47 protein-coding genes, 3 tRNA genes and 1 pseudogene are annotated in these 46,567 nt (G+C 57.8%); 31 read left to right on the top strand and 20 right to left on the bottom strand.

Annotation, left to right across the window (positions count from 1 at the left end):
• The coding region (locus GJV78_RS23740; RefSeq protein WP_230979186.1) for a hypothetical protein at positions 1 to 98 on the bottom strand (98 nt) is incomplete at its 3' end.
• Between the two features lie 208 nt (positions 99 to 306).
• On the opposite strand from GJV78_RS23740, the gene manA reads away from it, so the two are divergent.
• From manA to add, 3 genes are all read left to right on the top strand, one after another.
• Positions 307 to 1,482: a mannose-6-phosphate isomerase gene (gene manA, locus GJV78_RS18750; RefSeq protein ID WP_155109741.1), complete on the top strand. Its 1,176-nt coding sequence runs from the start codon at positions 307 to 309 to the stop codon at positions 1,480 to 1,482.
• 131 nt (positions 1,483 to 1,613) lie between these two features.
• The gene (locus tag GJV78_RS18745; RefSeq protein ID WP_155109740.1) at positions 1,614 to 3,110 is read left to right on the top strand and encodes a YdgA family protein; all 1,497 of its coding nucleotides are present in this window, start codon (positions 1,614 to 1,616) and stop codon (positions 3,108 to 3,110) included.
• A gap of 124 nt (positions 3,111 to 3,234) precedes the next feature.
• Positions 3,235 to 4,269, top strand: coding sequence for an adenosine deaminase (add, locus tag GJV78_RS18740; RefSeq protein ID WP_155109739.1), 1,035 nt, complete (start codon positions 3,235 to 3,237; stop codon positions 4,267 to 4,269).
• Here the strand turns inward: add and GJV78_RS18735 are convergent.
• The gene (locus tag GJV78_RS18735; RefSeq protein ID WP_155109738.1) at positions 4,256 to 5,296 is read right to left on the bottom strand and encodes an oxidoreductase; all 1,041 of its coding nucleotides are present in this window, start codon (positions 5,294 to 5,296) and stop codon (positions 4,256 to 4,258) included. The two genes, add and GJV78_RS18735, sit on opposite strands and share 14 nt — an antisense overlap.
• A gap of 378 nt (positions 5,297 to 5,674) precedes the next feature.
• Here GJV78_RS18735 and blr point away from each other — a divergent pair, with 378 nt between their 5' ends.
• The 12 genes from blr to gstA all read left to right on the top strand — a co-directional run bounded on the left by blr (position 5,675) and on the right by gstA (position 16,745).
• Positions 5,675 to 5,800: a division septum protein Blr gene (gene blr, locus GJV78_RS18730; RefSeq protein WP_330998825.1), complete on the top strand. Its 126-nt coding sequence runs from the start codon at positions 5,675 to 5,677 to the stop codon at positions 5,798 to 5,800.
• A gap of 1,014 nt (positions 5,801 to 6,814) precedes the next feature.
• On the top strand, positions 6,815 to 7,030 hold the full coding sequence (ydgT, locus tag GJV78_RS18725; RefSeq protein ID WP_155109736.1) for a transcription modulator YdgT: 216 nt from the start codon (positions 6,815 to 6,817) through the stop codon (positions 7,028 to 7,030).
• Between the two features lie 79 nt (positions 7,031 to 7,109).
• Positions 7,110 to 7,550 (top strand): DUF2569 domain-containing protein, encoded by a 441-nt coding sequence (locus GJV78_RS18720; protein WP_155109735.1) that lies wholly within the window; start codon positions 7,110 to 7,112, stop codon positions 7,548 to 7,550.
• Between the two features lie 76 nt (positions 7,551 to 7,626).
• Positions 7,627 to 8,208, top strand: coding sequence for an electron transport complex subunit RsxA (gene rsxA / locus GJV78_RS18715; RefSeq protein ID WP_155109734.1), 582 nt, complete (start codon positions 7,627 to 7,629; stop codon positions 8,206 to 8,208).
• The gene (rsxB, locus tag GJV78_RS18710; protein WP_155109733.1) at positions 8,208 to 8,786 is read left to right on the top strand and encodes an electron transport complex subunit RsxB; all 579 of its coding nucleotides are present in this window, start codon (positions 8,208 to 8,210) and stop codon (positions 8,784 to 8,786) included. The genes rsxA and rsxB overlap by 1 nt, the downstream gene beginning before the upstream one ends.
• Positions 8,779 to 10,722 (top strand): electron transport complex subunit RsxC, encoded by a 1,944-nt coding sequence (gene rsxC, locus GJV78_RS18705; RefSeq protein WP_155109732.1) that lies wholly within the window; start codon positions 8,779 to 8,781, stop codon positions 10,720 to 10,722. The genes rsxB and rsxC overlap by 8 nt, the downstream gene beginning before the upstream one ends.
• Positions 10,723 to 11,781: an electron transport complex subunit RsxD gene (gene rsxD, locus GJV78_RS18700; protein ID WP_155109731.1), complete on the top strand. Its 1,059-nt coding sequence runs from the start codon at positions 10,723 to 10,725 to the stop codon at positions 11,779 to 11,781. It abuts the gene before it with no gap.
• Between the two features lie 3 nt (positions 11,782 to 11,784).
• Positions 11,785 to 12,405, top strand: coding sequence for an electron transport complex subunit RsxG (gene rsxG, locus GJV78_RS18695; protein ID WP_155109730.1), 621 nt, complete (start codon positions 11,785 to 11,787; stop codon positions 12,403 to 12,405).
• 2 nt (positions 12,406 to 12,407) lie between these two features.
• A complete protein-coding gene (locus tag GJV78_RS18690) occupies positions 12,408 to 13,103 on the top strand; it encodes an electron transport complex subunit E (protein ID WP_155109729.1) in 696 nt (231 codons plus the stop codon).
• Positions 13,103 to 13,741, top strand: a complete 639-nt coding sequence (nth, locus tag GJV78_RS18685; protein ID WP_155109728.1) for an endonuclease III — start codon at positions 13,103 to 13,105, stop codon at positions 13,739 to 13,741. Before GJV78_RS18690 ends, nth begins: the two co-directional genes overlap by 1 nt.
• A gap of 735 nt (positions 13,742 to 14,476) precedes the next feature.
• Complete coding sequence (gene dtpA / locus GJV78_RS18680; RefSeq protein ID WP_167519645.1) at positions 14,477 to 15,973, top strand: dipeptide/tripeptide permease DtpA; 1,497 nt, start codon at positions 14,477 to 14,479, stop codon at positions 15,971 to 15,973.
• 166 nt (positions 15,974 to 16,139) lie between these two features.
• Entirely contained in the window at positions 16,140 to 16,745 is a 606-nt protein-coding gene (gene gstA, locus GJV78_RS18675) for a glutathione transferase GstA (RefSeq protein WP_155109727.1), read from the top strand.
• Between the two features lie 79 nt (positions 16,746 to 16,824).
• On the opposite strand, the gene pdxY is transcribed toward gstA, so the two are convergent.
• From pdxY to anmK, 5 genes are all read right to left on the bottom strand, one after another.
• A complete protein-coding gene (gene pdxY / locus GJV78_RS18670; RefSeq protein ID WP_155109726.1) occupies positions 16,825 to 17,685 on the bottom strand; it encodes a pyridoxal kinase PdxY in 861 nt (286 codons plus the stop codon).
• A gap of 55 nt (positions 17,686 to 17,740) precedes the next feature.
• The gene (gene tyrS, locus GJV78_RS18665; protein ID WP_155109725.1) at positions 17,741 to 19,015 is read right to left on the bottom strand and encodes a tyrosine--tRNA ligase; all 1,275 of its coding nucleotides are present in this window, start codon (positions 19,013 to 19,015) and stop codon (positions 17,741 to 17,743) included.
• 126 nt (positions 19,016 to 19,141) lie between these two features.
• Positions 19,142 to 19,798 carry a pyridoxamine 5'-phosphate oxidase gene (gene pdxH, locus GJV78_RS18660; protein ID WP_155109724.1) on the bottom strand — a complete coding sequence of 219 codons (657 nt, stop codon included), beginning with the start codon at positions 19,796 to 19,798 and terminating at the stop codon, positions 19,142 to 19,144.
• A gap of 65 nt (positions 19,799 to 19,863) precedes the next feature.
• Positions 19,864 to 20,181 carry a C-type lysozyme inhibitor gene (gene mliC / locus GJV78_RS18655; RefSeq protein ID WP_155109723.1) on the bottom strand — a complete coding sequence of 106 codons (318 nt, stop codon included), beginning with the start codon at positions 20,179 to 20,181 and terminating at the stop codon, positions 19,864 to 19,866.
• Positions 20,182 to 20,275: 94 nt separating this feature from the next.
• Positions 20,276 to 21,397 carry an anhydro-N-acetylmuramic acid kinase gene (gene anmK, locus GJV78_RS18650; RefSeq protein WP_155109722.1) on the bottom strand — a complete coding sequence of 374 codons (1,122 nt, stop codon included), beginning with the start codon at positions 21,395 to 21,397 and terminating at the stop codon, positions 20,276 to 20,278.
• Positions 21,398 to 21,649: 252 nt separating this feature from the next.
• Here anmK and slyB point away from each other — a divergent pair, with 252 nt between their 5' ends.
• Positions 21,650 to 22,117: an outer membrane lipoprotein SlyB gene (slyB, locus tag GJV78_RS18645; protein ID WP_155109721.1), complete on the top strand. Its 468-nt coding sequence runs from the start codon at positions 21,650 to 21,652 to the stop codon at positions 22,115 to 22,117.
• Positions 22,118 to 22,168: 51 nt separating this feature from the next.
• On the opposite strand, the gene slyA is transcribed toward slyB, so the two are convergent.
• The 3 genes from slyA to GJV78_RS18630 all read right to left on the bottom strand — a co-directional run bounded on the left by slyA (position 22,169) and on the right by GJV78_RS18630 (position 24,453).
• A complete protein-coding gene (gene slyA / locus GJV78_RS18640) occupies positions 22,169 to 22,609 on the bottom strand; it encodes a transcriptional regulator SlyA (RefSeq protein WP_155109720.1) in 441 nt (146 codons plus the stop codon).
• Between the two features lie 672 nt (positions 22,610 to 23,281).
• Positions 23,282 to 23,803, bottom strand: a complete 522-nt coding sequence (sodC, locus tag GJV78_RS18635; RefSeq protein WP_167519643.1) for a superoxide dismutase [Cu-Zn] SodC — start codon at positions 23,801 to 23,803, stop codon at positions 23,282 to 23,284.
• 410 nt (positions 23,804 to 24,213) lie between these two features.
• The gene (locus GJV78_RS18630; RefSeq protein WP_167519642.1) at positions 24,214 to 24,453 is read right to left on the bottom strand and encodes a DUF1289 domain-containing protein; all 240 of its coding nucleotides are present in this window, start codon (positions 24,451 to 24,453) and stop codon (positions 24,214 to 24,216) included.
• 270 nt (positions 24,454 to 24,723) lie between these two features.
• Between GJV78_RS18630 and GJV78_RS18625 the strand changes: the two genes are divergently transcribed.
• The 4 genes from GJV78_RS18625 to rnt all read left to right on the top strand — a co-directional run bounded on the left by GJV78_RS18625 (position 24,724) and on the right by rnt (position 27,791).
• Positions 24,724 to 25,323: a TetR/AcrR family transcriptional regulator gene (locus tag GJV78_RS18625; RefSeq protein WP_155109719.1), complete on the top strand. Its 600-nt coding sequence runs from the start codon at positions 24,724 to 24,726 to the stop codon at positions 25,321 to 25,323.
• A 95-nt stretch (positions 25,324 to 25,418) separates the two neighbouring features.
• Positions 25,419 to 26,516 (top strand): alkene reductase, encoded by a 1,098-nt coding sequence (nemA, locus tag GJV78_RS18620; protein ID WP_155109718.1) that lies wholly within the window; start codon positions 25,419 to 25,421, stop codon positions 26,514 to 26,516.
• A gap of 123 nt (positions 26,517 to 26,639) precedes the next feature.
• Positions 26,640 to 27,047 carry a lactoylglutathione lyase gene (gloA, locus tag GJV78_RS18615; protein WP_155109717.1) on the top strand — a complete coding sequence of 136 codons (408 nt, stop codon included), beginning with the start codon at positions 26,640 to 26,642 and terminating at the stop codon, positions 27,045 to 27,047.
• 99 nt (positions 27,048 to 27,146) lie between these two features.
• On the top strand, positions 27,147 to 27,791 hold the full coding sequence (rnt, locus tag GJV78_RS18610) for a ribonuclease T (RefSeq protein WP_155109716.1): 645 nt from the start codon (positions 27,147 to 27,149) through the stop codon (positions 27,789 to 27,791).
• Between the two features lie 141 nt (positions 27,792 to 27,932).
• Here the strand turns inward: rnt and grxD are convergent, their stop codons facing one another.
• Positions 27,933 to 28,280, bottom strand: coding sequence for a monothiol glutaredoxin 4 (grxD, locus tag GJV78_RS18605; protein WP_155109715.1), 348 nt, complete (start codon positions 28,278 to 28,280; stop codon positions 27,933 to 27,935).
• Positions 28,281 to 28,595: 315 nt separating this feature from the next.
• Between grxD and GJV78_RS18600 the strand changes: the two genes are divergently transcribed.
• The gene (locus tag GJV78_RS18600; RefSeq protein ID WP_167519641.1) at positions 28,596 to 29,372 is read left to right on the top strand and encodes a C40 family peptidase; all 777 of its coding nucleotides are present in this window, start codon (positions 28,596 to 28,598) and stop codon (positions 29,370 to 29,372) included.
• Positions 29,373 to 29,495: 123 nt separating this feature from the next.
• On the top strand, positions 29,496 to 30,077 hold the full coding sequence (gene sodB, locus GJV78_RS18595; protein WP_155109714.1) for a superoxide dismutase [Fe]: 582 nt from the start codon (positions 29,496 to 29,498) through the stop codon (positions 30,075 to 30,077).
• 158 nt (positions 30,078 to 30,235) lie between these two features.
• Here sodB and GJV78_RS18590 read toward each other — a convergent pair whose 3' ends face one another.
• Together GJV78_RS18590 and cydH are read right to left on the bottom strand one after the other, a co-directional pair.
• Positions 30,236 to 31,402, bottom strand: a complete 1,167-nt coding sequence (locus tag GJV78_RS18590) for an MFS transporter (protein ID WP_155109713.1) — start codon at positions 31,400 to 31,402, stop codon at positions 30,236 to 30,238.
• Positions 31,403 to 31,719: 317 nt separating this feature from the next.
• Complete coding sequence (gene cydH, locus GJV78_RS18585; RefSeq protein WP_155109712.1) at positions 31,720 to 31,809, bottom strand: cytochrome bd-I oxidase subunit CydH; 90 nt, start codon at positions 31,807 to 31,809, stop codon at positions 31,720 to 31,722.
• Between the two features lie 294 nt (positions 31,810 to 32,103).
• Between cydH and purR the strand changes: the two genes are divergently transcribed.
• Positions 32,104 to 33,129, top strand: coding sequence for an HTH-type transcriptional repressor PurR (gene purR, locus GJV78_RS18580; protein WP_155109711.1), 1,026 nt, complete (start codon positions 32,104 to 32,106; stop codon positions 33,127 to 33,129).
• Here purR and punR read toward each other — a convergent pair.
• The gene (gene punR / locus GJV78_RS18575) at positions 33,126 to 34,058 is read right to left on the bottom strand and encodes a DNA-binding transcriptional activator PunR (RefSeq protein WP_155109710.1); all 933 of its coding nucleotides are present in this window, start codon (positions 34,056 to 34,058) and stop codon (positions 33,126 to 33,128) included. The genes purR and punR overlap by 4 nt on opposite strands.
• 111 nt (positions 34,059 to 34,169) lie before the next feature.
• On the opposite strand from punR, the gene punC reads away from it, so the two are divergent.
• Together punC and cfa are read left to right on the top strand one after the other, a co-directional pair.
• Positions 34,170 to 35,399 carry a purine nucleoside transporter PunC gene (punC, locus tag GJV78_RS18570; protein ID WP_155109709.1) on the top strand — a complete coding sequence of 410 codons (1,230 nt, stop codon included), beginning with the start codon at positions 34,170 to 34,172 and terminating at the stop codon, positions 35,397 to 35,399.
• A gap of 265 nt (positions 35,400 to 35,664) precedes the next feature.
• A complete protein-coding gene (cfa, locus tag GJV78_RS18565) occupies positions 35,665 to 36,813 on the top strand; it encodes a cyclopropane fatty acyl phospholipid synthase (protein WP_155109708.1) in 1,149 nt (382 codons plus the stop codon).
• Positions 36,814 to 36,850: 37 nt separating this feature from the next.
• On the opposite strand, the gene GJV78_RS18560 is transcribed toward cfa, so the two are convergent.
• A complete protein-coding gene (locus tag GJV78_RS18560) occupies positions 36,851 to 37,492 on the bottom strand; it encodes a riboflavin synthase subunit alpha (protein WP_155109707.1) in 642 nt (213 codons plus the stop codon).
• 386 nt (positions 37,493 to 37,878) lie between these two features.
• Between GJV78_RS18560 and mdtK the strand changes: the two genes are divergently transcribed.
• The 4 genes from mdtK to GJV78_RS18540 all read left to right on the top strand — a co-directional run bounded on the left by mdtK (position 37,879) and on the right by GJV78_RS18540 (position 39,642).
• Positions 37,879 to 39,252: an MdtK family multidrug efflux MATE transporter gene (gene mdtK / locus GJV78_RS18555; protein WP_167519640.1), complete on the top strand. Its 1,374-nt coding sequence runs from the start codon at positions 37,879 to 37,881 to the stop codon at positions 39,250 to 39,252.
• A gap of 151 nt (positions 39,253 to 39,403) precedes the next feature.
• Positions 39,404 to 39,480 (top strand) — tRNA-Val (locus GJV78_RS18550).
• Positions 39,481 to 39,484: 4 nt separating this feature from the next.
• A tRNA-Val gene (locus tag GJV78_RS18545) sits at positions 39,485 to 39,561 on the top strand.
• Between the two features lie 4 nt (positions 39,562 to 39,565).
• Positions 39,566 to 39,642: transfer RNA gene (locus tag GJV78_RS18540), tRNA-Val, on the top strand.
• A gap of 186 nt (positions 39,643 to 39,828) precedes the next feature.
• On the opposite strand, the gene GJV78_RS18535 is transcribed toward GJV78_RS18540, so the two are convergent.
• On the bottom strand, positions 39,829 to 41,019 hold the full coding sequence (locus tag GJV78_RS18535) for an MFS transporter (protein ID WP_155109706.1): 1,191 nt from the start codon (positions 41,017 to 41,019) through the stop codon (positions 39,829 to 39,831).
• Positions 41,020 to 41,171: 152 nt separating this feature from the next.
• Between GJV78_RS18535 and GJV78_RS18530 the strand changes: the two genes are divergently transcribed.
• Both GJV78_RS18530 and GJV78_RS18525 read left to right on the top strand, forming a co-directional pair.
• A complete protein-coding gene (locus tag GJV78_RS18530; RefSeq protein WP_155109705.1) occupies positions 41,172 to 42,068 on the top strand; it encodes a LysR family transcriptional regulator in 897 nt (298 codons plus the stop codon).
• Positions 42,069 to 42,288: 220 nt separating this feature from the next.
• The gene (locus tag GJV78_RS18525) at positions 42,289 to 43,332 is read left to right on the top strand and encodes an NAD(P)-dependent alcohol dehydrogenase (RefSeq protein ID WP_155109704.1); all 1,044 of its coding nucleotides are present in this window, start codon (positions 42,289 to 42,291) and stop codon (positions 43,330 to 43,332) included.
• Positions 43,333 to 43,506: 174 nt separating this feature from the next.
• Here the strand turns inward: GJV78_RS18525 and GJV78_RS18520 are convergent, their stop codons facing one another.
• From GJV78_RS18520 to GJV78_RS18505, 4 genes and pseudogenes are all read right to left on the bottom strand, one after another.
• On the bottom strand, positions 43,507 to 44,025 hold the full coding sequence (locus GJV78_RS18520) for a hypothetical protein (protein ID WP_155109703.1): 519 nt from the start codon (positions 44,023 to 44,025) through the stop codon (positions 43,507 to 43,509).
• The gene (locus tag GJV78_RS18515; protein WP_155109702.1) at positions 44,022 to 45,686 is read right to left on the bottom strand and encodes a TIGR02594 family protein; all 1,665 of its coding nucleotides are present in this window, start codon (positions 45,684 to 45,686) and stop codon (positions 44,022 to 44,024) included. Before GJV78_RS18515 ends, GJV78_RS18520 begins: the two co-directional genes overlap by 4 nt.
• An 11-nt stretch (positions 45,687 to 45,697) precedes the next feature.
• Positions 45,698 to 46,078 (bottom strand): DUF4431 domain-containing protein, encoded by a 381-nt coding sequence (locus GJV78_RS18510; RefSeq protein WP_155109701.1) that lies wholly within the window; start codon positions 46,076 to 46,078, stop codon positions 45,698 to 45,700.
• Between the two features lie 21 nt (positions 46,079 to 46,099).
• Positions 46,100 to 46,567: pseudogene (locus GJV78_RS18505) on the bottom strand (type VI secretion system tip protein VgrG); the annotation flags it as partial.

Raw genomic sequence — 46,567 nt, 5'->3', positions numbered from 1 at the left:
TCAGCGACGCTGACGTGTTCGGAAGTCAGCAGATAGTATTCGGTATCGTCCTGAGTGACGGGAAAAGGTTGCTGATAATAAAAGGATTTATTCGACATTAGACTCTCACTTACTGCGCATTCTGGTTATGCTGCGGGCCAACAGAGCCTTTGGCTCTCGCCGGGGAGAAATGCAAGGCAACATATTTTACACAATTATTTAACAAAAACCGAGAGCAGAACGCCGCTTTGTGTACTGAGGTTACTTCACCGGGGTTTCCTGCTTTAATAGCAGGATTCATTTTCACTTTGAAACAGGGCATGAATAATGCAAAAGCTTATTAACTCGGTGCAGCACTACGCCTGGGGAAGTCAAACCGCATTAACCGCGCTTTACGGCATTGAAAACCCCACCGGGCAGCCGATGGCGGAGCTGTGGATGGGGGCGCATCCAAAGAGCAGCTCCCGGGTGCGGCGCGCTGACGGCGGGATCGTCTCGCTGCGTGAGGTTATCGAAAATGACAAAGCTTCCCTGCTCGGTGCCGCCGTGGCCGAACGTTTTGGCGAACTGCCGTTCCTGTTCAAAGTGCTGTGCGCAGACCGGCCGCTCTCCATTCAGGTACACCCGAATAAACACAACGCTGAGATCGGTTTTGCCCGGGAAAACGCGGCGGGGATCGCCATAGACGCCGCCGAGCGTAACTATAAAGATCCAAACCACAAGCCCGAGCTGGTGTTTGCGCTGACGCCGTTTCTCGCGATGAACGCCTTTCGCGAATTTCCTGACATGATCTCCCTGCTGCAGCCGGTTGCCGACGCGCATCCCGCGATTGCCCGCTTCCTTGCGACGCCGGACGCGGAGCGCCTGCGCCAGCTGTTCGCCAGCCTGCTCTCTCTGCAGGGCGAGGAAAAAAAACGCGCGCTGGGGATACTGCGGACGGCGGCCAGCCACCGCCAGGAGGAGGCGTGGCAGACCGTTCGCCTGCTCGCCGGCCACTATCCGGACGACGGCGGCCTCTTCTCGCCGCTATTGCTCAACGTGGTGCGACTCAGCCCCGGTGAAGCAATGTTTCTGTGCGCCGAAACTCCCCATGCCTATCTGCAGGGAACCGCGCTGGAGGTCATGGCCAACTCCGATAACGTCCTGCGCGCCGGGCTGACGCCGAAATATATCGATATACCGGAGCTGACCGCCAACGTCAGCTTCGTGGCCCGCGCGGCGGATAGCCTGCTGACCGCGCCGGTACAAAACGGCGCACGGCTGGACTTCCCCATCCCGGTCGATGATTTCGCCTTCTCGCTGCATGAGCTTAGCGCCGGGGAGACGCCCCTGGCCCAGCGGAGCGCGGCGATCCTGTTCTGCGTTGAAGGCGAAGCGCTGCTAAGCAAGGACGACCAGCGGCTGCTGCTGAAGCCGGGTGAATCGGTCTTTATCGGCGCAAACGAATCCCCGGTCAGCGCCAGCGGTACGGGACGCCTGGCGCGGGTTTATAATAAGTTTTAGGCTCTGTCCGTTAGAGGGACACAGCTTAACAACGTGCTGAATTTTTTAACAATACTTGCTAAGCTGTCAGGAAGCACTTTTCACTTACCCAGGCGGAGTCTCCGCCTGAATTCATTTATGGACAAATAGATATGAAAAAATCGCTGGTAGCCGTGGGTGTGGTGGTGGTACTCGGCGCGGCCTGGACGGGCGGCGCGTGGTACACGGGTAAGAAACTGGAGGCCCATTTTGCGCAAGAGCTGCAGCGGGCCAATGAGCAGCTGAAGCTCACAGTACCGGAAGCCAATATAGCGCTTAGCTATCAGGACTACCGACGCGGGCTGTTCAGCAGCCGGATGCAGCTGGTGCTGTCACCGCTGGCAGGCGAAGGCTGGCTGAAGCCGGGACAGCGCGTGATCCTCGACGAGACGGTCGACCACGGCCCCTTCCCACTCGCCCAGCTGAAGTCCCTGAACCTGCTCCCCGCCATGGCCTCGGTAAAAACCACGCTGGTCAATAATGAAACCAGCAGGCCGCTGTTTGAGATCGCCAAAGGCGAAACGCCCTTTGTCGTTAACTCCCGCATTGCCTACAGCGGCGACTCCCGTTCGGCCATTTCGCTTAAGCCGTTAAGCTATGAGAAAGATTCTGAAAAAGTCTCCTTCAGCGGCGGCGAATTCCGCTTTGACGCCGACAAAGAGGGGAAAGTTTTTTCCCTTGCCGGCGAAGCTGAAAGCGGGCTGGTGGGCAGCCTGAACAAATATGGTCAACGGGTGCAGATCGCCTTCCACGGCCTGAAGGCCGACGGCACCAGCCGTCTGGCCAGCTTCGGCGGGTACACGGGCAACCAGAAACTCTCACTGGAGAACGTCGCCATCAGCGTGGAGGGTAAAGAGATGGCGCTGCTGGAAGGCATAGCGCTGGACGGCCGTTCCGATCTCGTTAGCGACGGCAAAACCATCAACAGCCAGGTGGACTACACCCTGGACAGCCTGAAGGTGCAGAACCAGGATCTGGGCGGCGGCAGGCTGACGCTGAAGCTGGGTCAGGTTGACGGCACGGCGTGGAACCAGTTCCGCCAGCAGTATAAAACCCGGACCCAGGCGCTGATGGCGCAGCCGGAGCTGATGGCTAACCCGGAGCAGTATAATAAGCTGGCCGCCGAGGCCATACTAGACTCCCTGCCTCTGCTGTTGAAGGGCGAACCGGTTATCACCATTGCGCCACTGAGCTGGAAAAACGCTAAGGGTGAAACGGCGCTGAACCTGTCGCTGTTCCTGAAGGACCCGGCGCAGGCCGGCGGCGAAGCACAGACACTGACGGAAGAGATAGATCGCGCGGTGAAATCGCTGGACGCGAAGCTGGCCATTCCAGTGGATATGGCCGTGGAGCTGATGACCCAGGTCGGCATGCTGGAGGGATACCAGCGGAAAGAGGCTGCCGATATGGCAAACAAGCAGGTTAACGGGCTGGCGGCCATGGGGCAGATGTTCCACCTTACCACCCTTGACAACAATACTATCAGCGCCAGCCTGCAGTACACCAACGGCCAGGTCACGCTGAACGGGCAGAAGATGTCGCCGGAAGAGTTTATCGGCCAGTTCGGTCTGCCGGCGCTGGACGCCCCCGATGCCCCGGCCTTTCCATAGTTATTAATGCTGGAAATACGCCGCGCGATCGAACATTCACGCGGCATTTTATTTCATCCCGGGAGAAAACCTCATTTTGTTGTATACTGACGTGCACTTTTATCCCCCTGACCGGAGTGCGCCCATGATTGATCCTTCCCTTCCGCTAACCGACGTTCACCGCCACCTTGACGGCAATATCCGCGCCCGGACTATCCTCGACCTGGGTCGCCAGTTTAACCTCACGCTTCCGGCGCGGACCCTCGACGCGCTGATCCCGCACGTTCAGGTGACCACCGCCGAGCCCGATCTGATGCGTTTTCTCGCTAAGCTGGACTGGGGCGTCAGGGTATTAGGTTCCCTTGACGCCTGCCGCCGCGTGGCGTTTGAGAATATCGAAGATGCCGCACGCTGCGGATTACACTACGTGGAGCTGCGCTTTTCCCCCGGCTACATGGCGATGGCTCACCGGCTGCCGCTGGCGGGCGTTGTCGAGGCGGTTATCGCCGGCATTGACGAGGGCTGTGCGGCCTTCGACGTCGTGGCACAGCCAATCGGCATTCTGAGCCGCACCTTTGGCGAGGCGGCCTGCCTGCAGGAGCTGGAGGCGCTGCTGGCCCACCGCGATCGCATTATCGCGCTGGATCTGGCGGGCGATGAGCCGGGATTTCCCGGCAGCCTGTTTGTAGAGCACTTTACCCGCGCCCGCGATGCGGGCTGGCATATTACCGTCCACGCCGGCGAAGCCGCAGGGCCGGAGAGCATCTGGCAGGCGATCCGCGAGCTGGGGGCCGAGCGTATCGGCCACGGGGTCAAGGCCGTAGAGGATCGCACGCTGATGGATTTTCTTGCCGACCGACGCATCGGCATTGAGTCCTGCCTGACCTCCAACGTACAGACCAGCACCGTCTCCTCGCTGGCGGTTCATCCGCTGAAAACGTTCCTTGAGCACGGCATTCTGGCCAGCCTGAACTCGGACGATCCGGCGGTTCAGGGAGTGGATATTGTGCACGAGTACAGCGTCGCTGCCCCGGCGGCGGGGCTGTCTCGCGAACAGATCCGCCAGGCGCAGATCAACGGCCTGTCCATGGCCTTTCTCAGCGACGCGGAGAAACGTGCGCTGCGCGAGAAGATCGCCGCCGCGCACCGGCCGGTCCGCAGCGGCGTCAGACCAGGCTGAGGGTCTCCCGGCGCTTTGCTGATTCGATGCCCAGCTCGATAAGCGCCATAATCTGAATCGCCTGGCTCGCCGGAACCGGATTTTCACCGCGGCCGTTCAGCGCATCGCGAATGCCCGCGTAGTAGGCCGGGTAGTTCCCCGGTACGGTAAGCCAGGTCTCCTCCACCTGCGTCTCCCCTTCTGCCCGCGTCAGCACGCCGTCGCGCATATCGTAGCCCCACTCCTCCCGGGGCGGGCGCTCGCCGCTCTTCAGCCGCGCCTCCTGCGGATCGAGACCATACTTGACGTAGCTGCCGCGGGAGCCGTGCACGATATAGCGCGCCGACTCCGCCGCCGCCAGCATCGTCCCGTGCAGAATCACCCGCCGCTGAGGCCAGCTGAGGACCGCATGAAAATAGTCCGTGGTCCGCGCGCCGGGGCGCAGCTGCGCCAGATCCACCGCCATGCTCGCCGGCAGGCCGAACAGGTTAACGACCTGATCCAGCAAATGCGGGGCCAAGTCGTACCAGATACCGCTGCCGGGGCCATCCTGCTCGCGCCAGCGGTCGCGGATCTGCGGGCGAAAGCGATCGAAGTGAGACTCCAGATAGGCCACCTCGCCCAGCGCACCGCTGGCCAGCAGCGCCTTCAGGGTGAGAAAATCACCGTCCCAGCGCCGGTTATGAAACACCGACAACAGCAGACCAAGGCGGCGGGCCAGCGCGTCCAGCTCGCGTGCCTGTGACAGTGTCACGGTAAACGGTTTATCCACCACCACGTGCTTGCCCGCCTCCAGCGCCGCTTTCGCCAGCGGGAAGTGGGTATCATTTGGCGTGGGTATCACAATAAGATCGAGGGTGGGATCGTTAAACGGCTGCTTTGCTTCGCTGTCCACCGTCACCTGCGGCCAGTCGGCCTTTACCTTTGCCTCGTCGCTGCTGACGATGGTCGCCAGCTCCAGCCCCGGCGTACCGGCAATCAGCGGCGCATGAAACGTCTTGCTGGCATAACCATAGCCAACGATCGCTACCCGAATGGTGTTACACATATGCTCGCCTCTGCCCCTTTCTTACTTTCGCCTGGTCGGTAATCTTAGTTTAATCGCTGTCTGCCGCTTCCGGGCATTATTTAACGTACGTCAAACAAAGATTCGTTATGCTATTTTTAGCAGCAAAAACAGGCAGAAAATTTTCTTGTGAAACTTGCTCTATAATTCAGGGATAAGTAACATCTGCGCTAAATAATGTCGTCTGCGCAGCGCCTTACCTCACCGGGTAAGGCGGATAAAGTCGGGTAATGCGCCAGCGCAAAAGCCGTCCGACGGCTGAGAACATTCGCCGGGCGGGAAGAACGCGGGAGCTTCCTCCCTGCCACCGGCGATAAGCATATTGAGTATATGGATAAAACAACGTCAATGACTTCATTAATAAATCGTCTTATTGAATTAACGGGCTGGGCCGCCGTCGCGCTGTCGGTAATCCTTCTTGGCGTAGCCAGCCATATAGATAACTATCAGCCGCCGGAACCAACGACGGCAGCTATGCACAAATAATCAGGAGCCTGGCTCACCAGGCGTTATTGGCGCAGCCCGTCTGGACACGGACAGCGCACACACGCAGTGGATGAGGATGATTCGCAAAGCTCATCCTGGCGGACGTTTAAAACGCGATGCGTTTTGGGCGAGCACTGTCGGGTCCGGAAAGGTATGAGAAATAGCCCTGATGGGCCAGGCTCTCGCTACCGCCGGATTTTTCTCGAGGTAAAATCTGGAAAAGACCGAAAACCAGTCGACCAGAGAAAAATATAGGCGATTGCTGGCCGTCACTTATTGCCAGCAGACCGGACGCAGGCTAACCTGTTTATTCCGACCCTCCGGTGTCGGAACCAAAGGTTAACTTTTTTAATGCTTAATATTTTTCCTGCTCTCGTTATTGGTAGGAATTTACTTATTATTTCATTTTATTTTCTGAATAATTCGGGTTGCAGAAGTTAACGTAAAGCGTTTTACATAGCGCCGGACGCTGGTCCTGAAAGAGTATGTCCGTCAGGTGAATCTCACGATAACACCACGATTAATCTGTCGGGCATGAAACGGGTCGCCTTCGGTAAGAGGACAGAGTCGTCCCTTGTTATCCCGGCACTTATCTCCACCAGCGTCGGGATAAACCTTATGACCGTAGGGAACAAATTTGCATGCCGCCGGTCGGAGCGTATGGATATACCTTAACGAGTTCAGGTTGCAGAACAAAACGCAGAGCGTTTTGCACAACCGTAGCGTAGACCCCGGGATCGGGTAAAGCCAACGCACATGCAGCCTGAAGTATAACGGGAATCAGCTCCGTAGCGCGAAGTTCGGCCCATATGCAACTCGAAATATAATGGGTACGCCAGGTGGTGTCCCTTAACCGTTGGTCAGCATCGCCGGTGGCTATTTAGCCTGCCGGCGTGGTGCAAGGTTCGGGTTATTCAGGATACACAACCCTGAATATCCCGCTCTGCGCGGCCTCCCCGGCTAAGAGACACCGCCTACATCATTGGTATTGTTATTAATTAGGGATCCCGCTTCATGACCGTTCAGGATTTTTTATTAAAATTCCGTAAAATCAGTTCGCTTGAAAGCCTTGAAAAACTGTTCGACCACCTTCACTACAGCCTTACCGACGATAACGATATCATTAATATGTATCGTGCCGCCGATCACCGTCGCGCGGAACTGGTTTCCGGCGGCCGCCTGTTTGACATCGGCTGCGTGCCAAAATCCGTCTGGCGCTACGTGCAGTAAAGGGAGTAGCGCCCGCCGGCAAAAGCTTTATAATAAGCGCCCCAAAAAGAACGCTATTCCCGGCAATTCTGGAGAAGATATGACCACAACACCGGCAGAACGCATCGGAGGCTGGCTGATTATGCCGCTCGCCTGGCTGCTGGTCGCTTTGCTGAGCGCCTCGCTGACGCTGTTTCTGCTTGTCGCCAGGCTGTTCACGCCGTCGTTTATATCGACCCTCAGCGCGCAGGGCCACCAGGGCCTGCTGCTGTGGTGCGCCTCACTGCTTACGACGGTGGCTATGTGGTCCTACACCCTGTGGCTGGTTATCGCCTTCTTTAAGCGTCGGCGCTGCGTGCCCCGACACTATATTATCTGGCTGTTGATCTCCGTCCTGCTGGCCCTTAAATCCTTTGCGTTTTCACCGGTGATAGACGGCGTCGCCGTACAGCAGCTGCTGTTTACCCTGCTGGCGGCCGCGCTGATGGCCCCTGGATTCAGACGCTCGGCGCGCGTAAAGTCAACCTTTGTGAACCCGTAATAACCTTACAGTTAACCTGTTGTCGCCTGCCGTTGATTATCAGATAATAGGCGGCTTTTTTCTTTCAGGCCGAAAAATGACTGATTATCTGCTGCTGTTTGTCGGAACCGTGCTGGTCAATAACTTTGTGCTGGTCAAGTTTCTGGGCCTCTGCCCTTTTATGGGGGTCTCCAGAAAGCTGGAAACCGCCATGGGGATGGGGCTGGCCACAACCTTCGTGATGACGCTCGCCTCCATCTGCGCGTGGCTGATTGATACCGGAATTCTGATTCCTCTCAATCTTATTTATCTGCGCACGCTGGCCTTTATTCTGGTTATCGCCGTGGTGGTGCAGTTTACCGAGATGGTCGTGCGAAAAACCAGTCCGGCGCTCTATCGCCTGCTGGGGATCTTCCTGCCGCTGATCACCACCAACTGCGCGGTGCTGGGCGTGGCGCTGCTGAATATCAACCTCGGGCATAATTTTCTCCAGTCGGCGCTGTACGGATTTTCCGCCGCCGTCGGCTTCTCTCTGGTGATGGTGCTGTTTGCGGCGATTCGCGAGCGCCTTGCTGTGGCGGACGTGCCCGCGCCGTTCCGCGGCAACGCGATTGCGCTGATCACCGCCGGTTTAATGTCTCTGGCCTTTATGGGCTTTAGTGGTTTGGTGAAGCTGTAATGAATGCTATCTGGATTGCCGTTGCCGCCGTAAGCCTGCTGGGCCTGGCGTTTGGCGCTATTCTGGGCTACGCCTCCCGCCGTTTTGCGGTGGAAGACGATCCGGTTGTTGAACAGATCGACGGGCTACTGCCCCAGAGCCAGTGCGGCCAGTGCGGCTATCCCGGGTGTCGTCCCTATGCGGAGGCGATCGGCAGCCAGGGGGAAAAAATCAACCGCTGCGCTCCCGGCGGAGAGGCGGTGATGTTAAAAATTGCCGGGCTGCTGAACGTTGAGCCGCAGCCCATTGACGGCGATGAACAGAGCCTCAGGCCGGTGCGGACGCTGGCGCTTATCGATGAGAATAGCTGCATCGGCTGCACTAAGTGCATTCAGGCCTGCCCGGTGGACGCCATCGTTGGCGCAACGCGCGCCATGCACACCGTGATGAGCGATCTCTGCACCGGCTGCGGCCTGTGCGTGGCCCCCTGCCCGACGCAGTGCATTACTCTCCGCCCGGTTGCCGAAACGCCCGACAGCTGGAAATGGGATTTAAACACCATTCCCGTACGCATTATTCCCGTGGAGCAACATGCTTAAGCTATTTTCTGCCTTCAGAAAAAATAAGATCCGGGATTTTGCCGGCGGCATTCATCCGCCGGAGATGAAGTCTCAGTCCAGCGGCACGCCGCTGCGACAGATTCCGCTGGCACCGCGCTTTGTCATCCCGCTGAAACAACATATCGGTGCCGAAGGCGAGCTGTGCGTCAGCGTCGGCGATCGGGTGCTGCGCGGCCAGCCGCTGACCCGCGGACGCGGCAGAATGCTGCCGGTACATGCGCCGACCTCCGGGGTGGTGGTCGCCATCGCCCCCCACTCCACCGCGCATCCTTCCGCCTTAGCCGAACTGAGCGTAATCATTGACGCCGACGGCGAGGACCGCTGGATCGCGCGCGACGGCTGGACAGACTACCGCACCCGCAGCCGCGATGAGCTGATCGCCCGCATTCACCAGTTTGGCGTTGCCGGACTGGGCGGTGCCGGTTTTCCCACCGGCGTCAAGCTGCAGGGCGGCGGCGACAAAATTAACACGCTGATCGTTAACGCCGCCGAATGTGAACCCTATATCACCGCTGACGATCGGCTGATGCAGGAGTGCGCCGCGCAGATCGTCGAGGGTATCCGTATACTTGCGCATATTCTGCAACCGCATGAAATCTTAATCGGTATTGAAGATAACAAGCCACAGGCTATTTCCATGCTGCGCGCGGTGCTGGCGGATTCGCAGGATATCGCCCTGCGGGTGATCCCGACGAAGTACCCGTCCGGCGGCGCAAAACAGCTTACTCAGATCCTGACCGGTAAGCAGGTGCCGCACGGCGGCCGCTCATCCGATATCGGCGTCCTGATGCAAAACGTTGGCACCGCCTATGCCGTAAAGCGGGCGGTAATCGACGGCGAGCCGCTGACCGAGCGCGTGGTGACGCTAACCGGCGAGGCGGTCGCCCGTCCCGGTAACGTCTGGGCGCGGCTGGGCACCCCCGTTCACCACCTGCTGAGCGACGCCGGATTCCGTCCTTCGGCCGGGCAGACCGTCATTATGGGCGGCCCGCTGATGGGGTTCACTCTGCCCTGGCTCGACGTGCCGGTGGTCAAGATCACCAACTGCCTGCTGGCCCCCTCCGCCAGCGAGCTGGGCGAGGCGCAGGAAGAAACGGGCTGCATTCGCTGCAGCGCCTGCGCCGACGCCTGCCCGGCCGATCTGCTGCCCCAGCAGCTCTACTGGTTCAGCAGAGGCCAGCAGCACGACAAGGCGACCGCCTACAATCTCGCCGACTGTATCGAGTGCGGAGCCTGCGCCTGGGTCTGTCCGAGCAATATCCCCCTGGTACGCTATTTCCGTCAGGAGAAGGCGGAGATCCACGCCATCCGCGAGGAAGAAAAGCGCGCCGCCGAGGCGAAGGCACGTTTTGCCGCCCGCCAGGCCAGACTTGAGCGCGAAAAAGCGGCCCGCCAGGCGCGCCATAAAAACGCGGCAGCACAGCCTGCGGCAAAAGATCGGGATGCGATAGCCGCCGCGCTGGCGCGGGTAAAAGCGAAGCAGGCGCAGGCGACTGAACCGGTTGTCGTTATGGCCGGTGAACGGCCCGACAACAGCGCGGTCATCGCCGCCCGCGAGGCGCGTAAAGCCCAGGCCCGGGTAAAACAGGCGCAGGCCGCCAGGCCCCAGCCCGACACGCAGAACGGCCCGGCGGACGATCCGCGCAAGGCCGCCGTCGAGGCCGCCATCGCCCGCGCAAAGGCCAGAAAGGCCGCGCAGCCCCAGCCCGACGCGCAGAACGGCCCGGCGGACGATCCGCGCAAGGCCGCCGTCGAGGCCGCCATCGCCCGCGCAAAGGCCAGAAAGGCCGCGCAGCCCCAGCCCGACGCGCAGAACGGCCCGGCGGACGATCCGCGCAAGGCCGCCGTCGAGGCCGCCATCGCCCGCGTCAGGGCCAAAAAAGCCGCACAGCAGCAGGTTGTTAACGAGGAATAAATGGTATTCAGAATCGCAAGCTCCCCTTACACCCATAACCAGCGGCAGACCTCGCGCATCATGCTGCTGGTGCTTTGCGCGGCGCTGCCGGGCATTCTCACCCAGCTATGGTTTTTCGGCTGGGGAACCCTGTTTCAGATTGCCCTGGCCGGCATCAGCGCCATAGCGGCCGAAGCGGCGGTGCTTAAGCTGCGCAGGCGGCCCGTTGCGGCAACCTTGAAAGACAACTCCGCGCTGCTGACCGGGCTACTGCTGGCGGTGAGCATTCCGCCTCTCGCCCCCTGGTGGATGGCGGTCTGCGGCACCGTTCTGGCCGTCGTCATCGCCAAACAGCTGTACGGAGGGCTTGGACAAAACCCGTTCAACCCGGCGATGATTGGCTACGTGGTGCTGCTTATCTCCTTCCCGGTGCAGATGACCAGCTGGCTGCCGCCGCGGGAGCTGGCCGCCTCCGCGCCCGGTTTTTCTGACAGCCTGCTGGCCATCCTCACCGGGCATACCGCCAGCGGCGGCGATATGAACTCGCTGCGGATGGGCATCGACGGCGTCAGCCAGGCGACGCCGCTCGACACCTTTAAAACCTCCCTGCACGCTGGCCACCCGGTTGAGCAGATAATGCAGGCTTCGATCTTTCGCTCTTCGCTGGCGGGCGCGGGCTGGCAGTGGGTCAATATCGCCTGGCTGGCGGGCGGCCTGCTGCTGCTGTGGCAAAAGGCTATTCGCTGGCATATTCCTCTGAGCTTTCTGCTTTCGCTGGCGTTGTGCGCCACCCTGGGCTGGCTCATTGCTCCGCACTCCCTGGCCTCGCCGCAGATCCACCTGCTCTCCGGGGCGACGATGCTCGGCGCATTTTTTATTTTAACCGACCCGGTAACCGCCTCGACCACCAACCGTGGTCGCCTCATTTTCGGCGCGCTGGCCGGGGTGCTGGTCTGGCTTATCCGCAGCTTCGGCGGCTATCCGGACGGCGTGGCCTTTGCCGTCCTGCTGACCAACATTACCGTTCCGCTGATCGATTACTACACGCGCCCCCGCGTGTACGGACACCGCAGGGGATAAACTATGCTGAAAACGATTCGGAAACATGGCATCACGCTGGCGCTGTTTGCCGCCGGCTCCACGGGGCTGACCGCCGCCATTAACCAACTGACCAAAGCAACAATCGACGAGCAGGCCGTGATTCAGCAGAAGGCGCTGTTCGATCAGGTGCTGCCCGCCGATCGCTATGACAATCCGCTGCAGGCGAGCTGCTATCGGGTGAACGCGCCGGCGCTGGGCAAAGGCGAGCATCGCCTCTATATCGCCCGGCGGGGAGACAGGCCGGTAGCGGCGGTAATGGAAGCCACCGCTCCCGACGGTTATTCCGGCGCGATCCGGCTGCTGGTCGGCGCTGACTTCAGCGGCACGGTAACCGGCGCACGGGTTACAGAGCATCATGAAACACCGGGCCTTGGGGATAAAATTGAGCTGCGCCTGTCGGACTGGATCCTCCACTTCAGCGGCAAAACCCTCAGCGACGCCGGAGACCGCCGCTGGGCGGTTAAGAAAGACGGCGGCGATTTCGACCAGTTTACCGGTGCCACCATTACCCCGCGGGCGGTGGTTAACGCCGTTAAACGCGCCGGTCTGTACGCCCGTACGCTGCCGGCGCAGCTTCCTCAGCTTACCGCCTGCGGAGAGTGATCATGAGTGAAATAAAAGACGTTATTGTCCAGGGCCTGTGGAAGAATAACTCCGCCCTCGTCCAGCTTCTCGGCATGTGTCCGCTGCTGGCGGTTACCTCCACCGCCACCAACGCCCTCGGGCTTGGTCTGGCCACCACCCTGGTGCTGACGCTCACCAACCTGACGATCTCCGCCCTGCGCCGCTGGACGCCGGCAGAGATCCGTATTCCCATTTACGTGATGATCATCGCATCGGTGGTCAGCGCGGTGCAAATGCTGATCAACGCTTACGCCTTTGGCCTGTACCAGTCGCTGGGGATTTTTATTCCGCTGATCGTGACCAACTGCATTGTGGTGGGCCGCGCCGAAGCCTTTGCGGCGAAAAAAGGCCCGGCGCTTTCCGCTCTCGACGGTTTTTCTATCGGCATGGGGGCCACCGGCGCGATGTTTGTGCTCGGATCGCTGCGGGAAATCATCGGCAACGGCACCCTGTTTGACGGCGCAGACGCGCTGCTGGGAAGCTGGGCGAAGGCGCTGCGGGTGGAGCTTTTCCATACTGACTCCCCTTTCCTGCTGGCGATGCTGCCGCCGGGGGCCTTTATTGGCCTGGGGCTGATGCTGGCGGTCAAATACCTTATCGATGAAAAAATGAAGAAACGCCGCGCTGCGGAAGCTGCGACCGCGGGACTACCAACGGGTGAACCAGGGAACGTGTAATGAATCAGGCAAAACGACGGGAGATACTGACGCGCCTGCGCGATAACAATCCGCATCCGACAACCGAACTTAACTTTTCCTCACCGTTTGAACTGCTGATCGCCGTTCTGCTGTCGGCGCAGGCCACCGACGTCAGCGTCAACAAGGCGACGGCGAAACTCTATCCGGTGGCGAACACTCCTGCAGCCATGCTGGCGCTGGGCGTGGAGGGGATAAAAAGCCATATCAGGACCATCGGCCTGTTTAACAGCAAGGCGGAGAACGTCATCAAAACCTGCCGCATTCTGCTGGAGAAGCACGGCGGCGAGGTGCCGGAGGATCGCGCGGCCCTCGAGGCGCTGCCCGGCGTAGGGCGGAAGACGGCCAACGTGGTGCTCAATACCGCCTTTGGCTGGCCAACCATCGCCGTTGATACCCATATTTTTCGCGTCTGCAACCGCACGCGGTTCGCTCAGGGTAAAAACGTGGAGCAGGTAGAAGAGAAGCTGCTGAAGGTCGTTCCTGCCGAGTTTAAAGTGGACTGCCACCACTGGCTGATTCTGCACGGCCGCTATACCTGTATCGCCCGCCGGCCTCGCTGCGGCTCCTGTCTTATTGAAGACCTCTGCGAGTATGATGAAAAGGTTGATATCGGCTGAAGCCTCCGGGGGCTACCGCGCCCCCCTTTTCAGCAGGCTCAGGCGCTGTCTCTTAACCGGACGTGGCGTCGACGCTGAACCAGATACGCATAATCAAATCTGACAACGCAGGGGACGTTCTGTCTCGTTGCCGCGTATCAGAAATAACCAGACCTTACCGTTCGCACCGCCCGCCTCTTTCCTTCCGCACCGTTACCATCGATAGTGCTGCCGCTTTTACAATTTATGCCGCAATATGCCAAAAATTAAGCACCGATCCAGATTAATCGTTTTTTCCCAGGAAAATTTTCTATTTATTTATGATCGAGATCGGTCTGATAACTCAATGTAAATTTAATGGTTCTTTAAGGTTAAAAGCTATCTTGCGATGAATTATTCATCAGGCCGAAGACAATACATTACACTGGCTATTTTTCAGAATATGGCCATTTTAACTATATTACCGCGCAAATAGCAGGACATATTGCCATTACCGCTATTTCACCCCTGTCATTCAGCGTAAAAAACTGCCTTTTTCAAATTAAAAAAATTTAACTCCGGATAACATTTGCATAAACGGCACTTTAATCCACCCAAAAGATATGTAACAGAATATTGCAAAAGGCTTGTTTGCGGCGTAAAGATAGGGAACATTACCTGCCGTTTCCCCTCCCACTATAACAATTTCACGGCTGCTAAAAGGCATCACGTGACTGAACAGCCCCGTTACGATGGGATGTAAAAAATGAGGTCAAAGTGTCTACTGCAAACAATAAACCAACCGAAAGCGTGAGTCTGAACGCTTTCAAACAGCCGAAAGCGTTCTATCTCATCTTCTCCATTGAGCTTTGGGAACGTTTCGGTTTTTACGGCCTGCAAGGGATTATGGCCGTTTATCTGGTTAAACAACTGGGTATGTCTGAAGCGGATTCAATTACTCTTTTCTCATCATTCAGCGCCCTGGTTTATGGCCTGGTGGCTATCGGCGGCTGGTTAGGCGATAAGGTGCTCGGCACCCGCCGGGTCATTATGCTGGGGGCCATCGTACTGGCCATCGGCTATGCGCTGGTGGCCTGGTCCGGCCATAACCCGGGCATCGTCTATATCGGTATGGCGACTATCGCCGTCGGTAACGGCCTGTTTAAGGCCAACCCGTCCTCTCTGCTCTCTACCTGCTATACGAAGGACGACCCGCGCCTCGATGGCGCATTCACCATGTATTACATGGCCGTCAACATCGGCTCCTTTTTCTCTATGCTGGCAACGCCGTGGCTGGCCGCCAACTACGGCTGGAGCGTGGCCTTTACCCTCAGCGTTATCGGTATGGTGATCACCGTGGTGAACTTTGCCTTCTGCCAGCGCTGGGTGAAGCAGTACGGTTCCAAACCCGACTTTGCGCCGATTAACATCCGCAATCTGCTGCTCACGATTGTCGGGGTGGTTGTTCTGGTCGTGATTGCGACCTGGCTGCTGCACAACCAACAGATCGCGCGTATGGTGCTTGGGGTGGTCGCACTCGGCATCGTCATTATCTTTGGCAAAGAGGCATTCGCTATGAAGGGTGCCGCGCGCCGTAAAATGGTGGTCGCCTTTATCCTGATGCTCGAAGCGGTTATCTTCTTTGTGCTGTACAGCCAGATGCCCACCTCGCTGAACTTCTTTGCGATCCGTAACGTGGAACCCACCCTGCTGGGCATCACCTTTGAACCGGAGCAGTATCAGGCGCTGAACCCGTTCTGGATCATTATCGGCAGCCCCATCCTGGCCGCTATCTATAACAAAATGGGCGATACCCTGCCGATGCCGATGAAGTTCGCCATCGGGATGGTGCTCTGCTCCGGCGCGTTCCTCGTTCTGCCGCTGGGGGCGAAGTTCGCCAGCGACGCGGGCATCGTTTCCGTCAACTGGCTGATTATCAGCTACGGCCTGCAGAGCATCGGTGAACTGATGATCTCCGGCCTGGGCCTGGCTATGGTCGCGCAGCTGGTTCCGCAGCGTCTGATGGGCTTTATTATGGGCAGCTGGTTCCTGACCACCGCCGGTGCCAACCTGATCGGCGGCTATGTTGCTAACCTGATGGCGGTGCCGGAAAACGTCACCGATCCGCTGATGTCGCTGGAGGTTTACGGCCGCGTCTTCCTGCAGATTGGCGTTGCTACCGGCGTTATTGCGGTGCTGATGCTGCTGACCGCGCCGAAGCTCAACCGGATGACCCAGGACGACGAGGCTATCGCCAAAGCCGCCTCAGCGTAATATTCCGGGAAACATTTATTCAGGCCGCTAACCGTACGTTAGCGGCTTTTTTTTTGCCCGCCACCGCACTACTCTATCCAGGCTGTGTTCCTTAACCGGGCGTGGCGTCGACGCTCACGAACGGTTAAGGGACACAGCCTAAAATCCCAGCAACCAGGAGTACTCAATGAAACTGTTCTATAAGCCCGCGGCCTGCTCCCTGGCTTCCCATATCATCCTGCGGGAAAGCGGTAAAGATTTTACGCTGGCAAGCGTCGATCTGATGAATAAGCGTCTGGAAAACGGCGACGACTATTTCGCGGTTAATCCGAAAGGACAGGTTCCGGCTCTGCTGCTGGACGACGGCACGCTGCTGACCGAAGGCGTGGCAATTATGCAATACCTTGCCGATGCCGTGCCCGATCGCCAGCTGCTGGCACCGGTTGGCACCATTTCGCGTTACAGAACGCTGGAGTGGCTGAACTACATCGCCACCGAGCTGCATAAAGGGTTCACCCCGCTGTTCCGCCCCGACACGCCCCAGGCGTACCAGCCGACCGTTCGCGCGGCGCTGGAGAAAAAGCTGCAGTATGTCGATGAGTCGCTGAAGAACGCCCAGTGGATCGGCGGGCAGCGCTTTACCATCGCCGACGCCTATCTGTTTACTGTGCTACGCTGGGCCGGAGCCGTGAAGCTGAACATGGAAGGATTAGAGAATATTGCGGCCTATATGCGCCGCGTGGCGGAGCGCCCGGCGGTAGCAGCGGCGCTGAAGGCGGAAGGGCTGAGCTAGTTCCCGGCGCGCCGGACGGGGCATACGCGCCCGTCCGGCCAGCGGCCGTCTGATTACGCGGACGGCCGCCCGCGGACCTTTAGATCCGCGTCGCGCTGAAGCAGTGTTCGGGCTTCGCGATACGATCCTGGGCGGCCACCACCTGCAGCTCGTACTCCTGCATCTCTTTGGTGGCGATCATAATTTCATATACCGCGGCGGTAACGTGCTCCAGCGCCTGCTGCGGCGTAGCGCCCTGCAGCAGCTTCACCAGCAGCAGACCGCTGGTCACGTCACCAACGCCGACCGGCTGACGGGCACCGAAGTCCACCAGCGGGCGGCTGATATGCCAGGCCTCGTCGACGGTGACCAGCAGCATTTCAAAGCGCTCTGCGCTGTAGCCAGCGCGCGCCAGGTGCTTAACCAGCACGATCTGCGGCCCCTGGGCTATCAGCTCGCGGGCCGCCCCTACCGCTTCGTCAACGCCGTGCACCGGATGACCACACAGGATCTCCAGCTCAACCAGGTTTGGTGCGATAATGTCGCTCGCCGGCAGCGCGCTGCGAACGTGAAACTCCGCCACCCCCGGTGCGACAATACAGCCTTTTTCCGGATGGCCCATCACCGGATCGCAGAAATACTTCGCCTGCGGGTTGGCCACCTTCACCCGGCGCACGATCTCCAGGATATGCTCCCCCTGTTCGGCGGAGCCCAGGTAACCGCTCAGTACGGCATCGCACTGGCGTAATTTATCGATATCGGCAATCCCCTGGATAATCCCGGTCAGGTGCGCCGGCGGCATTACGCAGCCGGTCCATTTGCCATACTGGGTGTGATTTGAAAACTGCACGGTGTTAAGCGGCCAGACGTTAGCGCCCAGCCGCCGCATCGGAAACACCGCTGCGCTGTTGCCCGCATGACCAAAGACAACGTGCGACTGAATGGCGAGAATATTCTTCATTTTCTTTACCTGAACAAAAAAATAAGGGAGTGATTTCTCACTCCCCCTTTGGTACTTATTTCCAGCAGATCAGACAGTAGTTCTTTTTGCCGCGGCGCAGCAGAGTATAGCGGCCGAAGAGGCGATCCTCGTCGTTAAAAACGTACTCCGGATCGGACTGCTTCTCGCCGTTAAGGGTAACGGCGTTGGAGGCGATGGTTTTCCGTGCCTGGCCGCGGGACGGCTGCAGCCCGGAATCTACCAGCGCCTGCATCAGATCGGCCCCCTTCTCCAGCTCTACCATCGGCACGCCGTCCTGGGCCAGCTGCTGGAAGTCCGCTTCGCTCAGGGCGCTCAGCGATCCGCTGAACAGGCTTTCGGTAATGCGTTTTGCCGCCGCCAGCCCCGCTTCGCCGTGCACCAGACGGGTCACCTGCTCGGCCAGCACGTACTGGGCGCGCGGTGCCTTACCGCTGTTTTTATCTTCTTCTTCCAGCGCGTCAATTTCCGCGAGATCCATAAAGGTAAAGAACTTGAGGAAGCGGTATACGTCGGCGTCGGCGGTATTGATCCAGAACTGGTAAAATTTGTACGGGCTGGTTTTCTTCGGATCCAGCCAGACCGCGCCGCCTTCGGTTTTGCCGAACTTGGTGCCGTCGGCCTTGGTGATCAAAGGGACCGTCAGGCCGAACACCTGGTTCTGGTGCAGCCGGCGGGTCAGGTCGATACCGGAAGTAATGTTGCCCCACTGATCGGAGCCGCCAATCTGCAGCGTAACGCCGTGCAGCTTGTTAAGGCAGGCGAAATCGTAGCCCTGCAGCAGGTTGTAAGAGAACTCGGTGAAGGAGATACCCTGATCGTCACGATTCAGTCGCTGCTTCACCGCTTCTTTATTGATCATCTGGTTGACGGAAAAGTGCTTGCCGATATCACGCAGGAAGGTCAGCACGTTCATGCCGCCAAACCAGTCATAGTTGTTCGCCGCGATGGCGGCGTTTTCACCACAGTCGAAGTCGAGGAACGGCGCTACCTGCTTACGGATTTTGTCCACCCATGTCTGGACGGTCTCTTCGGTGTTCAGCTTCCGCTCGGCGGCCTTAAAGCTCGGGTCGCCAATCAGGCCGGTTGCCCCACCCACCAGGGCGACGGGCTTATGGCCCGCCAGCTGAAAGCGCTTCAGGCATAACAGGGGAACAAGATGCCCCAAATGCAAGCTGTCAGCGGTAGGATCGAAGCCGCAATAGAGCGCGATCGGGCCCTGTTCCAGCAGCGCAGCTAACGCTTCCTCGTCCGTTATCTGGGCCACCAGCCCCCGCTCTTGCAATTGTTTAATCAAGTTACTGCTTGCCATCAACGTCTCCATCTCTAAAACGACTGCACCTTTGGCCGGTACACGACCTTTCGCCAGACGCGAAAGGTACATAGGATAAAGCGCCGGAAACAGGAGTACCAGCGCTTAACACAAGATTTTGCATCTTCAGGGGGCAAGGCGGTCGATTTTCCAGGCGTCGTTTTCACGCTGGTATAAAAAGCGATCGTGCAGGCGGTGTTCCCCCCCCTGCCAGAACTCCATCTGCTCAATGCTGACGCGGAAGCCGCCCCAGAAGCTCGGCAGCGGCACTTCCCCTTGCTGAAACTTCTGCTTCAGCTCAAGGAATTTGCTTTCAAGGATGCCGCGGGCGGAAATACGGCTGGACTGCTTAGAAACCCAGGCCCCGATTTGGCTGTCGCGCGGGCGGCTGTGAAAATATTTAACCACCTCGAGAGTGGAAAGCCGCTCCGCCCGGCCCGTTACCATCACCTGACGTTCCAGCATATGCCACGGAAAGAGCAGGTTGACCCGCGGGTTACGTTCGATCTGATGCGCCTTGCGGCTGCCCAGGTTGGTATAGAACACCAGACCACGGGAGTCATAGTGCTTAAGCAGAACGATGCGCTGCCAGGGCTGGCCATTTTCATCAACGGTCGCCACCACCATCGCCGTCGGATCCGCCAGCCTGGCGTCACATGCCTGGCCCAGCCAGCGTTCAAAAAGGGTAAGCGGATCGGCGGGAAGATCGCGGCGGCGCAGGCCGCCCCGGGTATATTCGCGGCGCAAATGCGCTATCTGCTGCAGGTGGTCGTTATCAGACATGATGTTCGCTAAGGATTAACAGTGGGTGGCGCTTATTGTGCGCCGCCCGGCTAAAAATCTCAACGCTACGGGCTTTGCAACTGACAGTTATTCAGCACCACGCGGTCGTATTTATAGACCGTCGCCTTGTCCCCCTTCGACCAGAAAACGTAAACACCATCGGTATAGCGCACTCCTGACGCCGACATCCCCTGCTTCAGGTTCAACAGCGTGTTGTCATAGACGAAGCTCACCTCCTGGCGGGTATTGTTCAGCGTTACGGTCAGCGGCTTTTCATCGCACCGGTATTCCAGCGCGTCCGTATGCAGACGTTCTACAAACTGGCCGTAGAGGCTGCAGCCGGTCAGCGCCAGCGGCAGACAGAGGAGTAGTCGTGTTTTCATAGCGATATCCTGAAGGCTTTCCCGATTACGGAGGGGAGATTCCCCCTCCCTTAGCCCCTCCAGTGTAACGGCTACACCGGGCAGGAAACGTCAGTTAACTCTGAGATCGCGGGTTGGCCGGAAAAATTGCCCCCAGCACGCTGGGCTCGCTGGCACCGGTGACCGACGGCAGATTGCCCGGCAGACCGGACAGCGTGCGCCACGCCAGCCAGGCGAAGGCCAGCGCCTCCATATCATCGCCGCTAACGCCCGCCTCGTCGGTGGTCGCCACCTCGGTTCCCGGCAGCAGCGCCGACAGGCGCGCCATCAGCAGCGGATTGCGACCGCCGCCGCCGCAGACCATCAGGCGCTCGCAGCCGCCGCTTAACAGCACCTGCTCCGAGATGGTGACCGCCGTCAACTCAACCAGCGTGGCCTGCACGTCGCGCGCGCTGACGCCCGGAAAGGCCGCCAGCTGGCGCGACAGCCAGCCGTAGTTAAAATATTCACGGCCGGTGCTCTTCGGCGCGGGGGCGGAAAAATAGGCGTCGCTGAGCATCTGCTGAAGCAGCGGCAGCGCCACCGTGCCTTCCCGCGCCCACCTGGCGTCTTTATCGAAGGGCTTGCCGCACTGTTGGTAAATCCAGGCATCCATCAGCATATTGCCAGGCCCGGTGTCGTAACCGCGGACCGGCTGCCCGGGGATCAGCAGCGTCAGGTTGGCGATCCCGCCGATATTCAGCACCATCCGGCGCTCGGTCGGGTGGGCCAGTAGCGCCTGGTGAAAGGCCGGCACCAGCGGGGCACCCTGGCCGCCAAGTGCCATATCGCGACGGCGAAAATCGCCGACCACGGCGATGCCGGTCAGCGCCGCGATCTGATTATTATCGCCAATCTGCAGGGTATGCGGCACCTCACCGTTCGGCTCATGCCATACCGTTTGCCCGTGACAGCCAATGGCAACAATTTCCCGGGGGCTGAGGTTTTCCCGGGCCAGCAAAGCATTCACCGCCCCGGCAAACAGCCGCCCCAGCCGGACGTCGAGCTGCCCAAACTGTGCCAGGGTCAGCGGCTGCCCCTGGCAGATATCCAGTACCGCCTGCCTGAGCGCGTCGGGGATGGGCCAGCTCAGGCTGGCCTGCTGCGCCACCATTGTCTCATCAATCGTCGCCAGCACGACGTCAACGCCGTCCAGACTGGTTCCGGACATAACGCCGATAAAACGGCCCGATTTCATAGCTTTTCCTTTTTTCAGCATCACCAGAGCTGCATACTCAAACATAAAGCACCGGGCAATTCCATGCCTGCGGGCTGAATTTATTTATCGCGGTTGCCCTCGGCAAACGTTTCGTTGACGGCGGGTTAAGCGGCCGGTATTTATGATTTGCCGTTGTTCTGTCAGAACTTATAACCCTGCGCGTATAAATGCCTTATAATTGACCATAATCGATGCCCGGACGGCGTTGCATAGTAAACAGGAGATTTTTAAATGATTAAACGTGTACTGATTGTCTCACTGACGGGCCTGGCCTTAGCGGGCTGCGTTAATAACGATCCCCTTTCCGGCGATGTGTATACCGCCTCTGAAGCCAAGCAGGTACAGAACGTCACCTACGGCACCGTCGTCAACGTGCGTCCGGTGCAGATCCAGGGCGGCGATGATACTAACGTTATCGGGGCCATTGGCGGCGCGGTACTTGGCGGCTTCCTCGGCAATACCGTCGGCGGCGGCACCGGGCGCTCTCTGGCAACGGCCGCGGGCGCAATCGCTGGCGGTATGGCGGGACAGGGCGTACAGGGAAAGTTAAACAAGACGCAGGGCGTGGAACTGGAGATTCGTAAAGACGATGGCAACACCATTATGGTGGTGCAGAAACAGGGCAACAGCCGTTTTGCAGCCGGACAGCGCGTCGTGCTGGCCAGCAACGGCAGCCAGGTTAACGTCTCTCCGCGCTAACGGCAATCACGTGTGGTCAGACTCTGGCCACACGTGATTGCTTCTTCCATACTATTCCCGCGACTGCAGTTCATTAATATTATGTTCCAGCCTGGCGACCATACCGATCAACAGCGCAATCTCTTCGGCAGAAAACCCTGACAGAATTTCATTACGGGTTTTATTAATCACCGCTTCCATATCGACAATCAGCGGCTCGGCCTTTTCCGTCAGCTTGATACGCTTTGCGCGTCGATCGCTGGCGCAGGTCTGACGGGAGATCAGCCCCTTCTCTTCAAGCTGGTCAAGGGTGCGAACCAGAGAAGGCTGTTCGATACCGATCGCTTTTGCCAGCTGGATCTGCGACTGCTCCGGCGGTAGCTGATGGATGTTATGCAGGGTTACCCAGTGCGTCTGGGTTAACTCCAGGGGTTTCAGACGATGATCTATCAAAGCACGCCAAATGCGCACCAACCGTGCCAGATCAGAACCTAATGGCGATTCCAATTTCATCTCCTTATAATTAGCTTGCTAAGATATTATGCTGATTTTAGAATAGTGTGCAGTATTTGTATTGTTAAAACAAATGTATTGAGACATTCACAACCCAACGGACATATTTTTCAGACATTACGCGAAAACGGACGCTCCGGAACGTTATTAATCTCACCGAATCCCGGCCCTGCTCCGCCGCCGCTTACGATGTTCAGGGCCATCGCCGGGAGGTGGTCTCTGTCAATATGTGCCCGGTTACCGTTATTTTAGCGCCCGCCGGGCCTGGAAAGCGGTGAGACTTTTCCCCCTGCACGCGCCGCTCTTGACCCGCTGTTCGCGCAATAGTATTCACGCCAGTGACGTTCTGCCCATTCATTGCTCTGTTATACCGGCCCCAGGCTAATTATGTTGATCGGAACAATTAAGCATTTTTCAACTATTGTCGCGGCCGTCTCCGGTACGCAGACGCTTCGGCGGCCATGAGATGGCGCTGTGGTTAGTTACGGCAGGCCGTGGAGTCGCTATCGCATTCTACGCCGGCGGGTAAGTTACAGGGGCACCTTTTTATGACAGTTGAATCGGTTGACTGAGCGACGTGGAGGAGAGAGCGGCGCACATCAGGGCTTACTACCCGCGCGCGTCAGCCTTGTACCGGCTGGAGCAGGCACCGCCAGGGGTGCCTGCAACAGGTTATTTAAGCACTCCGCAGGCGTAGCGCGCACCGCCGCCGCCCAGGGGTTTCGGACTGTCGGACATATTATCGCCGCCCACGTGGATCATCAGCGCTCTGCCCTTCACCTCCTCCAGCGACTTCAGCCGCGGCGCGGTAACGGTGTCGGTAGCCTTACCGTCATTGTTCACCACCAGCAGCGGCAGATCGCCCGCATGACCGGCCCCTTCAGGCCCTTCATGCTTGCCGGTATGCCGGGGATCGAAATGGCCGCCTGCGGCCTCCGCTGCGGAAGCTTTGCCCTCTTTCATCGCAGGTTCACAGCTGCCGTTCACGTGCAGGTGGAACCCGTGCTCTCCCGGCGGCAGCGCCTTCAGATCGGGAGTAAAGGTCAGCCCCTTATCGGTCTCGGCCACCGTTACCGTTCCAATCGACTGGCCAATCCCCTGCGGGGTAACCAGATTCATTTCTACTTTTTCACTGGCAGCCTGTACGCCGGCACAGGTCAGCAGAGTTAACATCGCCAGACTCAATCGTTTCACAGAACCTCCGTTACGGGCATTACCCCGTTTAGCGTGACCCGCAGCCTGTACGGCGCGGGAATATTTCGAGACGAGGACGATCGGGCGACATAAGCGGTGGCTCCGCCAACATCCGCGCTCCGCTCTCCTCTGCTGAAGAGGATGACTGACTTCCCCCCATCCGACTCACGTCATCTACTTTTAATGGACAGTATGCAGTATTACGCTATTTGACCACGCCGTAGCGAATTTTATCTGCCGGAAGTCCGAAAAATCCTCTCCGGCAAAAGCGTTCAGAATTTGCACAGCGATAGAGTTGAAAAATCGTTGTGATTTATCATTATTGCGATTTAGCATTAACTTACCGACGCGGCCTGACGGTAACCGTCTCCGCCGGTCTGATTCAGAGCGCCGGGTCGCTGGCTTACGGGTTAAAAGAGCGAAGGCTGCGGCGGCGTATCCGCAGCGTCGGATCGGTTCGCTCGCTGTTTGCGCTGCAGCCGCTGACGACAAAGCCGCAGCACGTCCTGCTTTTCAGCATCGCTCATCGCCTGCCAGTGAAAGCGCTCATTCCGGCTACGCATACATCCCCGACAAAAACCCCGCTCATCTGACTGGCAAATCCCCCTACAGGGGCTCTGGACGGGAAAAAACTCCAGCTGTTCGGCCACCCTTTTTCTCCAACAGATTTATGCCCGTCACACTCCAGGCTGCCTGCCGTGTCGCAGAAGTTAAGGGATATATAAAGCCCCTTCTGCCCCTCACGAACGGATTACTCGTTTGTCCTTGGGTATATACCCTGTACAAACAAAACGCAAAGCGTCATGCCCTGAGTTTGTAACCCAGCCGACGCCCCTGCAGCTTATTACTGGTGACAATATTCTCCCCTTTTCGGCAGGCCAGCTTGCATTAGACCGACCGGTCTATTACACTCATCCGCTATGAAAAAGCAGACTGAATGTGATACCCGGGAACATCTGCTGGCCACCGGCGAACGCCTGTGCATCCAGCGCGGTTTTATTGGCATGGGGCTGAGCGAGCTGCTCAGTACCGCCGGCGTACCGAAGGGATCGTTTTATCACTATTTTCGTTCTAAAGAAGCCTTCGGCGTTGCCATGCTGGAGCGCTACTACGCAGCCTACCACCGGCGCATGGCGGCCCATTTCGCCGCTGGCGGCGGCGACTATCGCCAGCGCATTCTGGCCTGGTATCAGGAGACGCTGGACCAGTTCCGTCTGCAGGGTATCCTCAGCGGCTGCCTGACGGTGAAGCTCTCCGCCGAGATCTGCGATCTCTCTGAAGATATGCGCGCGGCGGTGGATAAGGGTACGGCGCGGATCGTTACCCTGCTGGCTCAGGCGCTGGAACAGGGCCGCGCCTGCGGCTGCCTGACCTTAACAGGCGAGCCGAAGCAGCAGGCGCAGGTGCTCTATGCCCTGTGGCTGGGGGCAAATTTACACGCTAAGATTTCCCGAAGCGCCTTTCCACTTGAAAGCGGACTGGCGCACGTTAAAAAGTTTATTGCAACGCCCGCCCAATAGCCGACGTTTTTATTTTTATCAAAGCAAACCTGACGACTACAGATTGTGGATGTACATCCGCAGCCTGTAGTAAGAGGGGCTGTCCAGGAGCCACTATGTCATCAGAAAAACTGTTTACCCCGCTGAAGGTAGGTGCCATTACGGCAGCAAACCGCGTATTCATGGCACCGCTGACCCGTCTGCGCAGCATTGAACCGGGCGATATCCCCACTCCGCTAATGGCGGAATATTATCGCCAGCGCACCAGCGCGGGCCTGATCGTCAGCGAAGCGACCCAGATCTCCGCCCAGGCCAAAGGCTATGCGGGCGCACCGGGCCTGCACAGCGAGGAGCAGATCGCCGCGTGGAAAAAAATCACCGCTGGCGTACATGCGCATAAAGGCCACATCGCCGTTCAGCTATGGCATACCGGGCGTATCTCCCACTCCAGCCTGCAGCCGGGTGGCCAGGCTCCGGTTTCTGCTTCGGCCATCAGCGCCGGTACGCGCACTTCGCTGCGCGATGAAAACGGCAACGCCATTCGCGTTGACACCTCAATGCCGCGAGCGCTGGAAACACACGAAATTCCGGGCATTGTTAACGACTTCCGCCAGGCTATCGCCAACGCCCGCGAAGCGGGATTCGATCTGGTTGAGCTGCACGCCGCCCACGGCTATCTGCTGCATCAGTTCCTTTCCCCCTCCTCTAACCATCGCACCGACCGGTACGGCGGCAGCGTGGAAAACCGGGCGCGCCTGGTGCTGGAGGTTATCGATGCCGGAATCAAAGAGTGGGGAGCGGAGCGAATCGGCATTCGTATTTCCCCGATTGGCACCTTCCAGAACCTGGACAACGGCCCGAACGAGGAGGCTGACGCGCTTTATCTGATCGAAGAGCTGGGTAAACGCAAAATTGCCTATCTGCATATGTCTGAGCCAGACTGGGCGGGCGGTGAATCTTATCGCGATGCGTTCCGTGAAAAAGTTCGCGCCCGATTCCAGGGGCCGATCGTCGGCGCTGGCGCTTACACGCCGGAAAAAGCGGAGATGCTGATCGAGAAAGGCCTGATTGACGCCGTGGCCTTTGGACGCGACTGGATTGCCAACCCGGATCTGGTGGCCCGGCTGCAGCGCAGGGCGGAGCTGAACCCCCAGCGCACCGAGAGCTTCTACGGCGGGGGTGCGGAAGGGTATACCGACTACCCCACGCTGTGATCCCGCGCCGTAACGGCGTCGCGAACGGCTGGCCGGCGCTACGGCAACCGGAAGAGACAACGGCAACAGCAGGCTGTATGCTGACACCGTTTTATCGGCATTGACCATTTTAAGAGGAAAAAGATGCGTTTACTCCATACCATGCTGCGCGTTGGCGATCTGCAACGCTCCATTGATTTTTACACTAACGTGCTGGGCATGAAGCTGCTACGCACCAGCGAAAATCCAGAATACAAGTATTCGCTGGCGTTCGTCGGCTATGGTCCGGAAAGTGAAGAGGCGGTCATTGAGCTGACCTACAACTGGGGCGTCGATAGCTACGAACAGGGCACCGCCTGGGGCCATCTTGCCCTGAGCGTTGACAACGCCGCGGAGGCCTGCGAACACATTCGCCAGAACGGCGGCAACGTCACCCGCGAGGCTGGCCCGGTTAAAGGCGGCACGACCATTATTGCCTTTGTGGAAGATCCGGACGGCTATAAAATCGAACTGATTGAGGAAAAAGACGCCGGTCGCGGCCTCGGCAACTGATATCCCGCCGGGCGCAGCTTCACTGCGCCCGTTGTTATATGCATCTGTAGGCGAATTTTGGCATAATGCGCTGCAATTTTTCCGTATTAAGAGATGCTAATGTCCGACAACGCTCAACTGACCGGTCTGTGCGACCGTTTTCGAGGCTTTTACCCCGTCGTGATCGACGTGGAGACGGCCGGCTTTAACGCCCGAACCGATGCACTGCTTGAGATCGCCGCCATCACGCTGAAAATGGATGAACAGGGCTGGCTGATGCCGGACGCCACGCTGCATTTCCACGTTGAGCCGTTTGAAGGGGCAAATCTTCAGCCGGAGGCGCTGGCCTTTACCGGCATCGATCCGACCAATCCGCTGCGCGGCGCGGTCAGCGAGCATGACGCCCTGCATGCGATTTTCAAAATGGTGCGCAAGGGGATTAAAGACGCCGGCTGCAGCCGCGCGATCATGGTTGCCCATAACGCCACCTTCGACCACAGTTTTATGATGGCCGCCGCCGAGCGCGCCTCGCTCAAGCGCAACCCTTTCCATCCGTTTGTGACCTTTGACACCGCCGCGCTGAGCGGACTCGCGCTGGGGCAGACGGTCCTGTCAAAGGCCTGTCTGGCGGCGGGCATGGAGTTTGACGGTAATAAGGCCCACTCCGCGCTCTATGACACCGAACGCACCGCCATTCTGTTCTGCGAAATCGTCAACCGCTGGAAACGTCTGGGGGGCTGGCCGCTGGCCGCACCTGAGGCGTAAACCGCCTGTCACCGCCTGCTGACTGAACGTCCGACACCACCACCTGCGCGCAGGGGGGCAGGTTTCGCTATCGGGTAAAACGGAGGAAGAAAGAAGCGTTACCCGCGAACGGACAACGCTTCTGGATTAAGAACGGGCGGCCTATTCGGCGTCCGGTTCTTCGCTTTTATGCTTTGCGGCGGTCTCTTTGATCAGCTGCTGCAGTTCGCCGCGCTGATACATTTCGATAATGATATCGCAACCGCCAACCAGCTCGCCCTCAACCCACAGCTGCGGAAAGGTCGGCCAGTTGGCATATTTCGGCAGTTCGGCGCGAATATCCGGATTCTGCAAAATATCAACATAGGCAAAGCGCTCACCGCAGGCGGCCAGCGCCTGCACGGACTGGGCAGAGAAGCCGCAGCTCGGCAGTTTCGGAGAGCCTTTCATGTACAGGAGAATCGGGTTTTCAGCAATCTGACGTTGGATTTTTTCGATAGTGGTGCTCATTGTCTTGCTTCCTCAAACTTCTTTTACGGCGATAGCCTGGCATTGTAACGGCTCAGGCAGGTATCAGAAAATAACATTTTTATCACGCCTTACTATTTTATCGTCTGCGGTAATAAGTTGCATTCAAAATATCTTTTAAGCGCGCCGCCGCCAGAGAAAAAGAACGTCGGCTGTTGGATCTTTTACCGGGCGCGAAAAAACGTACTTTTTAACAATTAAAGCTATTAACTTTTTCACTTTCTATAGATTAGAATCGTTAAGTTTTTTAAACCTAACCGCAGGCTCTGTTGACCTGCCATAGCAGAGGATTGCTCAGTGGCGCGGATGAACCGGATCTCAATTACGCTCTGTGCTTTACTTTTTACCACGCTCCCTTTTACCTCGCACTCCTGGGCATCCACGCAGACCAGGCTCGCCGCGGACGTTTCTCACGTTGCAAAAAAGTCGGATAAAAAGAAAAGCGCAGCAAAAACCCAAAAAAAGGGCAAGGCCCGTCAGAAAGCCGCTAAAAACAGCCGTAAAATCACCTCTTCTGCCACAGCTCGCGCCCTCCCCGCTAACAGGCTCCAGCGCGTAGCGCTCACCGCACCCCCTAAGTGCGCCGCCCGCAAAGGCCGGCACGCCGTCTGCATGAAGCGCAAGGGCAGAGCCTCCGGTACCCTGGCCGACGCCCATAAGCTGAAGGTGCAAAAAGCCACCACCACGGCGATGAACAAGCTGATGAAGCAGATTGGCAAACCGTATCGCTGGGGCGGCTCGTCACCGCGCACCGGTTTTGACTGCAGCGGACTGGTCTATTACGCCTATAAGGATCTGGTGAAAATCCGCATCCCGCGCACGGCCAATGAGATGTACCATCTGCGCGATGCGGCACCTATCGAGCGCGGCGAACTGAAAAACGGCGACCTGGTGTTTTTCCGCACCCAGGGGCGCGGCGCGGCCGATCATGTCGGGGTTTACGTCGGCGACGGGAAGTTTATCCAGTCTCCGCGCAGCGGCAGAGAAATTCAGATCACCTCTTTAAGCGACAATTACTGGCAGCGTCACTACGTTGGTGCCCGCCGGGTAATGACGCCGGGCACCATCCGCTGACTCCCCCCCTGCGGCGCTCGTCGCAGGGTAAGTTCTTCTTTTTTTGATCCTTTCAATTTGCTACCCTGTCCCTGCGCACCGCAAGGTTATTGTGCATATATATTAATAATAAGGAGAGTAGCAATGTCGTTCGAATTACCTGCATTACCGTATGCCAAAGACGCACTGGCCCCGCATATTTCTGCCGAAACTATCGAATATCACTACGGCAAACATCATCAAACCTACGTCACCAACCTGAATAATCTCATCAAAGGCACCCCCTTTGAGGGCAAAACGCTGGTCGAGATTATCCGCAGCGCCGAAGGCGGAATTTTTAATAACGCCGCGCAGGTCTGGAACCACACCTTCTACTGGAACTGTCTGGCACCCAACGCCGGCGGCGAGCCGACCGGCCGGCTGGCCGCTGTCATTGCCGACGCCTTTGGCAGCTTTGCCGATTTCAGGGCACAGTTTACCGAGGCCGCGCTGAAAAACTTCGGCTCCGGCTGGACGTGGCTGGTAAAAGGCAAGGACGGCAAACTGGCGATTGTATCGACCTCTAACGCCGGAACGCCGTTAACTTCCGACGCCACGCCGCTGCTGACCGTTGACGTATGGGAGCACGCCTACTACATCGATTATCGCAACGCGCGTCCCGGCTATCTGGAACACTTCTGGGCGCTGGTAAACTGGGAGTTTGTGGCGCAAAACCTGGGGGCTTAAACGTGAAGCGCAGAGGGAATTTCCTTCTGCGCTTCAGCGCCGTATCCCTTAATCGGGCCTGACGCGCGTAATCAGGCCCGCCTCCGCAAAGCACGCCACGCCCCTTCAGCTCCCCCGGCGCACGTCCGCAGTCAGCAGACCTTACGGCCGCTCCGGTTTTAGTTTGCCACGCACGCCCCCTCAGGCTGCCGACGAGCAGAGATAAAGACCAGCAGCAGCCCCATTCCCGCCACTATCGCCCCCATAACCGGGACAAAGCTGTAGCCCAGCCCTCCGGAAATTACCGCGCCACCGGCGGCTGCGCCCAGCGCATTGCCCAGGTTAAAGGCACCAATGTTAACGGACGAAGAAAGACCCGGCGCGTCATGGGCCACCCGCATCACCCGCATCTGTAGCGGAGGCACTACCGCAAACGTCGCCGCCCCCCACACCACCATACTGAACGCCGCGCCCGGCTCATTGCGGGCCAGGAAAGGGATCGCCAGCATAATAACTATCAGCAACAGCAGGAAGCCTTTCAGTGTACCGTTAACCGAACGGTCGGCAAATTTCCCGCCCAGATAGTTGCCGATCGAGAAGCCGACGCCGATCAGCACCAGCATTCCGGTGACAAATGCGGGCGTGGCGTGGGTCACGCTGTGCAGCACAGGGGCAATATAGGTATAGAGCGTGAACATCGCTCCGGCCCCGAGTACGGTGGTCAGCAGTGCCGACAGCACCTGCGGACGCAGCAGCACCGCCAGCTCTTTTTTGACCTCCGGGCGCGTTCCGGCTCCCCCCTTCGGCAGCGAGAAAAACAGGCTGATAATGGCGACGATCCCCAGACCCGCCGTCGCGATAAACGACATGCGCCAGCCGATAGTTTCCCCCAGCCAGGTGGCCGCCGGGACGCCGCCGATATTGGCAATAGTCAAGCCCATAAACATGGTCGCCACGGCGCTGGCCTGCTTCTCTTTCGCCACCACGCTGGCCGCAACGACAGACCCCAGCCCGAAGAAAGCTCCGTGGTTCAGGCTGGTCAGGATCCGCGACAGCAGTAGCGTTGTGTAGTCCGGCGATATGGCGGACAGCAGGTTGCCGACCGTGAAAATCAGCATCAGGAAAATTAACGCATTACGGCGACCGCGATGGGAAAGCAGCAGCGTCATCAGCGGCGCGCCGACCATCACCCCCACCGCGTAGGCGCTGATTAACATCCCAGCGGCGGGGATGGATACATTCACGCCGTGGGCGATCGTCGGCAGTAGCCCCATAGGAGAAAACTCTGTGGTTCCGATACCAAAGGCACCAATCGCCAGGGAGAGTAAGGGATAATTTATTTTCATTTAATGATTCCGTCTCGCCGCGACGCGGCGCTTAAGCCCAGATAAGGGGCAAAAGCATGACAGTAATCACAAAAAAAAAGAAGCGGACAAAAACAGAAAAGACTTTTGCCAATCTGATAACAATCTATCGCGCAGAGGGCCTGCGGCCCTGCGGGCCAGGTAAACGCGCCGTGAGAACGCGCGGCGAACGACAGCGCGTTGGCTCTGGATGGTTCCTGCCCGGCGGGAGCCCCGAGGCCGACGCGGCTACGGAATTATCGGGCCAGAACGGCTTTCACGCCTTCCGGCTCCGGCCGCGCGGCTAACAGAGATGCGGTTTAGTGCAGTGCGGCAATTAACCCCCCTGCCACGATCAAAGCCAGGACGATAACGGTGGTCACAACAGATAGTTTAAGATCGGTGCTCATCAAGTTTTCTCCTTTTGATTTACCCACAAAAAGTGATGTTAAGCATTTTTGCACAGCTGAAAGTAAAAATCTCTCCTGTTTTAGGGCGATAACGATTTTTAGCGCTTCCCCTTTTCATCAAGATCGGCCAAAATTCCACGCTTATTCGTTTAACGTAGCGGCCATTGACTCCTTCCTGACGTTCCGCGCTGTTTTTCCGTCTTATCCTACGCCTGGCGTTATGCACAGGGTGTATGAAGGCAAACGTTTACTTAGCGTCCCGGACGGTCAGGAGAGGGTCTGGAGTGAGAAGTAATGGCAACAATTAAAGATGTGGCGAAACGGGCCAACGTTTCCACCACTACCGTATCACACGTTATTAACAAGACACGTTTCGTTGCCGAAGATACGCGCAATGCGGTGTGGGCGGCAATTAAAGAACTGCACTATTCACCCAGCGCGGTCGCCCGCAGCCTGAAGGTGAACCATACCAAGTCGATCGGCCTGCTGGCCACCAGCAGCGAGGCCGCTTATTTCGCGGAAATCATTGAAGCCGTTGAGAAAAACTGCTTCCAGAAAGGCTATACCCTGATCCTCGGCAACGCCTGGAATAACCTTGAAAAGCAGCGCGCCTATCTGTCGATGATGGCCCAAAAGCGCGTCGACGGCCTGCTGGTCATGTGCTCTGAATACCCGGAGCCGCTGCTCGCCATGCTTGAGGAGTATCGCCATATTCCGATGGTGGTGATGGACTGGGGCGAGGCAAAGGCTGACTTTACGGATACCGTTATTGATAACGCCTTTGCGGGCGGCTATATGGCGGGCCGGTATCTGCTGGAGCGCGGCCATCGCGAGATCGGTGCGATTCCGGGACCGATGGAGCGCAATACCGGTGCCGGGCGACTGGCTGGCTTTTTGAAAGCGATGGAAGAGGCGCGGATCGCGGTGCCGGAAAACTGGATCGTGCAGGGCGATTTTGAGCCGGAATCCGGCTACCGCGCCATGCAGCAGATCCTCTCCCAGCCCCATCGCCCCACCGCCGTTTTCTGCGGCGGCGACATTATGGCGATGGGTGCCCTCTGCGCCGCCGACGAAATGGGCCTGCGCATTCCCCAGGACGTTTCGCTGATCGGCTATGATAACGTGCGCAACGCCCGCTACTTTACCCCGGCGCTGACCACCATTCACCAGCCGAAAGATTCGCTGGGGGAAACGGCGTTTAATATGCTGCTGGACCGTATCGTCAACAAGCGCGAAGAGTCGCAGTCTATTGAGGTGCATCCGCGGCTGGTTGAGCGGCGCTCCGTCGCCGACGGCCCGTTCCGCGATTATCGTCGCTAATCCTCCCCGACGGGAGCCGCCTCAGGCTCCCGCAGCCACTCTCTGTTCAGCGTTTCGCTGTCGCCCAGGTAGTCCAGCATCCACGCCAGAGCCGGCGAGGCGTCATTTTGCTGCCAGGTCAGACAGCAGGCGGCATCCGGAAAGGGATTATCCAGGGCCAGCGCCACCCACTCTCCGCGATCGATAAAGGGCTTCGCGAAATGGGTCGGCACCATGCCAACGCATAGCCCCGCCGAGATACAGGTTTCCGAAGACTCCCGATCGGGTACCACCACCCGTTTCTGGTTATCCAGCAGCCAGGTAATACGCTTCGGCAGGCTGCGGGAGGTATCTTCGCGCACCAGAGAGGGCCAGCTGCGCAGCGTATCGTCGCTGAGCGGACCGGGCAGCGACGCCAGTGGATGATGGCTCGCCACCACGCAGCGCCAGCTCAACGTTCCCATATCACGAAAGGCATAGCGCCCGCCCACCGGGATCGCCTGGGTTGCGCCAATCGCCAGCTCAACGCGGCCGTCCGCGAGCGCGTCCCAGACGCCGTTGAACACCTCCTGAAACACCAGCAGCTCAACGTCGTCAAAATGCCGATAGAAATCGACAATCATCTGTCTTGTCCGATCGTGCCTGACGATATTGTCCACCGCGATGGTCAGTTGGCCGCGCCAGCCGTTGGCGATCTGCTGGCACTGCTGGCGGGTGATCTGCATTTTTTTGATAACAGAGCGCCCTTCCTTTAAAAACCAGCTCCCCGCCGGCGTCAGCTCCACGTCGCGATGGCGGCGTACAAACAGCGGTACGGCCAGCCACTCCTCCAGCTGCCGCACGGTATAGCTAACCGCCGAGGGCACGCGGTGCAGCTCCTGGGCCGCCGCGCTGAAGCTGCCGTTGCGCGCCACCGCATCCACCACTTCCAGTGAATATTCCGACCACATTCTCTGCCTGCAAAAATTTTGAATTCAATGGCCAAATATTAGCGTTTCACAAGCGGTTTTGCACTGCCTACACTCTGCGCCAGTGTTTTATCGCTGAAAAGAGAACGAATAATGCAACCTGGAACTGGATTTTTAGCCTGGCTGGCCGGCCTCAGCGTCCTCGGCTTTCTGGCGACGGATATGTATCTGCCCGCGTTTGCCGCTATACAGACGGATTTACAGACCCCTGCCTCCGCCGTCAGCGCCAGCCTTAGCCTGTTTCTGGCCGGTTTTGCCATCGCCCAGCTGCTCTGGGGGCCGCTTTCCGATCGCTACGGCCGCCGGCCAATCCTCCTGCTGGGGCTGACCATTTTTGCCGCCGGCAGCATCGGCATGCTGTGGGTGGAAAGCGCCGGGGGACTGCTGACGCTGCGCTTTGTACAGGCCGTCGGCGTCTGCGCCGCCACGGTTATCTGGCAGGCGCTGGTAACCGACTACTATCCGCCGCAAAAGATCAACCGCGTCTTCGCCACCATCATGCCGCTGGTGGCGCTCTCCCCCGCCCTTGCGCCGCTGCTGGGCAGCTGGGCTCTGGCCCACTTCTCCTGGCGGGCCATTTTCGTCATTCTGTTCGTGATTACCCTGGTTCTGATGCTCCCGCTTCCGTGGCTGAAACCCTCCACGCAGCACCGGGAGGCCGCCGCAGGCAGGCTGACGTTCGCCACGCTGCTGCGCTCCGATACCTGGCGCGGCAACGTCCTGATCTACGCCGCCTGTTCGGCCAGCTTCTTCGCCTGGCTGACTGGTTCACCCTTTATCCTGAATGAAATGGGTTATAGCCCGTCGGCCATCGGCCTGAGCTATGTTCCGCAGACCATCGCCTTCCTGGTGGGCGGCTACGGCTGCCGCGGCGCGCTGCAGAGATGGCGCGGCGAACGGCTGCTGCCGTGGCTGCTGGTGGTTTTCGCGCTGAGCGTCGCGGCGACCTGGGCCGTGGGCTTTATCCATCACGTTTCCCTGACGGCGCTCCTGATCCCCTTTTGCTTTATGGCGATGGCCAACGGTGCCATCTATCCGATTGTGGTGGCGCAGGCACTGCGCCCCTTTCCACAGGCGACAGGACGCGCCGCCGCGCTGCAAAATACTCTGCAGCTGGGCCTGTGCTTCCTGGCGAGCCTGGTGGTCTCCTGGCTGATCGCCGTTCCGCTACTCGCTACCACCAGCGTGATGCTCGCAACTGTGCTGCTGGTCTGGCTGGGCTATCTCCTGCAGGCCCGCGGAGCCGGGCCAGGCCGCATCGCGGCAAACGTTGCGGAAGCGCCCGCCGCCCGCGCCGAAATTAGCGACCGGGTCAATAATTAGTCGGCTAACAATATTCGGTTGTATCATCAGTTTTAGCGGCCTATACTGAAAGCCAGCTGTATATATTACGATAATTGATAGATGTTCTACGGGAACCGGAGCGTTCCCGTCTCACCACGGATGGCCTTTTCGGCAAGGGCCTCTCCCTTCCTCTGTACTACGTCGGATAACAGACTCGCGGGATTACCGTGAGATTTCTCACAACCCCAAAAAAAGCGACTATGCTGTTTTAAGGTTCTGATCACTGACTCGTGATGGAGAAGCAATGAGTTCATCGTGTATAGAAGAAACCAGCGTATCTAATGATGACTGGTATCGTATCGCCAACGAACTGCTGAGCCGGGCAGGCATTACCATTAACGGCCCAGCCCCGTTCGATATTCAGGTTAAAAATCCGCGTTTTTTTAAGCGCGTGCTGCGCGAGGGATCGCTGGGTCTGGGCGAGAGTTATATGGACGGCTGGTGGGAGTGCGAACGACTGGATATGTTTTTTACCAAAGTCCTGCGCGCCGGGCTGGAAAATCAAATCCCGCATAATGTTAAAGATACGCTGCGCATCCTCAGCGCCCGCCTCTTTAATCTGCAAAGCAAAAAACGGGCGTGGATCGTTGGTAAAGAGCATTACGACCTCGGTAACGACCTGTTCAGCCGTATGCTCGACACTCATATGCAATACTCCTGCGCCTACTGGAAAGAGGCCGATAGCCTAGAGGCCGCCCAGCAGGCGAAGCTGAAGCTGATTTGCGAAAAACTGCAGCTCCAGCCCGGTATGCGCGTGCTGGATATCGGCTGCGGCTGGGGCGGGCTATCGCACTATATGGCGGCTAACTATGGCGTCAGCGTAGTGGGCGTGACGATTTCGGCGGAGCAGCAGAAGATGGCGCAGGCGCGCTGTGCGGGCTTTGATGTGTCTATTTTGCTGCAGGACTATCGCGACCTTAACGATCAGTTTGACCGCATTGTCTCCGTCGGCATGTTTGAACACGTGGGGCCGAAAAACTACGACACCTACTTTAACGTCGTGGACCGCAATTTAAAGCCGGACGGTATTTTTCTGCTGCACTCTATTGGCTCGAAGAAAACCGATAATAACGTCGATCCGTGGATCGATAAGTATATCTTCCCCAACGGCTGCCTGCCCTCGGCGCGGCAGATCGCCAACGCCAGCGAATCGCATTTTGTGCTGGAAGACTGGCACAACTTCGGGGCCGATTACGACACCACGCTGATGGCCTGGTACGCGCGTTTTCTCGACTGCTGGCCGGAGATCGCCGATAACTATTCAGAGCGTTTTAAAAGGATGTTCACCTACTACCTGAACGCCTGCGCCGGTGCGTTCCGCGCGCGCGACATTCAGCTGTGGCAGGTGGTGTTCTCTCGCGGCGTTGAAAACGGCCTGCGCGTTCCCCGCTAATTTGCCCTCCCCCGGCCAACGGCCGGGGGCACACTTTTTACGCTTCCTCCTGGCTCTGGCTGACCGCGTTCTCGCGCGCCGCCAGCACCCGCTCAACGGTATCCACCACCGCCTGGGTCTGCGGATCGATCTCAATATTGACGCGCTCTCCGAGCTTTTTCTTGCCCAGGGTAGTGCGTTCAAGGGTCTCCGGGATCAGATGCACACAGAAGCGCGAGGGGGTCACTTCCCCGACCGTCAGGCTGATGCCATCAATACCGATGAACCCTTTATACAGGATGTACTTCATCAGCTGGGGATCCTGCACTTTGAACCAGATCTGGCGGTTATTTTCTGAGGTCAGAATTTTGGCGACCTCGGCGGTGCTCATAATATGACCTGACATCAGATGCCCGCCGATCTCATCGCTAAACTTCGCCGCCCGCTCGACGTTAACGCTGTCGCCCACCTTCAGCTCACCGAGATTGGTAATACGCAGCGTCTCTTTCATTAGGTCAAAGCTGATATGACTGCCGTTAATTTCGGTAACCGTCAGACAGCAGCCGTTATGGGCCACCGACGCGCCGGTCTCCAGCCCGCTCAGCATGTGCTCAGGTAATTCCACCACGTGGGTGCGGAAGTTTGGTTTTTCATCAATTGACACCAGCTTCGCGGTGCCCTGCACAATCCCGGTAAACATACCTGCAACTCCTGAAATCAGTTAATCTCTTCAGCCCGCCACAATAGCAGGTGGACATAACGGTTACCAGCAGCACGCCCCTACGCCCCTTTTTTCACTGGAGAATTGCGCAGCCGTCGCTACAATAGACTGCAATTCCTCCTGCATTTTCTTCTTGCTGCCGCTTAAGGCGGTTTTTTTAGCGCCAGCCCCTGCTGGCGTATCCGGTGAAGATTTTGGCACATGCGCGCAGCACCCGAGGAGAGCCTCGCTGCGCTTGCCCTGACGGGCGTGCAAAATGCTGACCTGTTTTGTCAGGCGCAGACGGGGCCAAAATAGCAGGCAAAATCGCCCTGACGGGCCAGATCCTGAGTCTCTCAAATAACAACAATACAGATGGTGTATAGGTGCAAAAGTATATCAGCGAAGCGCGTCAGTTATTAACCCTGGCGATACCGGTCATTCTTGCGCAGATCGCCCAGACGGCGATGGGGTTTGTCGACACCGTCATGGCGGGCGGCTACAGCGCCACCGACATGGCAGCAGTGGCGATTGGCACCTCTGTCTGGCTGCCGGCGATCCTCTTCGGCCACGGCCTGCTGCTGGCGCTGACGCCGGTCATCGCCCAGCTTAACGGCTCCGGCCGCCGCGAGCGCATCGCCCGCCAGGTGCGCCAGGGGTTCTGGCTGGCCGGTATCGTCTCCGTGCTGATTATGGTCGTGCTGTGGAACGCCGGACATATTATCCGGGCGATGCATAATATCGATCCCGCGCTGGCGAATAAGGCGGTGGGCTATCTGCGCGCGTTGCTGTGGGGGGCACCGGGCTATCTGTTCTTTCAGGTAGCGCGTAACCAGTGCGAAGGGCTGGCAAAAACCAAGCCCGGCATGGTGATGGGATTCCTCGGCCTGCTGGTCAATATTCCGGTTAACTATCTCTTTATTTACGGTCATCTCGGAATGCCCGAACTGGGCGGGGTGGGCTGCGGGGTCGCCACCGCTTCAGTCTACTGGGTGATGTTTATCGCGATGATCGCCTACGTGAAGCGCGCCCGCTCCATGCGCGACATCCGCAATGAGAGCCGCTTCAGCCGGCCGGACCTGGCGGTGATGAAGCGCCTGGTGCAGCTCGGGCTCCCCGTCGCCTTGGCGCTATTCTTTGAGGTGACGCTGTTCGCGGTGGTGGCCCTGCTGGTTTCGCCGCTGGGGATCGTGGATGTCGCCGGCCATCAGATTGCGCTGAACTTCAGCTCTCTGATGTTCGTTTTGCCGATGTCGCTGGCCGCCGCCGTCACCATCCGCGTAGGCTATCGGCTTGGTCAGGGGTCGACCCTGGACGCGCAAACCGCGGCGCGCACCGGTTTAGGCGTCGGCGTCTGCATGGCGGTGCTGACCGCTCTGTTTACCGTCTCTCTGCGTGAGCATATCGCGATGCTGTATAACGATAACCCGGCCGTCGTCACGCTGGCGGCACAGCTAATGCTGCTGGCGGCCGTGTACCAGATTTCCGACTCTATCCAGGTTATCGGCAGCGGGATCCTGCGCGGCTATAAGGATACGCGCTCCATCTTCTTTATTACCTTTACCGCCTACTGGGTGCTGGGCCTCCCCAGCGGCTACGTGCTGGCGCTGACCGATCTGGTGGTGGATCGCATGGGGCCGGCGGGGTTCTGGGTCGGTTTTATCATCGGCTTAACCTCCGCGGCGGTTCTGATGATGCTGCGCATGCGCTATCTGCAGCGCCAGCCCTCTGCGACCATTTTGCAACGCGCCGCGCGATAAAACAGCAACGGCCGCCGGACGGCGGCTATTCTTCCGACGTTTTGCGCATTTCCTCTGCAATCAGGTGAAATCTGGCGGAAAATTGCGTTTTTCCTCTTGCCTCATGGCAGCTCTGCCGCTAATATTCGTCCCCGTTGTCACCTGTAGCACTGCGTTCATAGCTCAGTTGGTTAGAGCACCACCTTGACATGGTGGGGGTCGTTGGTTCGAGTCCAATTGAACGCACCATTCTGCGTCCGTAGCTCAGTTGGTTAGAGCACCACCTTGACATGGTGGGGGTCGTTGGTTCGAGTCCAATTGAACGCACCATTCTGCGTCCGTAGCTCAGTTGGTTAGAGCACCACCTTGACATGGTGGGGGTCGGTGGTTCGAGTCCACTCGGACGCACCAGGTCATCTCCTGTGATTTGGTGCTTTCCTGAATTTTCATTCCATTACGCAAAAAAGCCCGCTTATTCTGTCTGCCTGAACGGGCCTGGTTATATAGCCTGGTCGTCATTTTATCGGATAGGTCGCGCCCGCAGGCCATTCCAGCCTGTCATCGCGCCAAAGACATCGGTACGAAAATGGCTTCCGCTCAGCCGCCGGTAGATCCGGTTCTCCAGGCCAGCGCGGCTGAAGCCAGCAGCAATAGCAAACCGAAGGCGAATGGGCTCCACCAGCCCAGCAGGTCGAACAGCACGCCGCCCAGCCCGGCACCGAGGGCGATCGCGCTCTGGATCACCGCCACCAGCAGACCGCCGCCGGACTCCGCGTCATGGGGCAATGCTTTGCTCAGCCACAGCCCCCACGCAACCGGCGCGGGTGTGGCAACCAGCCCCCAGAGGGCTAACAGCGCCATCACCGCCATATAAGAGGCACCGGCTTTAATCAACAGCCCGGCAACGGCGGCCATAACCAGCGGGATAATTATCAGCCAGCAAAACAGGCGACGCTGCAGCAAATGCCCGCTGAGCCAGGTTCCCAACAGCCCGAAGACGCCCGGCACCAGCAGCGCCAGCGACAGCTGATTCACCGAAAGCCGGGTGACCTCTTCCAGAAACGGGCGCAGGTAGGTAAAAATCGCAAACTGACCCATAAAAAAGAACATGACCCCGGCCATGCCCAGGGCTACCTGTGGATCAGCCAGCAGCCGGAACGGATTGGCGCTACCCGTCCGCTGCGGTCCGGCGGGCAGCGACGGAATCGAGCGCCACTGCCAGATAAAGGCAATTATCGCCAGCGGCACGACGATGAAAAATGCGCCACGCCAGCCGATATACTGGCCGAGAAAACTTCCCAACGGCGCGGCGACCGTGGCCGCAAGGGCGTTGCCGCCGTTGATCAGCGCCAGCCCTTTCGCCACGGCGTGTGTTGGCACCAGGCGCATCACCGTTGCCGTCGACATTGACCAGAAGCCACCGATCGCCACCCCCACCAACGCGCGGCCGGCCATAAACATCAGGTCATTCGCGGCGAAAGTAATAATCAGCCCCGAGAGGCAGAGCAGCAGGGTAAAGCCGATCAGCACCTTTTTACGATCGAGGCGGCGGGTTAAAGAGGCATTGAGCAGGCTGGTCAATACGGCGAACAGGCCGGATACCGAAATAGCCTGCCCCGCCTGCCCCTGGCTGAGGGCCAGATCCCTGGCCACGGGCGTCAGCAGGCTGACCGGCATAAATTCAGAGGCGATCAGAACCACTACGCCAAGCGCCATAGAGAAAATCGCCCCCCACGCAGGATGCTGCGCCGGGGCGTTTAATTTTGTCACAATACTGTCTGAAGTCATTCACAGGTTCCGTCGATAAAAGAGTGCTACAGAGTATCCGATGGCGAATACGGTGATTAGCCGGGGAAATTTGTATGAACCTGTGAAATTAATTCATCAATTCGGCTACACTGGCCGACACGTTGGACCTTAGCGGATTAGAGATCGACAGAATGAACGATATTCTTGCTTTTCTTGCGGTGGCAAAAGAGCAAAGTTTCACCAGGGCGGCCAGACGGCTGGGGGTGACCCCCTCGGCACTCAGCCATACCGTCCGCAACCTTGAAGCGCGGCTGGGCGTGCGCCTGCTGACACGTACAACCCGCAACGTCGCCCCCACCGACGCGGGGGAGCAGTTGATGCGATCCACCGGCCCCCTTTTTGAGCAGATTAACGCCGAAATTGAGAAGCTCGGGGAGCTGCGGGATAAGCCTGCGGGCACGATTCGTATCACCTGTTCAGATGACGCCGCAGAACAGATTTTGCGCCCTGTGCTGCCGGGCTTTTTTGCCAACTATCCGCAGATCAATGTTGAAATCAGTATTAATAATGGGTTTACTAATATCGTTGAACAACGCTTTGACGCGGGCATCCGTCTGGGTGAGGCGGTCAGCCGCGATATGATTGCGGTACGCCTCGGCCCGGACTGGCGGCTGTCGTTGGTCGCTGCCCCTGGCTATTTTACTCGCCACCCCGCTCCGCGCCATCCCCATGAGCTGACAAACCACAACTGCATTAATATTCGCCACGCTTACGGCGGCAGCGTGTATGCGTGGGAGCTGGAAAAGGACGGCCGCGCGATGAACGTGCGGGTACAGGGTCAGTTAACCGCCAACAGCAATATACATATTCTGAACGGCGCGCTGGACGGCATCGGAATCGGCTGCCTCCCGGAGCCAATGACCCGCCCGTTAATTGCCAGCGGTCAGCTGGTCGAGGTCCTGGCCGACTGGTGCCCCACCTTTGCCGGATTTCATCTTTATTATCCCAATCGCCGGAACACCTCCCCCGCCTTTTCCGCCTTTGTCGAGGCGGTAAGGTATCGCCAGGCCGGAGCGCCCCGTGGTTAACCGTACGGTATTAGTGAATTTTATTCAGCAGCGTATGCAATCCCGGCGTCTGTATCATCAGGACGCCCTCTGCTAAATTCGTTGTCACCGGAAGCGGTGCGCGGCGGCGAAAATATTCAGCAGACCGCCGCATTTTTTTCAATACTCATAAATCAACGTAACGACAGTGAAGCGCACACGCGCTTCACCCGCTTTCCCTCTTCCACCAGGAGTTACCGCAATGAAAATTAAAGCGATAGGCGCATTATCTGCAACGCAGCCGCTGGAGGCGATGGAAATCAGCCGCCGCGAGCCAGGGCCGCACGACGTGCAGATTGAGATCGCCTACTGCGGCGTTTGCCACTCGGATATTCACCAGGTGCGTTCGGAATGGGCGGGCACGCTCTACCCCTGTGTGCCGGGCCATGAGATCGTCGGCAGAGTAACCGCCACCGGCGAGCACGTTCAGCGCTACCGGCCCGGCGATCTGGTCGGCGTTGGATGCATCGTCGACAGCTGTAAGCAGTGCGAGGAGTGTGAAGAGGGGCTTGAGAACTACTGCGATAATATGGTCGGCACCTACAACGGCCCGACGGCTGATGCGCCAGGGCACACGCTAGGCGGCTACTCCCGGCAGATTGTAGTGCATGAGCGCTATGTTCTGCGCATCAGCCATCCGGAAGAGCAACTCGCCGCCGTCGCGCCGCTGCTCTGCGCGGGCATTACGACCTGGTCTCCCCTGCGCCACTGGGGGGTGGGGCCGGGTAAAAAAGTGGGGGTTGTCGGCATCGGCGGGCTGGGACATATGGGGATCAAGCTGGCGCACGCGCTTGGCGCGCACGTGGTGGCCTTTACCACCTCGGAATCCAAGCGCGAAGCGGCAAAAGCGCTGGGCGCGGATGAAGTTGTGATTTCCCGCAGTCCTGAAGAGATGCAGGCCCACCGGAAAAGCTTCGACTTCATCCTGAACACGGTGGCAGCGCCGCACAACCTGGACATTTTTACCGTGCTGCTGAAGCGCGACGGCACCATGACGCTGGTGGGTGCCCCGGCAACGCCCCATGACTCCCCGGAGGTGTTCAATCTGATTATGAAGCGCCGGGCCATTGCCGGCTCTATGATTGGCGGCATTCCGGAAACCCAGGAGATGCTCGACTTCTGCGCGGAACACGGCATCGTTGCCGATATCGAACAGATCCGTGCGGATCAGATTAACGAAGCCTATGAGCGAATGCTGAAAGGCGACGTGCACTACCGCTTTGTGATTGATAACGCGACCCTGTAGTCAGGATCCTGTGCCGCACGCGGCGGTGCGGCACTTGCCTGACATGGTTCTCACTTTTACCACAACGATTTTGCGCGGTTTCAGAAGCGGGGCGCTGTCGCCGAACGCCCGACCCGTAAGCTTCCGCTGCGAAGAACAGCGCCGTGGCTACAGGGCAACGACTGCCCCACGTCGCTACTCATCATAATAAACGGGAAAAGCGGCAAGCACTCTGCATATCGCCTGCCCCAGCGCCCGGGGATCGTGGATATCTTTATTATAGAGGGCCGCTTTCCTGGCTGGTTCTGCCGCATCTGAAGAAATACCGTAGAAAATCAGGTAATTACCACTTACTTCATAGGTCAGCAGCGCATCAAATCCCTGCGGGGCCGCGGCGCTTCGATAATTGAGCAGCTTTTTCTGCAGACGGTTAAGCGAACGCTGATTGACTAACGCCGATTTCATCAGCGTCTCATCCAGCGTTTTGTTAATAAAATAGTTGCCGATGGTCAGCGTCTCGCTGTTTCCCTCAGCGTTGGCGCAATAGATCGGCCTGCCGCCGTCCAGATAATCTTTAAAATAACGCTCAACCAGACTTTTATACTCCTCTGCCGAGGTGAACGGTATGATAACAGTCGTCAGCCCGCCCGGCGATCCGGCCAGAGCAATAAAAGACGGAAAACATACAACCATAAATACCAGCACTCTTATCATAATCCACCGCCTTCGTCTTTTTGGGTAGAAACCTTTCCGATTTCAAGGACCTCTTTGTTCACTTTATCGACTTCAACCGTAATCAGATCTTCATCTGAATCCGCATAGTCTTTATAAGTAGCCGGAACATAAAACTTATAAAACTTCTGATAAACCGCAACGCCTTTTACCTTATTTACCGTCATCTTAAAGCGCGCCACGGGGCTGGTTGTTGAGTACTGCGAGGCTTTAATCGTTCCTCCACCAAAAGCAGTTCCTCCCTGATTGCCACCAATGCCAATGATATCGCCGGAGGAAGAAATTCCATACACAAAAGTTACGTGCCCGTTGCCGGTGAACTTATTATTACTGGTAACATAGGTTCTGAAAACCATCAGCGCACCGTAAACGGGCCGCTTGATTTCAACAAAGTTTACCGTGTCATAGGCGGGGAACTGTGACGCTCGCGTATATTTTTTGGAGTAGGGATACCCGCTTTCTTTCAGACAGTAGTTGGCAAATGAAGCGCACCATGCGGTGTTGGCCAACGTTCCCGCCTGGTTGAGCAGGGCATGATAATTATCAGCGATCTCTTTTTCACCTGTGCCATGCCACTGTTTACCTTCCCGGATAACAATTTTCATCCACGGTGCCTGCTCTGCGCTATTGCCAATGTTTGCCTGAGGATAACCCTTATCCGAACTCCCGGTCTCGACAGGCTGTGTACTTTCAGCCCCGGAGGGCTTTACCAGAGGTTTACTGATACCATCCGGAATTTTCAGCTTCTGGCCTACGGTAATACGGTTAGCATTTTCAATACCATTAAGATCGGCAAGCCTTTTAACCGTTGTTTTAATCGCTCTGGCGATTTTACCCAGGGTGTCGCCTTTTTTTACCGTATAGAAAGCTGCCGCTTTTTCACCTTCCTTATGCGTCCCTGTCTTTGCCGTATAGGTTTGAAATTGCTTTAATAATAAGATGTTTTTACTTTCTGTACCGGCTATGGCCGTATAGATAACAGACTCTTTTCCCCAGGGATCGGCCGCGATGAGGTTAATCTGCTTTCGTCCAGGTATATGCGCGATAGCCGGTATCTGACCATAGCGGTTAGTTTTCCACTCATAGGTACATTGATCGATGACCACCTTCACTTTTTCATCGGCCAGCGGCTTATGACCATCGGTAATGGTAATCGTGGTGGCAGGCACGAGCGTCTCTTTTCGGGTCTCTTTTTTATGATAATAGCCCTCGATTTGTTTGATAGCTTCCATCAGTTTTTCAAGGGATGAATCATCTAAATCTTTAATGTATTCATCTGCGCCAACACCCGACTTGTTGATAATAAATCGCGTATATCTTTCCGGATCGTTGCCATCGGATTCAGGAGAGTATACGGCAGCAATCTGACCAACCGTAAAATCCTTATAGGTGACCACGAGTAATATTTTCAGGGCGTTCCAGCCTGTTTGATAGTCCGGAAAGATCATAAAGCGACCGTTTTTTGTCTTACCGACACCTATTTTTAGCGGATCGCAGGGGGATGTCTTTGATGGCCTGATATTACCTGGGTTAAAGAAACGCCAGCTCAGCGTGCCACCGCTCCTCAGGTAACGTGTGCCATCTTCTGCGATATATTCTGCGGTAAGAGAAGACATATCATGTGTTGCACTAATATACTTCATGTTCTAATCCCTTATTTTTTAACCTGTTCCACTTTGTCTGCTAATAGCAGAATCGCAGTATAATGGTATGCAGTAGCGGCCAGTGCGATCTTTCCCGAAACAATTACCCGCCTGTCGGCATAATAACTAAAGCTTTGCTCCAGTCCGTTCAACGGAATAATGGTAATGTCGCTGTTCCAGGCCGGAAATGATGTATCCACTTCGGCAACGCATTTAAGCGGCGTGTCCAGCTGCAGAACCCATTTTCTGACGGGCCTGGGAATATCGTCAGGGCTTTGATACGTTTTAACGACCAGCACTCCCGCAACGCTGGTACTGTCACCATTCTTTAAACAGCTGGCATGAGCCGTGCCAGTGAAAATCATAAATACACAGATTAACAGTATACGCATTTTTCATTCCTCTTCGCGGAGTCAGACCTCACCTTCAACCGGCCCCACGATCTTTGCAATCAGCTCAGCTGGCAGAAAATCGTTAATCTCTTCTGCCAGCTGTTCTGTATAAGGATCATGAACAGCGCTATCGTCGATAAAATTCGTTTCGGTGATACTTTCTGGCGCGCTTTCACTAAACGCTATCGGTGACACAATCCATTCTGTTTTCCCAAGCGTAAGGATCAGCTCATCGGACTCTTCTAGTTTCACGCGCGGGGTTCGCCCGTCTTCACCAATAGTCCCCTGCGAAACGATCTCTCCCGCGCTGTTATGAATAATATAAGGTTTGTTAACGGCATCCTGAGATAATGCGAAGCGTAAACTTTGCGGGCCAGAATCATCGCCTAACACCGGAAACGCCTGAAACGCCTGCTCTGCGGACGCCCGCTCCAGACGGCCGTAGTACCCCGCCTTCGTCAGGTAGTCTCCCGGGGTCGCCGACTCGAT

The organism is Intestinirhabdus alba, assembly GCF_009711095.1.
GTDB lineage: Bacteria > Pseudomonadota > Gammaproteobacteria > Enterobacterales > Enterobacteriaceae > Intestinirhabdus > Intestinirhabdus alba.
The sequence above is the reverse complement of the archived record's forward strand: the minus strand, read 5'-3'. Positions and strand labels throughout refer to the sequence as shown.

Coding starts and splice junctions, on each gene's coding strand:
- manA (WP_155109741.1), top strand. CDS start 307: ATGCAAAAGCTTATTAACTCGGTGCAGCACTACGCCTGGGGAAGTCAA.
- GJV78_RS18745 (WP_155109740.1), top strand. CDS start 1,614: ATGAAAAAATCGCTGGTAGCCGTGGGTGTGGTGGTGGTACTCGGCGCG.
- add (WP_155109739.1), top strand. CDS start 3,235: ATGATTGATCCTTCCCTTCCGCTAACCGACGTTCACCGCCACCTTGAC.
- GJV78_RS18735 (WP_155109738.1), bottom strand. CDS start 5,296: ATGTGTAACACCATTCGGGTAGCGATCGTTGGCTATGGTTATGCCAGC.
- ydgT (WP_155109736.1), top strand. CDS start 6,815: ATGACCGTTCAGGATTTTTTATTAAAATTCCGTAAAATCAGTTCGCTT.
- GJV78_RS18720 (WP_155109735.1), top strand. CDS start 7,110: ATGACCACAACACCGGCAGAACGCATCGGAGGCTGGCTGATTATGCCG.
- rsxA (WP_155109734.1), top strand. CDS start 7,627: ATGACTGATTATCTGCTGCTGTTTGTCGGAACCGTGCTGGTCAATAAC.
- rsxB (WP_155109733.1), top strand. CDS start 8,208: ATGAATGCTATCTGGATTGCCGTTGCCGCCGTAAGCCTGCTGGGCCTG.
- rsxC (WP_155109732.1), top strand. CDS start 8,779: ATGCTTAAGCTATTTTCTGCCTTCAGAAAAAATAAGATCCGGGATTTT.
- rsxD (WP_155109731.1), top strand. CDS start 10,723: ATGGTATTCAGAATCGCAAGCTCCCCTTACACCCATAACCAGCGGCAG.
- rsxG (WP_155109730.1), top strand. CDS start 11,785: ATGCTGAAAACGATTCGGAAACATGGCATCACGCTGGCGCTGTTTGCC.
- GJV78_RS18690 (WP_155109729.1), top strand. CDS start 12,408: ATGAGTGAAATAAAAGACGTTATTGTCCAGGGCCTGTGGAAGAATAAC.
- nth (WP_155109728.1), top strand. CDS start 13,103: ATGAATCAGGCAAAACGACGGGAGATACTGACGCGCCTGCGCGATAAC.
- gstA (WP_155109727.1), top strand. CDS start 16,140: ATGAAACTGTTCTATAAGCCCGCGGCCTGCTCCCTGGCTTCCCATATC.
- pdxY (WP_155109726.1), bottom strand. CDS start 17,685: ATGAAGAATATTCTCGCCATTCAGTCGCACGTTGTCTTTGGTCATGCG.
- tyrS (WP_155109725.1), bottom strand. CDS start 19,015: ATGGCAAGCAGTAACTTGATTAAACAATTGCAAGAGCGGGGGCTGGTG.
- pdxH (WP_155109724.1), bottom strand. CDS start 19,798: ATGTCTGATAACGACCACCTGCAGCAGATAGCGCATTTGCGCCGCGAA.
- mliC (WP_155109723.1), bottom strand. CDS start 20,181: ATGAAAACACGACTACTCCTCTGTCTGCCGCTGGCGCTGACCGGCTGC.
- anmK (WP_155109722.1), bottom strand. CDS start 21,397: ATGAAATCGGGCCGTTTTATCGGCGTTATGTCCGGAACCAGTCTGGAC.
- slyB (WP_155109721.1), top strand. CDS start 21,650: ATGATTAAACGTGTACTGATTGTCTCACTGACGGGCCTGGCCTTAGCG.
- slyA (WP_155109720.1), bottom strand. CDS start 22,609: ATGAAATTGGAATCGCCATTAGGTTCTGATCTGGCACGGTTGGTGCGC.
- GJV78_RS18625 (WP_155109719.1), top strand. CDS start 24,724: ATGAAAAAGCAGACTGAATGTGATACCCGGGAACATCTGCTGGCCACC.
- nemA (WP_155109718.1), top strand. CDS start 25,419: ATGTCATCAGAAAAACTGTTTACCCCGCTGAAGGTAGGTGCCATTACG.
- gloA (WP_155109717.1), top strand. CDS start 26,640: ATGCGTTTACTCCATACCATGCTGCGCGTTGGCGATCTGCAACGCTCC.
- rnt (WP_155109716.1), top strand. CDS start 27,147: ATGTCCGACAACGCTCAACTGACCGGTCTGTGCGACCGTTTTCGAGGC.
- grxD (WP_155109715.1), bottom strand. CDS start 28,280: ATGAGCACCACTATCGAAAAAATCCAACGTCAGATTGCTGAAAACCCG.
- sodB (WP_155109714.1), top strand. CDS start 29,496: ATGTCGTTCGAATTACCTGCATTACCGTATGCCAAAGACGCACTGGCC.
- GJV78_RS18590 (WP_155109713.1), bottom strand. CDS start 31,402: ATGAAAATAAATTATCCCTTACTCTCCCTGGCGATTGGTGCCTTTGGT.
- cydH (WP_155109712.1), bottom strand. CDS start 31,809: ATGAGCACCGATCTTAAACTATCTGTTGTGACCACCGTTATCGTCCTG.
- purR (WP_155109711.1), top strand. CDS start 32,104: ATGGCAACAATTAAAGATGTGGCGAAACGGGCCAACGTTTCCACCACT.
- punR (WP_155109710.1), bottom strand. CDS start 34,058: ATGTGGTCGGAATATTCACTGGAAGTGGTGGATGCGGTGGCGCGCAAC.
- punC (WP_155109709.1), top strand. CDS start 34,170: ATGCAACCTGGAACTGGATTTTTAGCCTGGCTGGCCGGCCTCAGCGTC.
- cfa (WP_155109708.1), top strand. CDS start 35,665: ATGAGTTCATCGTGTATAGAAGAAACCAGCGTATCTAATGATGACTGG.
- GJV78_RS18560 (WP_155109707.1), bottom strand. CDS start 37,492: ATGTTTACCGGGATTGTGCAGGGCACCGCGAAGCTGGTGTCAATTGAT.
- GJV78_RS18535 (WP_155109706.1), bottom strand. CDS start 41,019: ATGACTTCAGACAGTATTGTGACAAAATTAAACGCCCCGGCGCAGCAT.
- GJV78_RS18530 (WP_155109705.1), top strand. CDS start 41,172: ATGAACGATATTCTTGCTTTTCTTGCGGTGGCAAAAGAGCAAAGTTTC.
- GJV78_RS18525 (WP_155109704.1), top strand. CDS start 42,289: ATGAAAATTAAAGCGATAGGCGCATTATCTGCAACGCAGCCGCTGGAG.
- GJV78_RS18520 (WP_155109703.1), bottom strand. CDS start 44,025: ATGATAAGAGTGCTGGTATTTATGGTTGTATGTTTTCCGTCTTTTATT.
- GJV78_RS18515 (WP_155109702.1), bottom strand. CDS start 45,686: ATGAAGTATATTAGTGCAACACATGATATGTCTTCTCTTACCGCAGAA.
- GJV78_RS18510 (WP_155109701.1), bottom strand. CDS start 46,078: ATGCGTATACTGTTAATCTGTGTATTTATGATTTTCACTGGCACGGCT.